Consider the following 55,999-nt stretch of genomic DNA (forward strand, 5'->3'; position numbering starts at 1 on the left):
CAGGCCCTGGCTGATCTGATAACCATCGGTCTTCTGCGCGTCTGGTTTCACAAGGATTTTACCCTGGAAAACGCCGGTTGCCCCGTTGCGCAGCACTTTCTTAAACACCTGACGGCTTTCGCAATTCACCGCGTCATGGGTGACGAAAACGGTATCGTCGTGATGATAGCCCTGCGGTGCATTGCCATCACCTGCAGCAACGCCAGCCACATGTGCCAGTGCATTGTCGCCCTGAATATCCAGAACAACCTCGTTGCGGGTCAGCGTGCCATTCACGGTCATAGTAAAGCTGCGGAACTGGCTTTCTTCACCGGTGCGGGCGAAAATATGGGTTGCAGAATTGCGCACATGCTGACGGCCCTGGGTACGGACGTGGTGGAAAGAAGCGCGATCCGCGACATCCACTTCCATCACCGTATTGAAACGTGCTGCCGCCGGTCCGTTTTCAAGAACGGTGATCTCAGCGCCTTCTGCAAGCTTCACAACATGGTGGAGCATCGCATCAGAGGTATCTGACGCATAATGATAAACCAATGAAATTGGCTTGCTCACTTTGCCAGCGACATTCAGCAGAATACCATCTTTGGCAGAAGCGGTGTTCAGGGTCGCCAGAGGGCGCGCAACCGGCGTCTGACCAGCGGTTTCCAGCGTGCCATACAGATCCTGCGCCCAGTGGATGTCAGCAGATGCTGCATCTTCCAGACGTTCAATTGTGACGCCTTCCAGGGACAGGTCATCAGATTGTGCCGCGTCATAAACACCGTCTACAAAAACGATCTTCAGGCGGTCGACTTCTGAAAACACCGGGGCTTCGCCGTAATCGACAAATTCCCCTGCCGGGGCCTCCGCCGCTGTCATTGCATCCGGACGGGTGTATTTCCAGTATTCATCGCGACGGCCAGGCAGACCAGCAGCCGCCAGACGGGCTTTCGCATCTTCACGCGCCGCGAGCGTCCAGCCTGTGGTCACGGGGATATCCGCAACCAGCTGGGTGTTTTTTGTTTCCGCAACAGCCATTATGCCATCTCCGCCAGCAGATCTGCGTAACCGTTGTTTTCAACTTCCAGGGCCAGCTCTGGTCCGCCGGTTTTGATGATACGGCCTTCAGCCATGATGTGCACAACATCCGGTTTGATGTGGTCCAGCAGGCGTTGATAGTGGGTGATCACAAGGAAAGAACGGCCTTCGTCACGCAGCGCGTTGACGCCTTCAGACACAAGTTTCATCGCGTCAACATCAAGACCAGAGTCGGTTTCATCCAGGATGCACATCTTTGGTTCAAGCATGGCCATCTGCAGGATTTCGTTACGCTTTTTCTCACCACCAGAGAAACCGACATTGACCGGGCGTTTCAGCATGTCACCGTCGATTTTCAGGGTTTTCGCCTTGGCGCGGACCACTTTCAGGAAATCAGCTGCGGACAGTTCTTCTTCGCCACGGGCCTTGCGCTGTGCGTTAACGGCAGTGCGCAGGAAGGTCATGTTACCAACGCCTGGAATCTCAACCGGGTATTGGAATGCCAGGAACAGACCGGCTGCCGCACGTTCTTCCGCCTCCAGTTCCAGGATGTCTTCGCCGTCAAGCGTCGCGCTGCCTTCTGTCACCTCATAGCCATCGCGACCGGACAACACGTAAGACAGTGTGGATTTACCAGAACCATTCGGGCCCATGATGGCGTGAACTTTGCCCGGCTCAAGCTTCAGATCGACCCCTTTGAGGATCTTCTTACCATCATCTTCAAGTTCGGCGTGCAGGTTTTTGATTTCAAGCATATTTTCTTCTTTCGTCAGCGCGCCATGCGCGGGTTATAACAGCTAAAAACACGCAGGCCAGGGGCCGCGTGTTCACAGGATTTCAGAAACACAGAAAGCCCGCGGAACGGGCTGAACTGTGTCAGGTTTTCAGATGGGGTCAGAAGGACTGCGCGGTTGTCACTGCGACGGTGTCTTCTGTGGGCAATACGGCGCCCTCTGCCAGTTGTGTTTCGGCAGGTTGCACGATCTGCGGCGCGTAAAGCGCAGTCCAGACCGTTGGAAATTGTGTTTCGAACTGTGCTTCGCCGACAAACATTGCCCCGAAGCCCACAGCAAAAGCCATCAGCCGTGCAGGTGTGAAGATCTGAAACAGCAGAACCAAAAGCGCCGCCACACCAATCGCAGCCCAAAGCGGCCCGCTGGTGGATTGCAGCGCTGTTGTCAGTGTCTCGGGCAAGGCGATGAAGGGTATGCGGCCGGCGGAATACATCTGAAACAATGCGACGTTGGCTGTCAGAACCGCCCCCGCGCCCATCAGAAGCGCCAGAGGCATGCCAAGCATACGCTGGATCAGTGGTTTCTTCACAGCCATTGCCTGGCTTTGCGAAAGCTGCAATCCCTTGCCGGTTTTGCCTTTGGATACGCGTTTGCTGGTATCTGCTGCACCGATCAGGGTTTGGCCCATCAGATTGGGACCGGTACCCTTGTTGATCCGCGCGAGGCGTTGATTGAAGATATTTTGCTGATCGGCCATCGCCATGACATCTGTTCCCACTGCCCACGTTTGCGTTAACAGATTGAGTGAAACTGTGGCGGAAACATGACCTCGCGAAGGTAATTGTTTCGCAAAACGCAAAAATACCACCTTCCCCGACGTCAGGTTTCCCGGCAATCGGGAGGGATATGAGATCAGCAGAAAACACGTCAGACAGAGACCGCAGTGCCGGAAGCAGAGACCATCAGCATGCTTTGGCCAACGACTTCGTAATCAAGATCAACGCCGACAACCGCATTGGCGCCTTTGTCCGCCGCGCGTTCTTCAAGTTCACGCAAAGCGGTTTCACGGGCATCCTGGAGTTTGCTTTCATAAGCACCAGAACGGCCGCCAACGATGTCGGTGATCGAGGCAAACACATCGCGCACAACATTCGCGCCCATAATCGCCTCACCCACAACAATGCCGTGGTAGGAACGAATAGGTTTGCCTTCGATGGTTGGTGTGGTTGTGACGATCATTGGTTTTCCGATCTCAGAATTCTGAACTGACTGGCCTCAAGATCGGGAAGAAAAGCCTCCCCGAACAGTTTGTGATCAAATTCTACCGTGTATGCTTTAACCGGCGTGCCCTGCAAATCAACAATAGTCCCTCTTGTTCCCGAAGGAATGAGCGTACCATAGTGTATGACATCATCAATCAGTTCGACCATATCATACTGAGCAGGAGCTGCCGTTTGCATCAGCCGACAGACCCCTCAAGGGAAATCGCAACCAGGGCCTGGGCTTCCAGAGCGAACTCCATCGGCAGGGCCTGAAGCACTTCTTTGGCGAAACCATTGACGATTAAGGCCACGGCCTGTTCTTCGTCCATCCCACGCGAGCGGCAGTAGAACATTTGTTCATCATCCACTTTCGATGTGGTTGCCTCATGTTCAACACGGGAGGAATTGTTCTTCACCTCAATATAAGGCACGGTGTGCGCCCCACATTTATCGCCGATCAGAAGGCTGTCACATTGGGTGTAATTGCGGGAATTCTTCGCTTTCGGGTGCATCGACACAAGGCCACGATACGTGTTCTGTGCAACGCCCGCAGAAATGCCTTTGGACACGATGCGGGATTTGGAGTTCTTACCCAGGTGCACCATCTTCGTGCCGGTATCCGCCTGCTGGTGGTTGTTGGCGATGGCGATGGAATAGAACTCGCCCTGGCTGTCGTCACCACGCAGGATGCAACTTGGGTATTTCCAGGTCACGGCAGAGCCGGTTTCAACCTGGGTCCACATGATTTTCGCACGATCGCCACGGCAATCTGCACGTTTGGTCACAAAGTTATAGATGCCGCCATTGCCGTCTTCATCCCCTGGATACCAGTTCTGAACGGTGGAGTATTTCACCTCAGCATCTTCTTCGATGATGATTTCCACAACGGCCGCGTGCAGCTGGGCTGTATCACGCTGCGGTGCGGTGCACCCTTCGAGGTAAGACACGTAAGAACCTTTGTCGGCAATGATCAGGGTACGTTCGAACTGGCCGGTGTTTTCTGCGTTGATCCGGAAGTAGGTGGACAGTTCCATCGGGCAGCGCACGCCTTCAGGCACGTAAACGAACGATCCGTCAGAGAAGACCGCAGAGTTCAGGGTGGCATAGAAGTTATCGGTTACCGGAACAACGGTGCCGAGGTATTTCTTCACCAGATCCGGGTACTCGCGGATGGCCTCAGAGATCGAACAGAAAATCACGCCGGCTTTCTTCAGCTCATCCTGGAAGGTCGTGCCGACAGAAACAGAGTCAAACACCGCATCTACAGCCACTTTGCGACCTTCTGCAGGGGCATCTTCTGCGCCCTCAACACCCGCAAGGATCATCTGTTCCTTCAGCGGAATGCCCAGCTTTTCATAGGTTGCCAGCAGCTTCGGGTCGACCTCATCAAGGGACTTCGGCTTTTCTTCCATGCTTTTCGGGCGGGCGTAATAGTAAATATCCTGAAAGTTAATCTCTGGATATTCGACCATGGCCCAATCGGGTTCAACCATCTTAAGCCAACGGTCAAACGCCGCCAGACGCCATTCCAGCATCCATTCAGGTTCGTCGTTTTTCTCAGAGATCAGACGCACGATGTCATGGTTTACGCCGATGGGCGCATATTCCATCTCAATCTCGGTTTCCCAGCCGTATTTATATTTCCCGGCAAGAGATTTCACAGCCTCAACTGTTTCTTCCTCAACCCCGTCTTTGACGATGACATCATCCATAGACATATGCTTTTCCCTTCAGGCAGCGCGCGATTTGCGGCGCTTATATTCTTGTGTCCAGGCCGCGACAAATGCCAGGACCTCATCTTCTGTATTCTGCGGACCCAGCGAGACGCGGATTGCAGAGGATGCAATTTCCGGCCCGTAGCCCATGGCGCGTAAGACCCGGCTTTCGCGCACTTTACCGCTGGAACAGGCAGACCCTGCTGACACGGCAAAACCGGCCAGATCCATCTGCATTACCTGCGTTTCACCCTTCCAGCCCGGAATAGCGAAACATGATGTGTTGGGAAGCCTGTTCGCGTGCTTCCCGGCTATAATAAGATCTGGTGCAGATTCTTCCAGAGCATTTTCTAGAATTATTCTAAGTTTCTCTACCCGCGCCCAGATTTCGCCTTCAAGATCGCGTGAGGCCGCTTCCGCCGCTGCGCCCATGCCCATGATCCCGATCAGGTTTTCCGTCCCTGCCCTGCGGCCCATTTCCTGGCCACCCTGTGCGGGCTGTGGCAGGTCAGTGCCGCGCTTCAGAACCAGTGCACCAACGCCTTTTGGCCCGCCGAATTTATGCGCAGACAGCGCCGCAGTGGTCGCCCCCGACCAGTTAAACGCCCAGGGCATCTTTCCGGCAATCTGAACCGCATCGCAGAACCAAGCACCTTCAAAGCTGGGTTGAACAATGCCGGTTTCCGAATTGGCGGCTTGCAAGGCGCATCCTGTGCGAGCCTCAACCCCACCATTTTCATCAACATTCAGGCGGTCGGACAGATGCGCGACAACACAATCATGTTCCACATCCGCGCCTGCAAAGCCACCATCGTTCAGCGCCAGTCTGGCCGCCTCTGTTGCGCCAGAGGTAAAGACAATCTCTGCCCCATCCGCGCCAAAGGCACTGGCAATCTGCTTGCGGGCCTTTTCCATCATGCGTTTTGCTGCACGGCCTTCAGAATGCACAGAAGACGGATTGCCAAAAACATCCATCGCCTCAAGCATCGCAGCCCGCGCTTCAGGCCGCAGAGGCGTGGTTGCGTTATGATCGAAATAAACGCGGTTCACAGAGCATTCCATTTCATCTTGCCGAAAATACTCCCGCCAGAGGCATTTGGGTTATGCATCGTCCACAACCTCAAACAGGCCAGGCACAGCAGGGCATGGGACCAGATCGTTTTTCACAATATCGGACAGACGGGTCTGGTGCAGGAAGACGTAGACATGGGCGGACAGGCCTTCCCAGAGACGGTTGGTCAGGCTTTGTGCGCGGGATCCGGATAACGCGCCGGATGCCCCTGCCCCTTTATGCATAGCGGATACGGTTTCATCGACCGCGCCCAGGATCTCAGCCACGCGAATATCGGAAGGCGTGCGCGCAAGACGATAACCACCACCCGGGCCACGTACGGATTGAACAAGCTCTGCCCTGCGCAGTTTTACAAAAAGCTGCTCCAGGTATGGCAGGGAAATGTCCTGACGTTCGGAAATCTCAGCAAGTGTGGTCAGTTTATCTGCCGGCTGAAGGGCCAGATCTGTCAGCGCCACCATTGCATAGCGGCCTTTTGTACTTAATTTCATCGTTTTTCCCGCATCACTTACCATCAAAAGCGCCAAACAGATTGACGCCAGCCCACGTGCAGCCTATTTCCTTTACACCGGGGCGCGATATGACAAAGCGTCACCGCCCGGTTTAGAACCGTTCTAATATACCCGAGGGAATGCGTCAACATTACCCGGGCCCAACAAGGCAGGATTTGAATGCCCGAAGTGATTTTTCCTGGCCCAGAGGGCCGTCTCGAAGGCCGTTACCACCCGCAAAAGAAAAAAGACGCACCAATTGCCATCATTCTGCACCCGCACCCACAGTTCGGCGGCACAATGAACAACCGTGTGGTCTATAACCTGCATTACACCTTCCATAATATGGGCTTTACGGTTTTGCGGTTTAACTTCCGCGGCGTCGGGCGCAGCCAGGGGGAATATGATCAGGGCGTGGGTGAGCTGTCTGATGCGGCAAGTGCACTTGATTACCTGCAGTCTATGAACACCAATTCCAAGCATTGCTGGGTTGCGGGTTTCTCTTTTGGGGCCTGGATTGGCATGCAGCTTTTGATGCGCCGCCCGGAGATCACGGGTTTTGTGTCCGTTTCCCCGCCCGCCAATATGTATGACTTCAGCTTTCTCGCGCCCTGCCCGAGTTCTGGCCTGGTCATCAACGGCACCGCCGACCGTGTAGCGCCGCCCGCAGATACCCATACGCTGGTAAACAAACTGCACGAGCAAAAAGGCATCACCATCACCCATCAGGAAGTTGAGGGTGCCGGACACTTCTTTGAAGAACCACATATGGATACGATGCTGGGCAATGTTGACCAATATGTCCGCCGTCGCCTGACAGAGAACACGCGCTGATGTCTTCACTGGGTCAAATTGCGGCCGAACTTGCCGATCAGACCATGCCCATCATGGATGCGACCGGCAATGATCGGCTTTATTATGAGGTTGCCAAGGTTCTTGGCGCCTCATCCCAGACACTGGAAGAAGCCTATCTGACAGAGATCCGGGTGCGCCTTGCCGGCAACAAAGCCCGTGACTTTCTGAAAGACAAGGCCCTGTCTGCTGGTCTTTCGCTTGCGACCACACCTGCAGCACCGCAACCAACCCCGCCAAAACCGGTTGACCCGGCGATCAAAGCGGCAAGTCTTCAGGCGCTCACCGGACGCCCGCCGGTCAATTCCAGCGGTGGTCAATGACACGCCTTGACGCGCAATTTGCTTTTCTGGACGAAGTTGATCGCCTGAAAACCATTGAACGTTCCAACTGCCTGATTGACTTGTCGCGTCATGAAAATTCCGCAGAACATTCCTGGCATCTTGCACTGTTTGCACTGATCTTTGCGCCGGAAGCCGGAGCAGGCGTGGACATCAACCGCGCCATTCTGATGCTGTTATTGCACGACATCGTGGAAATTGACGCGGGTGATCATCCGATCCATGAAGAACATGACTGGCAGGCTGTTGCCAGAAACGAACTGAAAGCGGCGGAACGGATTTACGGGTTACTGCCTGCTGATCTGACATCTGATTTTATGGCGGCCTGGCAGGAATTTGAGGCCTGCGAAACACCAACTGCCCGCTATGCAAAAATGCTGGACCATGTGCAGCCTGTGTTTCAGACCGTTGCGCCAGATGCCCCCATTGACTGGCATCGTGACATCGCAAATGAAACATTGAACGAAGGGCGTGCATCCTGGCTGCGTGAAAGCTGGCCTGTGCTTTGGTCCTTTGGCCGGAAAATGTGTGACGGTACACTTACCGATGCCGACTGGAACACGGACACCGGCAAACGTCTGCAATTTCTTCTGGAAGCAGATAAGCTGAAAACAGTGCTGCGTGCGACACCGCTTGCGGATAATTCCCGGCGCGAAAACTCTGGTGAGCATTCCTGGCATATTGCCTTGTATGGCCCGGTGCTGGCGGATCAGGCTTTCTCCGACGTTGAAATATCCCGCGTGGTTCAGATGCTTTTGATCCACGACATTGTAGAAATTGATGCTGGCGATGCCCCTATTCACGGGGATTTTGATGCGTCAGAGCAAGAAGCCAAAGAACAGGCGGCGGCGAAACGGCTGTTCGGGTTGTTGCCTGCGGATCAGGCGGCGGAGTTCCGCAGCCTCTGGGATGAATTTGAAGCGGCTGAAAGCCCCGACGCCGTCTTCGGTAAATCCATCGACCGTGTGCAGCCTCTGTTGCAGAATATGGCTTCTGGTGGTGGATCCTGGATTGATTATGACGTAACGCTGGAACAGATCGATGCGCGTGTTGGTGTGAAGGTGCAGCGCGGCGCACCAGGTGTCTGGGAATTCATCCGAAACCGTGCTGCGCAGTGGTTCGCAGGGAACAGCTGATCAGCCTTCAAAAACAGATCCGACTGCTGCTTCGCAGGCTTTTGCCAAAGCTTTGCGATCGCTGAAGTCGCGCACGAACAGGGGATCATGACAGATGATCTCAACCGCGCCACGTTTTGGGTGCGCCAGGACTTTCAGCAAATGCGGCGCAAGTTCCATATCCCCCCACCAGCCATAGAAATCATCCGACGCATCAGGTGGCGCAATAAAGCGGGCTGTCACGGGTTGAATGGCCATTTCTTCGCGCAGTTCTGGCGCGAAGAACGCCTGAAAAAGCGTTGATTTAAAAGAAACAACCCGAAGCCCATCGGTTGATGTTCCCTCAGGAAAGAACAACAGCCGGTGACCAAGCGACAGTCGATCCTGAAACAGGTTTTTCTGCTTGGCTGCATCCCGGCTGCGGCGGGTGATAAAGACTGTTCCGGTCAGCCGCGCCAGAAACCCAATACCTGGCCAGGCTTCAACCTCAGCCTTTGAGACAAAGTAAATGCGCTTCCGTGCGTTCAGCACAAGAATATCAAGCCAGGACGAATGGTTTGCAACCACCGCCCCGCCGCGGTTCATCACATCGCCTTTCAGCGTAAGGCGAATACCGATGATCAGCAGAAGACTGCGACAGACCCAGGTGGTGATGCCCGAGGTCAGCGGACGCGCCTGACCGGCGATCAGACGTTCGGGTAGTCGCAGAATAAGAGTTGCCACAACGCCCGCCAACAGAACGATCATCGCGGGTATAAAACGCAGGACAACACGCAGCCAGCCCATCGGGGTAATCTTTACCGGTTCTGCATCCGGTTTTTCACGCCAGAATGCTGTCATGCTTTGCGGTCGTACAGGCCGGTTTTACGTTCGTTCATGCGCTTTGTATCCATCAGAAGACACACATCGGTGGTGTTAAATGCATGATCGACAAACGCCCCTTCGCCCACGAAACCGCCCAGGCGCAAATAGGCTTTGATCAGCGCCGGGATTGCCAGCATTGCCTGCTTGCGGTTGATGTCATCGATCGGCAGAAGATCCATCGCCTGGAAAGCTTCGGGCTGAGCTCTGACCCGCAAATCTTCCGGCGCGAGATGATTGTGATGCAATAGAGAAAGGGCTTCTTTCAGAGGTTCAACATCTGTTCCGTGGAAGCTGGCGACGCCAAAAAGAACCTCAATATCCCGTGCACGTACATAATCGGCCAGTCCGTTCCAAAGATGATACATCGCCATGCCACCCCGGTAATTTTCATGCAGACAGCTGCGCCCAAGTTCCAGAAGCTTGCGGCCGGACGTTTTCAGTGGGGTCAGGTCATATTCGCTTTCTGAATAGAACGCACCAGCGCGTTCTGCGCCCTCGTTCTGCATCAGACGATAGACCCCGACGACTGGCCCGTCCGGATGATCGTCACGGCTGTGATCAAACAGCAGAAGGTGGTCAAAAAACGGATCAAAACGGTCACGTTCCAGTTGGTTTTCGTGATCCACCAACTCTCCGTTCCCGCCCAGTTCAGAAACGAATACCCGATACCTTAATCGTTGCGCGGCCTCCAGTTCTGCAGAGTCAGCAGCCAGGCGGCATTCGAATTGTGGTGTGTCAGACGTCATCCCGCAGGAATTCCTGTTTTGTAAACAATCAGTTTGTATTCCGGCAAGGCCGTATTTGCAAGCCTGGCACCCGTACAGCACCGGATGAAACGCAGTTAAAAGCGCTTTACTTTCTGTTTTTTGTGCTCGCTACTGCGTGTGCGTTAACCAAAAATTTACTACGGCCCTTTCATCTTTAAGCGTAAGAACAACGTCCGGATGTTTATCACGGCTGACAAGCGCAATCACACGATGGAGGAAAAGATGCCTCAGAAAGAAGATATGCTGGCGGCCCTGATTGGCTCGCGGATCTGCCACGACCTGATCAGTCCGATCGGCGCAATCAGCAATGGTGTTGAATTGCTGGAAATGTCGGCCGGCCAAAATCATGGGTTTGATTCTGAACTGTCCCTGGTGTCAGAAAGTGTGACAAGTGCAAACGCGCGCATCCGTTTCTTCCGGGTGGCCTTTGGCGCCGCGCAACGTGGACAGGGCATTTCGCATTCAGAGGTCGTGAGCATTCTGCAAGGCTATGCGACAAATGCCCGGGTGAAGTTTGACTGGCAGATCCGTGCTGATCCGGATCGGACGGATGCGAAACTGGCGTTCTTACTGCTGCAGTGTATGGAAACAGCGATGCCCTTTGGCGGGACGATAACGGTTTCTGAGGATGAAGCAGGCTGGCGCATTGCCGGGCGCGCTGAAAAGATGAAGATCAATCCAATTCTGTGGGAAGTTCTGTCCAACCCCGCTGCAGAAATGGATCTGAAACCATCAGAGGTACAGTTTGCCCTTGCGCCATTGGCGGCGACACAGGCCGGGCGGACGCTGACCCTGGAAGTCAGCGAAGCCGTTGGTATCGTAATCCGTTTTTAACCCCGTACTGCGCCGTCACTGCGCACGAGGTATTTGAAACTGGTCAGCTGTGCCGCCCCGACGGGACCGCGTGCATGCATTTTGCCAGTTGCAATGCCAATTTCACCGCCCATGCCAAATTCACCGCCATCGGCAAACTGGGTAGAGGTGTTCTGCATCAGGATGGCACTGTCGAGTCCTGTAAAGAACTGTGTGGCCACCGCATCATCTTCGGCAATGATACTTTCGGTATGACCAGATCCGAACCGGCGAATATGAGCGATGGCTTCTTCTGCATTATCAACGACCTTCGCGGCGATGATCATGTCGAGATATTCTTTCCCGAAATCATCCGCATCGGCAGGAACTGATCCGCTCAGACCTTCTGCACGCACCTCAACACCTTTGTCTTTCAGCGCGTCAACGATGGCCTGACCCAGGGTCGCAGCCACATCTTTATGCACAAGCAGACATTCCGCAGCACCGCAAATTCCAGTCCGCCGGGTCTTGGCGTTCAGGACCACATCCATCGCCTTTTGCGGATCAGCCGAAGCATCCACATAGATGTGACAAATACCTTCAAGATGCGCGAATACCGGCACGCGGGCTTCGCGCTGAACCAGCCCAACAAGGCCTTTGCCACCACGCGGGACAATCACGTCAATTGTGTCGACCATGGTTAACATTTCAGAAACCGCGGCCCGATCACGGGTTGGGACCAGTTGAATGGCGTCTTCGGGCAGTTCTGCGGCACGCAGACCTGCGGCCATCGCATCGCGAATGGCGCTGGCGGAATGCAGGCTTTCAGAGCCACCGCGCAGGATGACGGCATTGCCGGATTTCAGACACAGGGCACCTGCATCCGCTGTCACATTCGGACGGCTTTCATAGATCACGCCAATCACACCAAGTGGTGTGCGCACACGCTGAATGTTCAGACCACTGGGCTGTGTCCATTCTGCGATCACCTCGCCCACAGGATCGGTCTGACCGGCAACCGCCCGCAGTCCATCTGCCATTGCGGCGATCCGGTCGACGTCCAGCATAAGGCGATCCATCATTGCGTCAGACAGGTCTTTTTCACGGCCAAATTCCAGATCTTTCGCATTGGCGGCAATCAGATCTTCGGCCCGGGCAATCAGCGTATCCGCGGCGACGTTCAATGCACGCGCCTTCGCTTCCGGGCAAGCCATGGCCAGAACAGTTGCTGCTGCTTTCGCGCGGTGACCGATTTCGGCCATCAATGCAGGAATATTCTCTGTGGTCATAGCGTGTCTTTCTTCACTTTTCGTTAAAGGGCCATATCATCGCGGTGGATCAAAGCCGCCCGCCCGTCATAGCCCAGTATTTCTGCAATCTCCTGGCTTTTATGCCCGGCGATTTTCTGTGTTTCTTCAAAGGAATACCCGATCAGCCCCATGCCGATCTGCTTGCCCTCTGTTGTCTTGATCTCAACCGGATCGCCGCGACGAAAACTGCCTTCGGCACCACGCACACCCGCAGGCAGCAGGCTTTTGCCAGAATTCAGCGCAGCAGCGGCCCCGGGATCAACGGAAATCACGCCCTGCGATTTCATAGATGCAATCCAGGCTTTGCGGGCGGCCTTTGGGGTGGTTTTAGGCATAAACCAGCTGGCCCGCGCACCATCAAACACCACCTGGATCGGGCGCAAAGCGCCACCATGGGTGATCAGCATGGTACAACCGGCCTGCATCGCGGTCTTTGCCGCCATGACTTTGGTTTTCATCCCGCCTTTGGACAGACCAGACACACCCTCGCCTGCGACAGATTCAATCTCAGGTGTAATTTCCAAAACAATTTCAAAATGTTTTGCGTCATTGTTAATGTGTGGGTTGTCAGAATAAAGCCCATCCACATCCGACAAAAGCACCAGATGATCTGCACCAACGGTCACCGCAACCTGGGCGGCCAGACGGTCATTGTCACCAAAACGGATCTCATCCGTTGCGACGGTGTCATTTTCATTCACAATCGGTACAGCACCAGCGGCCAGCAATTGCCCAAGCGTCGCCCGGGAATTCAGGTAGCGACGACGATCTGCACTGTCTTCCAGTGTCACCAGCACCTGGGCGGTGGTGATATCATGCACGGCCAGGGCTTCTTCCCAGGCGCGCGCAAGACGGATTTGTCCGACGGCGGCCGCAGCCTGCGCTTGTTCCAGCGCCAGCGGCCCTTTGGGATAACCCAACACATGCCGCCCAAGCGCGATGGAACCGGATGACACCAGAACCACCTGCGAGCCACGCGCACGTGCAGCCGCAACGTCTTCGGCAAGACAATGCAGCCAGGCCGCTTTCAGACGACCCGTCGCGCTGTCCACCAACAGCGCAGAGCCGATCTTCAGAACAAGGGTCTTTGCGCCGCTCAGCGCATCAAGACGGGTCTTCAGGGATGCCATGCCTCGGGCTCCCCTTCCTCCGCCTGTTTCTGACGTACGCGATCATCATCAATTTCTGCCCGTACAGACCGCAGAACTTCGGTCAGGCCCTGCTGGCTGACACCGGACATTTCCATGACCTTGCCACCGGAGGCCTTCTCAAGTGCCGCCAGCTTTTCCGCACGTTCTTCGTCGTCCAGCGCATCCACCTTGTTCAGCGCGGTCACCCGGGGTTTGTCCGCGAGATGGCCACCATAAGCTTCGAGTTCCCCGATGATGGTCTGATAATCCTCAACCACATCCTCCGACGTGCCATCAACAAGATGCAGCAACACAGCACAACGTTCAACGTGGCCAAGGAAACGATCCCCGATGCCACGGCCTTCAGACGCACCCGCAATCAGGCCCGGAATATCCGCAATGACAAATTCAACGCCATCAACGCCCACAACGCCCAGGTTCGGGTGCAGGGTTGTGAAGGGATAATCTGCGATTTTCGGACGCGCATTCGACGTCGCCGCAAGGAAGGTGGATTTACCGGCATTCGGCATGCCCAACAGACCAGCATCCGCAATCAGTTTCAGGCGCAGCCAAAGTGTCCGTTCCACCCCTTCCTGGCCAGGGTTTGCCCGACGCGGCGCCTGGTTGGTTGAGGATTTGAAGTGCAGGTTGCCAAAACCACCATTGCCGCCTTTGGCCAACAGAACGCGTTGACCGATCTCAGAAATATCCGCGATCATGGTTTCCTGATCTTCATCAAGAATTTCAGTCCCAACCGGCACTTTCAGGATAATATCATCGCCATCGGCACCTGTCCGCTGTGCGCCCATACCTGGAATGCCGCTTTTCGCAAAGAAATGCTGCTGATACCGGAAGTCGATCAGCGTGTTCAGACCTTCAACACCTTCCGCATAGACAGACCCGCCCTTGCCGCCATCACCACCGTTGGGGCCACCGTATTCGATGTATTTCTCTTTTCGGAAGCTGACACAGCCCCCGCCACCACCGCCGGAACGGATATATACTTTGGCAAGATCGAGAAATTTCATAGTGTGATCCTTTTGATCGGCGCATCTGGTGCCGTTTCTACAGGCGATAAAGGACAAGCGGCGCGGGTTCAAGCCGCACCGCTTTATTCCATGCAGAAAGCCTGTGATTTACAGGCCGTGTGCGTCAGTTACGGGGTCATTTTCTTAAGATAGGTCCAGGTTGCGACAGTTGCGTTGCGTGCAACAGAAAAGCTTTCGGCATCCCCGATGTATTCAAACCCCTGATTGGTCAGCACCCGTGCAGAGGCCGGATTGTCCTGAAACACGGAGGCAAACATCGTGTCACAGCCATGCGGATTTACGCTGAGGATGGCGCTGACGGCTTCGGTTGCCAGGCCCGTGTTCCAGAACGCAGGCGCAACCCAATAGCCAACCTCTGACTGGCTGCCGGAACGCGTGCCCATGTCCTGTTTCTTCAGGGCGATGGTGCCGATCACTTCCGCATGTCCCGAGTTGCTTCCATCAAGCACCCAGACATCTTCCGCGCGTTCCGGATCGGTCGCGCGGTCAATGAAAGCATCTGCTGCACCTGGTGGGTAAGGATGAGGAATAGACGTGGTATTGCCAGCCACGCGCAAATCCGCGCCATGCATCGCAATCAGCCCGGCATCAGATTTCTGCACCGGACGCAGGGTGAAGCGTTCAGTTTCAATAATCATCTGTTTCGCCGTGTTATCCATCGACGTACGGGTTTCCATCTTCATCTTATTATTCCTCCTGCGGATGACGCAGAATCCACGAAAGATCCGGTTAGGATCCCCCTCCCTGTGGCAGACAGCGTATTTTCCGTCCAATTGGTAAATATTTGGCAACGATTTCCGTAATCGCAAGGGGCAATCACGGAAACCTTATGCACATGTGGTATTTTTCGCAGCGTCATAACGCCTGTTCCCGCGTACGGGCAGCATGTTTTGCCCGGGCTTTCACTTTCCAGGGCGCATCACGTTCCCAGTCACCGGCCATGATGGAACCATAGGGCATGATTTCATCCACTACCTCAGCCAGACCAAAGCGATCCATCTGACGACGGACCTCAGCGGCACTTTTATAAGCCGACGGCAACTCTGAGATGTCGATATTCCCAGAGAAGAACCGCGCATCAATAGCTTTGGTTTCCTCAGCGAAGATCTCTGCATCTGTCTTGCCAGCCATACTGCGTTTATGCGCCGTACGTGACATATTCCGCCCGGCCCCATGTGGTGCAAAACCAAGGTTACGGTCGTTCACATCCGCGCGGATCAGCAGAACCGGTTCCGCCATGTTCAGTGGGACGATCTGCACCCCATTGGTATCAGGCAGAAAATCCACATTCACAGGTGTCGCGCCTTTGGCATGCCAGAAGATATCCCCGTCCTTAAATACGAAGTTATGTTCGTTCCAGAACCGTTCCTTCACCGATGCATCAGCGAATTCGACAGCCGCCTGATGCAGACAATTGTGGTTCGCTTTGGTCCACTTGCGGATCAACTGCAACGCCTCCCAATATGCCACACCTTCCGGCGCGTCATATGGGATCCAGGCATTTTGCTTCAAAACACCTTTAGACAGCTGCTTGCGGAAGCCTTCCGCCACGCGCATGCCCAGCTTATAAAGCCCCGCCCCCGGCCCGCGAGAGCCGTGGTGGGTCACAAGGCAGGTTGTGCCGTTGACTTTAGATGTGCCGACAAAGGCGAAATGGTTGCCGTCGCCCTGGGTGCCCATTTGTTCAATCGCCGCCCGCAGGATCTTTTTGTCGTTCAGAAACATATTGCCCCGGAAGGCATCATAAAGATCCATCGACATGGAATAACGCCCGCCATTGGCACGGCCACCAGGGCCAAAATGTGTGGCTTTATGCACGGCATCCAGCACAGCTTTCGGGTCGGCATCCTTAAATTCAGTCACCATGACCGAACAACAGATGTCAGCCGAATGCATCCCGGGATGGATCGCATTTTCAGCCGCTACAACACCGCCAACCGGGATTGTGCCTTCCGGCCCCGCAGGACAGGCATCCGGCATGACGGCACCAGACCGCAGTGTGGGCGTACACATCAGCACATCCATCGTAGCACGGACCTTGTCCAGATTGTCCTGTTCCGCATCGTTACCGGCTTCAAGGTTCAGCACATAGCCCGGGTTTTGTTGCAGCCCGATACGTGGCGCAGGCTTGTTCGCCGCGACCCATGCTTCGAGATCCGCGCCGCTCAGGCCCAGTTCATTCACCTTTTTCAGGGCTTCGCCAAGCGCGCGCCCGCCTTCAAACCCAAGATCAAGCAGCAATTTGCCCGTTACGGCCCCTGCAGTCTTTTCGGTAACTTCAACTTTAACAGTCATCTTTCTAGTCCATTTTTCCTCTTTAATTCTGAGATCCCACAGAATGTGGGGGTGAAATGGGCTGGTCCTTAATCCCTTTGGTCCTGATTGTTTTAAAAAAATCAAAAATCAAAAAACAAAAAGGGGACCGGCCCGCGCCGATCCCCTGATATCTTAAACCGTGTGAGGTTCGGCTTATTCAGCGGCCTCCGCAACCGGGAGAACTGAAATAAATGTACGACCTTTGAAGCCTTTTTTGAAGCTTACCTGGCCTTCAGTAACAGCGAAAAGCGTGTGATCTTTGCCTTCGCCAACACCTTCACCCGGCCACCACTTGTTGCCGCGCTGACGCGCGATGATGTTGCCCGGAATGACGGATTCGCCGCCATATTTTTTCACGCCAAGACGACGACCAGCTGAGTCGCGACCGTTTCTGGATGAGCCGCCTGCTTTTTTATGTGCCATTAGGTTCTCTCCTTAATCCGATTATTTCGCCAGCTCGGCAGCTTGTGCTACCCAGCCTTCACGCTCAATGCGGCCTTTGAACGACAGTTTTTCGTCCATGGCAGCGATATCGTCAGCATTCCAGCCAGCGATTTGTGCGAAAGTTGTTACGCCAGCTGCGTGCAGCTTTTTCTCAAGTGCCGGGCCTACGCCAGACAGTGTCTTAAGATCGTCAGCGCCTGCAGGTGCTTCTGCTTTTGCAGCTTTCTTGGCAGGTGCCTTTTTCGCTGGTGCAGCTGCTTCAACAGTAGCCATAGGAGCAGAACCAGTACCAATCGCAGCTTTAACGCCGGATTTGTCTGCACCGTTTTCCAGGATGTCAGTTACACGAACCAGAGTCAGCTTTTGACGGTGGCCTTTGGTGCGCTTGGAAGAGTGCTTCCGGCGGCGCTTTACAAAGTGGATAACTTTCTCGCCTTTGATCTGATCGATCACTTCGGCCTGAACCGCAGCGCCGTCAACGGTTGGGGTGCCAACGGAACCACCTACCATAAGAATCTCGTTGAACTGGACTTTTTCACCAGCCTCAGCAGCAATACGTTCTACGCGCAGGACATCACCTGACTGAACTTTATATTGCTTGCCACCGGTTTTCATAACCGCAAACATTTGATATTCCTTCGTTTTCCGCGTCATCCGGCCCATGGGTCTGCCCCCACATGTTTCTGCGTTACCGCACCTTAAACTGCGCGCCCCTTCGGGCGGTTGGTCATAAGAAACCCCGGACAAAATCCGGGATGAACCGCGCTTATCGGTGGGAATGGGATGAAAGTCAACCGCGCAAAGCCCTGATTTACTGCTTTATACAGGCGCTGTCTGGTTTTCTCTCTTTTGTTACCCTGCAATCCCAGGTAGGACAAGGGAACGATAAGGATAACACACCGAGGTCCGCGCATGCTCCCGATTAATCCGCAACAGATCCCTGCCCTTTACAAACAGGCCCTGGCCCTGAAAGCAAAAGGCGATGGCGATGGTGCGCGTAAGCTGCTGGAACAGATTATCGTCACCCGTCCGCAAACGGCCGAAGCGCATTTTCAACTGGGTGAGCTGTATCTGCTGGCACTGGATTTCCGCAAGGCCTCTGCAAGCCTCGCAAAAGCTGCAGCGATAAAACCGCGCGAAGGGGCAATCTGGATGCGCTGGACCGAAGCACTCATTCGCCTGAATGACACGGCCGAAACCACAACCGCCCTGAAACAGCTTGCGTCTTCCGGTCTGCCTGCCGCCACGCAGAAACAAATCGCCGCCCGTATGTCGGCCTCTGCCAGCAAAACGAAAGTAGACACCGGTGGGGTAAACCCGAAGGATCTGCAGGCCATCGTTGCCCGCCTTAATAAGGCTGATTTCACCGGCGCTGAAAAACTGATCCGTAACCTGCTGCGTAAGTTTACGAATGTTGCCCTGCTGCACAATATGCTGGCCACAGCCCTGATGGAACTCGGACGTCTGGAGGAGGCACAACAAGCCGCCCGCAAATCCGCCGCGCTTGACCGCAACTATGCAGAAGCATGGACAACACTTGGCGATCTCTGCCTGCGCCTTGGCCAGTCTGGTGAAGCCGTCTCCACGCTGGAACAGGCCCGCTCTCTCACACCGGCTGCGCCAAAAGTATTGCTGAACCTTGGCAAAGCGCATTCTGCCCAGGGCCACACCAGCCTTGCAATGGAAACGCTTGATCTTTGTCTGAAACATGATCCGAAGTCATCGGAGGCCTGGTTTGTGAAGGCCCGCATTCAGGCCGATATTCAGGATCATAAATCCGCGATGGAAAGCCTTTCGATGGCGCGCAAGCTGGGTCTTGATACAGTGCCTCTGGTCAATCTTGAGGCCAGCACGCTGAACGCCCTCAGCACGCCCGAAAAAGCCATTGATCTGCTGGATCGCGAAATCAAGCGCATGGCCGACAATGCCAGCTTCCACCGCACCCGTGCAACGATCCTGCAAAGCATGGGCCGTTTTGATGATGCCCGTGACAGCTTTCGCGCGGCGATCACCCTGGATCCGACCAATGGCCAGACCTATCGTTCTCTCAGTGCGTCGCATAAATTCACAGAAGGTGACCCGCTGATTGAGGAACTGGAAACAGTCTGGAACCGGATTGATCTGCAGGACGATGATCGCCTGCAACTGGGCTATGCACTTTCAAAAGCCATGGAAGACAGCAAGCAATATGAAAAGGTCTTCCCTTATCTCAATGCCGCCAGTGAACTGGTGCGCAAGGTTCACCCGTATGACGTCGATACCCGCCGCAAAGAAATTGATAAAGTAAAGACGATCTTTGCCGATTTTCAGCCCGACAACCATCCTCTGACCAGCAGTGATGAGGCTTACGCCCCCGTGTTTGTCACCGGTATGCCCCGGTCCGGTACAACGCTGGTCGAACAGATTATTTCGTCCCACAGTACAATGACTGGCGCGGGTGAACTGGGTCGTTTTTCACGTTCCGCGTTTGAGCTGTCCATGATGCCCACCAGCCCGGACCACGTGGATCACCTGACGCCTGAAAGTATCAGGGATCTGGCCGAAGATTATAAAACCTATATCTCCGAAATTCTGCCGGATGCGGATCAGATCACCGATAAATCCATTCAGACTTACCTGTTGATGGGACTGGTCTGGCTGGCAATGCCAAAAGCAAAAGTCATCGTTGTGCGCCGTGATCCCCGCGATAACCTGCTGTCGATCTACAAAAACCTGTTCCCTGAAGGACGTCATCTTTACAGCTATGATCTGGAAGATCTTGCGGCATATTATCTGATGTTTGATGAAATTATCGATTTCTGGCGCGATATCGCCCCGGACCGGTTCTATGAAATCCAGTATGAAGACCTGATCTCAGATCCCGAAGTACAAAGCCGCGCGTTGATTGAAGCAGCCGGTCTTCCCTGGGAAGATGCCTGCCTGAATTTCCACCAGAACAAACGCCGTGTTGATACATTGTCGGTCTTTCAGGTGCGCCAGCCAATGTATAAATCATCGATGGCAGCCTGGAAGCGCTATGAGAACGACCTGGCTCCGCTCATTAAGGGGTTGGAACAGTCAAGCTGATCTGGCCGACCCCGAAGTAACCACCATTCAGGCGATTGTTCCATCTCATATGGATGCAAATCCCTGAATTCAAACGGACACCCCTGCCCTCTGGTGCCGCGGAATTATCGTGCTAACCACGGGTTGGTTAGCCGGCATAACCCGTGCCCGTATAGTTTGAGAAACGAAAGCTAAACCATCGGATTTCCCCCGAAGGATGGTAGGCATGCCCGACAGCATGACGCCAACTAATCGCCATCATTGCGATGATCCGGCCTGGTGTAAGCAAAATTTAACTTCCCTGCTCTAGATCTGTGAAAATCATGCGGTGAAGATCTTTGATCCGGTCCGCAACGCAATTGCCGGAGGCCATATGAGCAGCAGTCACACAATTGAGTTACCCGCGCGTCTTGGAACCGGGGACGTAAAAGCGTTGATTGATGAACTCCGTACGACCGCTGATCAGGATCTCACTATTGATGCTGGTAAGGTTACACATCTGGGTACACTTTGCCTTCAGGCCCTGATCGCGGGTGCAAAAGCCCATGTCGCCAACGGCACAGATCTATCCTTCACAAACTCCGGAGAGGTTTTTTTGCAGCAGCTGGCGCTGTTTGGCCTCTCCCCTGAACTCATCCAGGGAGGCCTCGAATGAGCCTGAGAATTCTTGCGGTTGATGACAGTCGTACCATGCGTGACATGTTGAACCTTGCCCTGAACCACGCTGGTTTTACCACCCATCTGGCAAACGATGGTGAACACGGGCTTGAGGTTCTTGAAAATATGGACGAACCCGATGCCATTATCACCGATATCAATATGCCCAGACTGGATGGGTTCGGGTTTATCGACGCCGTGCGCAGCCAGGAAAAATACCGTGCCATTCCCATTCTGGTGTTGACGACTGAAAGCGCAGATACGCTGAAAACCAAAGCACGCAATGCTGGGGCCACGGGATGGATTGTAAAACCTTTCGATCCGCCGAAACTTGTGCGCGCCCTGCAACTGGTAACCGGATAAAGGAGTTCTGCAATGTCAGATCCTATGGCGGAAATTAAGGCTTCGTTCTTTCTTGAATGCGAAGAACTGCTCGAACAGCTTCAGGATGGCCTGAACCGTTTTGAGGAAGGCGACGATGACCCGGAAACGGTTAACGAAGTCTTTCGTGCCGTCCACTCCATCAAAGGTGGCGCTGGTGCTTTTGGGCTTACCGCGCTTGTGGATTTCGCGCATATCTTTGAAACGTCAATGGATGTTGTCCGTTCTGGTGAAAAATCGCCAGAAGCTGATGACCACAAGACCTTCCTGGTCGCAAGCGATATTCTCTGCGATCTTGTCGCCGCAAGCCGGGACGAAACCGATGTATCGCCTGAACGTATCGAAGAAAGTGTTGCTGCCCTGAAAGCCTTTCTTGGAGAGAGCGGCACAGACCCTGAAGAAGATGAGGTCGATCCGGCAGATTTCCAGCCCATGGGCGTTTCCATGACCTTGCCTGACGTTGGTAGCGCCAGCACAGATTCGGCTGGAGCAACCCAGATTTTACCAGATCTGTCAGCCCTCCCTGAAACCACACCTGAATCACAGGAATATCCGGGGAACACAAGTACCCAGAATGCAGTGCCCGGTACGCCCGGGTTCTCTATTCACTTTCGACCTGATCCATCTTTGTTCACATCCGGAAATGAACCACTTCATCTGCTGAAAATTCTTTCAGAACTGGGTGAAACCACAATCACCTGTCACTGTGACGAACTGCCTCCGATTGAGCAACTGGACGGTGAAGAAAGCTATCTGTCCTGGACAATCGACATCAGGACAACTCATTCTGAACAGGAAATCCGCGAGGTTTTTGATTTTGTTGAAGATCTTTGCGAATTGCGCATTGAATCTCAGGAAATCGCAACACCAGATGTTTTCGCACCCGAAGAACCGGCATCACAACCGCCTTCATTTGATACTGAACCGCCAACACCGCCAATACCAGAGGTTGAGACAACCGTTTCAAAACCAGATCCTCAACCGTCCGTCACTACGGCTCCATCAGTACCTGCTGTTGCCCCATCACAGCCTTCAAAAGGCAAAGAAACAACGGCAAAGCCTGCCAAAACCGGCGGTACGGTACGTGTGGAACTTGACCGGATTGACAGGCTGGTCAACCTGGTTGGTGAACTTGTTATTAACCAGGCCATGCTAAGCCAAAGCGTTGTTGAGGCAGGCATTGGAAGCGATCAGAATGTCGCCGCCGGCCTTGATGAATTCATGCAACTTACACGTGACATTCAGGACAGCGTTATGGCCATCCGCGCCCAACCTGTGAAATCACTGTTCCAGCGCATGGGGCGTATTGTCAGAGAGGCGTCTTCAGCAGTTGGGAAAGACGTACGCTTTGTCACATCGGGTGAAGCCACCGAAGTCGATAAAACTGTGATCGAACGCCTTGCGGATCCATTAACGCATATGATCCGCAACGCTGTCGATCATGGTCTTGAAAAGAACGAAGACCGCAAAAACAAAGGAAAATCCTCACAAGGTACCGTCAAGCTGTCCGCATCACATAAATCCGGACGTGTACTGATTGAAGTTTCCGACGATGGCGGTGGCATCAATCGACAGGTGGTCTTACGAAAAGCGATCGAAAAAGGTCTGATATCTGAAGGCAGCCAACTAACCGACAGCGAAATTGACAACCTGCTATTCCTGCCTGGTTTTTCCACAGCGGCCGAAATATCCAACCTTTCCGGACGTGGTGTCGGCATGGATGTCGTTCGTAATTCGATCACGGCTCTGGGCGGTCGAATTTCCATCACATCAGAAACTGACAAGGGCACGAAGTTTTCAATCAGCCTGCCACTCACGCTTGCTGTGCAGGATGGGATGGTCATTGAGGTCGCGCATCAGACATTGGTTGTGCCCCTCAACAACATTATCGAAACAATCACACTGACCGCTGACAATCTTCGGGAAATGGGACCGGCGACCACGGTGGTACAGCTAAGAGACGATTTCGTGCCGCTTCTTGATCTCGCGGTTGAGCTTGGCTTCGCGCCCCCCCGGTCTTCGTATGATGATTGCGTTGCGTTGTTGATTTCCCCCGAAGAAGACAGCATGGCAGCAGTCGTAATTGATAAAATTATCGAGCAACGGCAGGTCGTGATTAAAGGACTTCAGGACAGTTATGGCGCCATCTCCGGGATTGCAGCAGCAACCATACTCGGAGACGGACAAATCGCGCTTATCCTTGATGCAGGTGATGTCATCTCAAACGCAAGCGGGCGCACTCGCAACACCGTAGAAACCCTCCAGCTAACAGGAGCGATCGCATGAATGATGCGCTGCAAGACAATCCCGCTGACCTGACCGAATACCTGTCGTTCCGGATCGGTGCCCAGGAATATACCGTGGATATTATGTCAGTCCGGGAAATCCGGGGTTGGACCGAAGCCACACCTTTGCCCCACGCTCCTTCGTATGTGCGGGGGGTAATCAATCTTCGTGGTACTGTCCTGCCTATTATTGATCTGGCCGCACGACTGGGTTTACCCCCGGATACTGACAATGATCGATCTGTTGTAATTGTCGTGCAGCACAATTCTGAAACGGTTGGCCTGCTTGTGGATGCTGTTTCTGATATTCTGACAATCGCCCGGGCAGATCTTCAGACGCCTCCGGATATGGCAGCAGACAATCAACACCGCTTCGTCAGTGCTTTAATTATCGAAAACGAACGTATGATACGTGTTCTCGACCTGAACAACACCCTCACAACAACTGAGAACCAGGCCGCATGAATATTGAGCCACAAAACCTCACACGCAATGTCTCAGTGCGGATCAAGATGGGATCAGAGGAATTCCGACGGATTTCCAGTTTTGTGAAGTCCGAAGCAGGGCTTTTGTTTACCGAGCAAAAAGCCCCTATGATGGAATCGCGCCTGATCAAGCGATTGCGTATATTGGACCTTTCCAGTTTCAACGACTATTGCGACCTGATTGAAAATCCTGACGAAATACAGGAACGAAGCGAATTGATTTCTGCTTTGACAACAAATGTCACAAGCTTCTTCCGTGAACCGCATCATTTTGAAACACTTCGGACAGACGTCATTCCTCAACTGCAAAAGCGCATGCGGGAAGGTCATCCCATCCGTGTCTGGTCCGCAGGGTGCTCCCGTGGCCATGAACCTTATTCCATCGCAATGGAACTTCTTGCTGCCGACCCGGCCTTTTCGCAACATGATCTGATGATACTTGCCAGCGACATTGATCCGAAGGTGCTGCAAGTCGCCCGTCAGGGGATCTATGAGACAGCCGACTTACAATCGCTGCCGGAAGGTTTTCAGGAACGATTCTTCACAACATCAGGTGACAGCAACAGGATCGTCGCAAAGCTGCGCGAAATGATCCGGTTTAATCCGCTGAACTTGCTTCAGCCCTGGCCGATGAAGAGCCAGTTCGATATCATTTTCTGCAGAAATGTTGTCATTTACTTCGACCAGGCCACCCAGGATGCGCTTTGGCCCAAATTCCAGAACGCCACCCGAAAAGACGGTTGGTTATTTATCGGGCACTCTGAACGCCTGACAGCTGCGGCTGCGCCGCAATATGCCAGCGTTGGCATGACGACTTATCAAAAAACATCCTGATATCATCTGCAACACCGGAGAACCCCTAATGTCGCTGCGAGAACAAATTAGAATAATGGTTGTTGATGATATGTCCACGAGTCGGGGTCTTATTACCCAGGCCCTTGACGAATTCGGCGTCAGAGATGTCACAGCTGTTTCCGACGGTACTTCTGCTTTGGAAGCCTTTCAAAAGTATCCGGTTCACCTGATTATTTCTGATTACAATATGCCAAATATGGATGGATTACATCTTTTGCACGCACTTCGTAGCAACGAACATACACGCAACGTTGGTTTCATCCTGATTACTGGCCGCGCAGATCGTGCCGTAATTGATTCAGGAAAGCAGTTGGGAATGAACAACTTTTTAAAGAAACCCTTCACACCACAAGAGCTGAAATCCAGTATTGAAGCTGTGGTTGGCCGTCTTTGAATGCGCCCGCCTGTCACTAAAGCAGCGCCACGGATGACATCCGAGATGGAAGATGAATTCCGGCATGGGGATGAACTGTCCCTCAGCACGGTTTTTGAAAACCTTGCCGCTGCACTTGACGGTCTGGCTGACCTGTGTGCCGTTATCCAGTCGGACATCGGTGGCTCGGTATCCGGGCTTGGTGATTGTCCTGAAGGGTTGGTTTCACATCTTCAGAACATCGACCGGCTGCAGCAGAACCTTGAAGATCTGAGCACATTCCACAACACATTTTCCCGCCTGGATATATCACATTCCCTTAGCTGGTCTGACCAGGAGTTTCTGGGGCGCTATATGGTTCTTTCAAGCCTCAAATCAAGAATATTTCCAGTCAGCCCGGAAGACATGCATCAGGAAAAGTCAGGCGTTTTCGACCTTTTCTGAAACTGTGTCCTGGACAGATCCCGATATAGTTTTCAATCGTCTGAAGACATCGTTTCGATCAGTCGGGTTTCCAGAAGTTGCCCGTTTTGATACAGGATTGGATAGGCTACAGCGGCAATATGGCTGTTAAATTCCCGCAGGGATCGCAGTGTTTCCAGGTGTACATCTGAACTTTCCAGGCTTTCGCTGTTACCACTTTGCAAACGTTTCAGGTGTTTTTTGCGGCTTTCACGTTCTGCGCGTTTAATCTCGGTTTTTTCAAGGCTCAGAAGTCGGGCGCTTTCAAGGTCGTCGGAAATCAATACGTTAGATGCCAGACGCAGATTCTGAGAGATGCATTCGTGCATGCGCGTCAGTTCTTTCCAACCTGCAGAAGAAAATCGCAGATCCTCTTTGCGGATCGTATCTGCAAGAACCATCAGACGGCGTGCAACGACATCGCCGGCAGTTTCAAGACGAATGGCATATTCCATCAGGTCGCGGGCCGCTTTGGTGTTTTCCTTGCCGTATTCCTCGGTTGGAATGGCAGCGACAAAACTGCGTATCCCTGAAAGACAGGCGTTCACCTCTGAATCTGCATCGCGAATTGCACGGATCTGATCGCGGTCACCCGATTTATAAGCGTTTAACACCGGGCGAAACATCCCGTCCACCAGGTCTGTCATGCGCAAGAGTTCGCGCTTCAGACTGGCAAGCGCCTGAACCGGGGATCCGACAGCATCGATATCAAGAGCAGATCCCGGACGACCCTGCCCCGGTGTTTCGTTCTGCCCGGCTTCATCCGGAAGACATTGCTTCATGACACCGGCCAACGGCCTGCAGAACGGCAGTGCGATTATCAGCAGGCTTGCGTTAAAAGCCAGATGCGCATTGACCAGCATCTGCCCGCCTTCTGGCATGGCAATAACGCCAGAACGGAAGACCAGCATCGAAAGCGCAAGGGCAACCACAGCCCAGGCCCCACGCAGGAAAAGGTTCGCAAGCGGGATACGGCGTGCCGTGTTTTCCATCCCCCGGGACAGCCAGACGGGAATAAACCCACTGCCAAAATTCGCGCCAAGTACCAGTGAAAGGCCCGCAACAAAGGGGATCGCGCCAATATCAACAAGCGTCACGCACATCAGAATAGCCGCAACAGAGGAATGCATCACAAATGCCAGAGCGGCCCCAACAAGGAATGCTGTGATATAATCACGCGCCAGATACCCTGCAATCGCAGGCAGAAATGAACTGTCACGGATCGGATCCATGGCCTCGCGCAGGAAGCGCAGGGAAATCAGAATAAACGCCACGCCCATCAGAATTCGGCCGAACTGACGCAGCTTGCGCCCTTCGGTTTTGACAAACAACCAGCCCCCGACAGCAAGAAGCAGCGGCACAAGCCAATCAAGACGGAATGACAGGATCTGAATGACAAGAGCAGATCCCAGATCTCCGCCCAGAACCATAGCCAAACCGGTTGTGAAGGTCAAAGCGCCACTTGCGGCGAAGCCTGCGGTCAGCAATGCGACCGCTGCTGAACTTTGCAAGACCACCGCCATGGCAAGACCTACGGATGAGGCTTGCAAGGGGTTGCTCTGTGAGGTCATCAGACGTTGAAAAGACGCACCATAAGCCCGTTCAATCCCGGTACGCACCATCCGGACTGCGAAAAGCAACAGCATGACTGCGCCAGCCAGTGATGTCAGAAAACTGATAATTGCCATATTCTTACGCCTCGATCCTTACGTAAACTTCCTGAACCCGATCAACCAGCTATGGCACAGTATATCCGTCCTGCATGCCGTTTGCGTTAACGGATAATTGCGCATGAAAAACAGACAACCGTCGCCTAAACAAGCAAAAACGCCTGAAAAACACGTGAAAGGACAAAAAACAGGCAGTTCATGCGGCAATATTGCGGTTGTCATGGCAGATCAGCCATGTCACTTCCCATGTGTAACCGCCCATTTGGATGCTTCAATGTCCCTCACCACCCCCGGCACAACCTGCGATCACATCAGTGAAGACGCGCCAATCAGCAAACGCCTGCTGCAGCATGACACACTGATGACGGCGAAACTGACCGAAGTGTTCGGGGAAATGATTGCGCATCAGACGGATTTTCTCGACGGGGACGACACGTTTACGCGCCGCTCTACCCTGCATCGTCAGGGCCACAGCGCAACCATTCTGAACGCCCGCCTGATCATTCGCAAAGCGTCCCTGCCCGATGGTTTTCTTGAAAACCTGCAGCGGACCGAAATTCTGTTCGGGCAACTTCTGATGAACCACGGGATTTCTGTGCAGATGACGGACAGGAAGGTTTATACAGTTAAAGACGCAGATCAGATCCGCTGGGGGCGCCAGTTACAGATGTTACGCGCGGACAGCGGTGATCTGCTGGCAATCATCGAAGAACTGCTTGTGCCCGAGGCAGAGCTTCTCAGGATCATTCCCTGACGCCCTGATAAACCAGAAAAACGGAAGTTTCTGCCCTTTTGGGGAAGTTTCCGCTATGATTACCCGTAAAAACAGGTTAGAGGCGGCCCCTGGCCCGCCTCCCGGCCGCTGATACCCACAGATGGATGACCCTCTTGAACCCTGCTCTGACAAAAGCGCTTGCTGCGCGCGGATATGAAACACTCACCCCTGTACAGGAAGCCGTGAGCGATCCCGCGCTGAATGGTCAGGATCTTCTGGTATCGGCGCAGACCGGTTCCGGTAAAACGGTTGGTTTTGGCATCGCCATTGCCCCGACTTTGCTTGGCGAAGAAGAAAGCTTTGATCGCGCTGGCGCTCCGCTTGCCCTGATCATCGCACCAACCCGCGAACTTGCTATGCAGGTCAAGCGCGAGCTGACCTGGCTTTACGGCACAGCCGGCGTACAAATCGCATCCTGTGTTGGTGGCATGGACAGCCGTGATGAACGTCGTGCCCTGGCACGTGGTGCCCATATTGCCGTTGCGACCCCAGGCCGTCTGCGTGACCATATTCAACGTGGCGCGATTGATCTCGATGACATCCGCGCGGTTGTGATGGATGAAGCCGATGAGATGCTTGATCTTGGCTTCCGCGAAGACCTTGAATACATCCTCGAAGCCTGCCCTGAAGATCGTCAGACGCTGATGTTCTCTGCGACGGTTCCGGCTGCGATTGCCAAGCTTGCAAAGAACTTCCAGAAAGATGCGCAGCGCATCATCACCAAAGCGGAAAACAAGCAGCATTCCGACATTGAATATCACGCGGTTGAGGTCCACCCGGCCGACAGTGAAAGCGCGATTATGAACCTGTTGCGCCTGCATGAATCCCCAAATGCGATCGTGTTCTGTAACACACGTATTATGGTGTCACGCATGACGTCCCGCCTGTCAAACCGTGGCCTTTCGGTTGTGGCATTGTCCGGTGAGTTGACGCAGTCTGAGCGCACGAATGCCCTGCAGGCGATGCGCGATGGTCGTGCCCGTGTCTGTGTCGCAACCGATGTTGCAGCCCGTGGTATTGACCTTCCGAACCTTGATCTCGTGATCCACGCAGAACTGCCGACGGGATCTGAAACCCTGTTGCACCGTTCTGGCCGTACAGGTCGCGCGGGTCGCAAAGGTATTTCTGCGCTGATCGTACCAGGTAAGATGCGCCGTAAAGCGGAAAACCTGCTGAAATGGGCGAAACTCAATGCGAAATGGGTGGCAGCACCTACCGCTGACGAAGTCCGCGCTGCAGACAGTGAACGCCTGACCAACGATCCTTTGTGGTCTGATGTGCCGACTGACGCTGAAAAAATCCAGGCTGCCACATTGATCGAAGCCCATGAACCCGAAGCTCTGGCTCTGGCTGTTCTGCGCATGTATGCGTCTAAGCATTCTGCACCGGAAGAGATCCGCAAAGTCACCGCAGAAGCACCAAAAGAACGTAAACCGTTCGGCCCAAGCCGCTGGTTCTCTCTGGAACTGCCAAAGAATGAGCGTGCTGAAGTGCGCCGCATCCTACCTATGCTCTGTAAGGCTGGCGATGTATCCCGGGAAGATTTCGGCGCGATCCGTCTGATGGGCCCGCTGGCGTATATCGAAGTGTCTGAGGCTTCTCTTGAAGGCTTCATGAGCAATATCGGCCCGTCCCTTACGGTTGAAGATGGTGCGCAGCTGACCCTTTTGGACGTCGTCCCGGAAGAGGTTCTGAATGCCAAGAAACCAGAACGCAAAGGCGGTGGCAAATTCGGCGACAAGCGTGGTGGCGGCAAGTTTGGCGATCGACGCGAAGGTGGCCGTGACCGTGGGCGCGATGGCGGAAAGCCATGGGAAAAGCGTGACCGTGATGACGGTCCGCGTGATCGCAAACCACGTGCAAAGAAAGAATGGCAAGACGCCCCGAAAGAACGCAGCTTTGATGACAAACCGCGTTCCGATAAACCACGCGGTGAAAAACCCTTCCGTCCGGCACGTGATGACTGGAATGAAGGTGGCGAAAACAAGAAGAAGCCAAAGGCGCGTCCAGGCAAGCACGGGCACAAGCCGGCAAAACCAGGCGATAAACCTGCACGCAGCGGTGCTGGTGACGCGGGCAAATCATTCCGCAAACCCCGCCCGGAAGACAGCCGTCCTGAAGGTGTTGTGAAAGAACGCAAACCACGTCACAAAAGTGGCCCGACACCACCGACAGGCAAGCCCAACAGCAAGAAGAATAAGGCGCGCGCTGCGGAAAAGGGTGGAAATGCCCGCCCGACACGCAAGGGCTGAAATTAAGAAAGGCCGGTGATCAACACCGGCCTTTTTCTTTTATCCGCGGAACCCACTGGCAATCACAAATTTTTCCGAACTGTCAGATCGACTTGACGGTGGTTTCATGTGGGCAACGCTGGTGAATTTCTGCTTCAGAAGTTTCTGAAGATCGCCTTCCGCGCCCCCGGCCAGAACTTTCGCAACGAATGTCCCGCCCACGTCCAGAACGTCAAAGGCAAAATAGGCTGCGGTTTCACACAGTGCCATAATCCGCAGGTGATCGGTCTGTTTATGGCCAGAGGAAGACGCAGCCATATCTGACATCACGACGTCAGCCTTGCCGCCCAGCCAGGTTTTCACCTTTTCATCGGCATCATCTTCCATGAAATCCAGCTGATGGATCTGACAGCCTGCAAGGGCTTCGACTTCCTGAAGATCGACCCCCAGGATCGTACCAACTTTCTTGCCCTTCTTTTCGCCAAGTGCATTCACACGCGGCACAGCAACCTGCAACCAGCCCCCGGGCGCACAGCCAAGATCGACCACGCGCGCGCCAGGCACAAGAAAGCGATATTTGTCGTCGACTTCCATGATCTTAAAGGCCGCCCGTCCCCGGAACCCTTCGGCTTTAGCGCGGGCGACATAGGGGTCGTTCAATTGCCGTTCCAGCCAGAGCTTGGATGACAGCTTGCGGCCACGCGCGGTTTTCACCTTCACCGTCAGATCCCGGTACCCGCGTCCGCTTTTTGTGTTCTTAACCATCTCTTACCCTTTCAGAGCCTCTGGCTGTGGCAAAGGCCCTTATTTGCCTGCTTCATCCGCGGGCGTCAAGCTTTCGTCCGTCTTCGGACATCAGCGCATATAGCAAGCCTTCGCGCAGGCCACGATCTGCAACCGACAGTTTTTGTGTCGGCCAGACCCGGATCAGTGCCTGCAGGATCGCAGACCCCGACATAATCAGTGCCGCCCTGTCCCGCCCGATCCGTGGGTCGCGTCGCCGTCCCCCCGGGCCAAGTTGCAGATAACCCTGAATAACCCGGTCAATATCACCCGAGCTCATTTCAAGCCCATCCACCTTATTGCGGTCATAGCGTGTCAGACCAAGGTGCGAGGCTGCGACCGTTGTTATGGTGCCCGACGTTCCGACAATCTGAAATCCGTCGGTGGAATGCAGACGGTCATAAGGCGCGAATTCCTGCAGCTTTTCCTCAAAGAACCAGGACATCAGCGCGAAACGCCCGCCATCATCATCCACATCATCAAACTGATCGCGCAGGGTAGCCACACCAAGCGGAACAGAGATCCAGTCCACAATACGTGCGCCAAAACGGGAAACAGATTGCTTATGCAACCCTTTCCGGACCGCCATGATCGCATTGGCCCGGTCGGCTTCCGCAGTTTCAGACAGATCGATCCAGACCAGTTCGGTTGATCCGCCGCCGATATCCACCACAAGCAGTTGATCCGTCTTGGGATGTACCAGCGGCGCACAGCTGATCACGGCAAGACGTGCCTCTTCCTCTGGTGGGATAATCTCAAGTTTCAGACCGGTTTCGCGTTTGACCAGGCGAATAAAATCGCGGGAATTCTTCGCGCGACGACAGGCTTCGGTCGCGACCAGCCGCATCCTGCGCACATCGTGTTGACGCAGCTTGCGCTGACAGATGCGCAGCGCCTGAACAGTCCGGTTGATGGATGAACGCGACAACCGCCCGGTTGCCTCAAGTCCGGCACCAAGCTGCACAGCTTTAGAAAAGCTGTCAATGACTTCAAACTGGCCACCAACAGGTCTGGCAACCAGCATCCGACACGAATTTGTACCCAGATCCAGCGCCGCATAAAGAGGCTTAGATCGGGGTTTCTGAGGCGCGGGAGTCTCGACCGCTTTGGGAAACGCGCCCGCACCTTTGGGACGCCTGGGCGACATTCCGCCCTCCATTTCAAGTTGCCACAAGGATAGGCTGAACCAATGCCCTGTGCAAGGCCCCGGCCAGATATATTCCCGAAGGGTTTCACACCCCCCATTCAGATACCGCAACAGCAGATCATATGAGTATCGCCACGCTTTGACGCAAAATTTCAGTCCCCGGGTCGATTTTTAATTGACAGAAATGCCTTCCTGCTGCCAAAACCACCAAATCTGAGGTTCTCCGAACGGCCAAGCCAGACGAGAGACAACAGGGAACACGGTGAGGATGACCCACTTCGGGGCCAATTCCGTGGCTGCCCCCGCAACTGTAAGCGGAGAGCGGAACCAATAACGCCACTGGAGCACAGCTCTGGGAAGGCAGGTTCTGCGATCAATCCGTGAGCCAGGATACCTGCCGCAGACGACCCGGGAAACCGGGTGTATCCACCGGATGCCGGGGTGTGCATCCAGCATGGGTTCGTCTGTTGCGGCAACATCCGGCAATTCAAACGAAACCTCGCTGATATTCCCCGTCGTTCCTTTTGCATTGCCACATCCCGTGGCCGTCCTGAGGCGACTTATGAAACTGAAGACCACTTTTGCTGCAACCTGCGCAGCCCTCACCTTTTCCGCCCTGCCCGCAGCGGCGCATTTCCAGTTGATCTATGCAGATCAGACCCAGATTGAACGCCCGGGCGATGTGCCTGTTAAGCTGATCTTCTGGCATCCGATGACCGCAGGTCACGTGATGGATATGGGCATGCCGCAGGAGTTTTTCATGCTGCACCGCGGTGAACGCATCGATCTGAGCGACAGCCTGACTGAAACCACCTTCACCGGTCCAGACAACACCGGCGTTGCCTTTGATGGTGTTGTGCCAGTGAAACGGTCCGGTGACTATGTGGTCGTTGTCGATCCTGCGCCGTACTATGAGGAAAGCGAAGACATCTACATTCGCCAGATCACCAAATCCTACATGAATCGCAATGAATTGCCGACCGACTGGGATGCGGATCTGGGTCTTGAGGCAGAGATCATCCCTCTGAACAAACCAGGTAACATCGTTGCAGGATCTACATTCTCCGGCCGCGTCATGGCGAACGGCGAACCTGTCGCAGGTGCAGAGATTGAGATCGAATATATGGCGGCGGAGCCTGACATGGCGACCAGCACCGCTGGCGATATGACAATCACACCGCCTCCTGGTGGCGCAATTGTGGCGATTACCGATGAAGACGGCGAATTCACCTTTGGTGTGCCAACCGCCGGACACTGGGGCTTTGCGGCTCTGGGCGTGGTTGAAGGCGCGGAACATGAAGGCAAGGAGCTTTCTGTTGATGCTGTGATCTGGGTGCGCGCATGGGACATCAGTGCCCCGGCAGCTAACTGATGCATATCGTTGACGGTGCCCTCGCAACCCCGGTGCTTATTGCCGGGGCTGCTGCAACAGCCGGTGGTCTTGCCATCGGCTTGCGCCAGCTGACGACCGAACGCATTCCAACCGCCGGCGTGCTGTCTGCCGGGTTCTTTGTGGCTTCCCTTATTCACGTGCCGATTGGCATCAGTTCGGTGCATCTGATCATGAACGGCATCGCCGGGCTGATCCTTGGCTGGGCGGCCTTTCCCGCGCTGTTTGTCGGGCTGCTTCTGCAGGCCGTAACCTTTGGCTTTGGTGGCATCACTGTTCTGGGTGTCAATGCGGTGAATATCGCCCTGCCCGCTGTTCTTGCCGGGATCGCCTGTCGCAGTTTTATCCGTAAAGGCGGGCGCAACAATGTTCTGATATGGGGCGGAATCTGTGGTGCACTTGCGATTGCTCTGACAACGATCATGGTTTCCGTTTCGCTGGCTCTGTCCGGTGAGGAATTTAACGAAGCCGCGTATCTGGTCTTTGTCAGCCATATCCCCGTGATGGTGATTGAGGGTGCTCTGACCGCCGCAGCGGCCTGGCTGATCATGCAGGTGAAACCTGAACTGTTCGGCCTCAGCCAGATGAAGGATGTGTAAATGCGCTATCTTTTGCTTTCCGCCTTGCTCCTCTCAGCCAGCCCGGCCATGGCGCATAAAATAATCGCCGAAGTCTTTCCTGCTGGTAGTGCTGTAGAAGGAGAAATCGGCTTTTCCAATGGCGATATGGCCGCTGGGTTTGAGGTTAAAGTGTTCGACATTCACGGAAACCAAATTGGTGATGCCCTTACAGATGACGATGGTTTTTTCACATGGGTTCCCGAAGAAACACCACCGGCCGGACCTCTGAAGTTCATCGCTGATCTTGGTGCAGGTCACGTCGCTGAAATGATCCTTGATGCCGAAGACGTGCCCGGGGCCAGCCCTGCAACTGTCACTCCCGGCGCCGTCGAAATCACACTCGACAGCACGGCAGCCGCCCCTGCGGACCTCAGTGCAGTCAGCGACATCGTGGCCGCAGCTGTCCGCAATGAACTGCGCCCGATCCGCCGGGAACTGGTACAGATCCGCGAAAGAAACCGGTTCAGTACCATTCTGGGCGGGATTGGCCTGATCTTTGGCCTGTTTGGCGCATTCTTCTATTTTTCTGCCCGTCGTCAGCTGAAGGATGCAGAAAAATGACCTATGTTCTGTCCACCGGCATTGAACCACCCGCAGTCCCGGCCCTGCGCCGCCTGGATCCGCGCCTGCGGATCGTTTCTGCGGTGGCATTTGCGGTAACGGCCGTAGCGCTGCAATCACTGTCCCTTCTGACTGTGATGTTGCTTGTCGCGGTCATGTTAATGATTGCGGCGAAACTGCCTGTTGGACAGACCATAAAGCGCGTCATTGCGATGGACAGTTTCATCATCGTGATGATCGCTTTTCTGCCTTTCACAATGGAAGGCACACCGATTTTTACTCTCTTTGGCTTTCCCGCCAGTTATGAAGGTCTGATCCGCGCCATTGAGATCGCCCTGACAGCCAATGCCGTTGTCATGGCCATGCTGGCCCTTGCCGGATCCATGGAAGAAGTCACCTTTGGCCAGGCACTGCACCGTCTGAAAGTGCCCGCAAAACTTGTGCATCTTCTGCTGTTTACCATCCGTTATATCGAGGTTCTGCGCCAAGAATATCGTCGCCTGCGTCAGGCCATGAAATGCCGCGGTTTCCGTCCCGGGACCAATGGGCATACCTACCGCAGCTTTGGTTATCTTGTTGGTATGATGCTGATCCGGGCGATGGAACGATCTGAACGCATCATGGATGCCATGAAATGCCGCGGATTTACCGGAACCCTGCCGATGACACAGCGTTTTGAACTGCGCGGATTTGATGTTGTCTTTGCGCTGGGGTTTTCCGTTTTCATGACCGCAATGCTGATGAAAGAATATCTCCTGTGAACCTTTTTCATCTCGAAAACATTCACCACGCCTGGCCACGTCGAGGACCGGTTCTGTCCGGTGCCTCCCTGGCCTTGAAAGCCGGAGATCGTCTGGCGATTACCGGCCACAATGGTGCTGGGAAATCTACGCTGCTGAAAATCATGCTGGGCCTGATCACGCCGGATCAGGGCAGTGTCGAGGCCTTTGGTCAGAAGCGCCAGGCAGAGGCCGACTTCCATGATGTGCGTCGCCGCGCCGGTCTTGTGTTTCAGGATGCCGACGATCAGCTGTTTTGCCCGACTGTGGCCGATGACATTGCGTTCGGCCCCCTGAACCTGGGGAAATCCCGGGATGAGGCTGCAGCCATCGTCGATCAGCTTCTGACCCGGCTTGACCTGATGTATCTGCGAGACGCCATCACCCATCGGCTGTCTGGTGGTGAAAAGCGCTTGGTGACTCTGGCCTGCGTTCTGGCAATGGAACCCGAAGTGCTTTTGCTGGATGAACCGTCAAACGCGCTGGACGAAGAAAACGAAGCGCGGCTGACCGATATTCTGCACACCCTGCCCCAATCCATTGTTCTGATCAGCCATGACGCAAGTTTCCGGGCAAAGGTTGCCAACCGCTGTCTGCACCTGAAAGAAGGTCAACTGGTAGATGCACCCGTATCCGCCTGATGAGCATTTCTGCGCTTCCCTCAGATATAAGCAAGTAAAACGAATGCAAAACGCGCTCGACATGCGGTTTTCGCAGGCTAATCTGTGCGCAGAACAGACAGGGGGATTCCATGGCGAAACACTGGCAGGATATGCTTGCGCAGCATTGGGGTATCACGGCCGCGCTTAGCGGGCTTGATGGCGAATATGACCTGAATTTCAAAGCCGACAGCGGCCATGTTCTGAAAGTCATGCGTCCGGGTTGCGATAACGCCTTTATCGATATGCAGACCGGCGCGATTGATGCCGCACGCAAAGCCGATGCAGACCTGCCCCTGCCGGATGTCATCCCGACAAAATCCGGCGCCCTGTTTACAGAGATTGCCGATGAAAATGGTGAAATGCGCCTGTGCTGGGTTCTGTCCCTTGTGGCTGGCCGTCCCTGGGCTGATTTCCGTCCGCACACCGACGCCCTTGTTTGTGATCTCGGCGCAGCCAATGCCCGACTGACACAAGCCCTGTCCGGTTTTGAACATGCAGAACTGCATCGTGACTTCAAGTGGGATCTGATGAAAGGCGCATGGGTCAAAGATGATCTGCAAACCATTGAAAATGAAAACCGCCGCGCGCTGATCTCTGACATCTGCAAGGGCTTTGATGCTGCCTTCCCAACCCTGCAGGCTTTGCCAAAGTCCGCCATCCACAATGATCTGAATGATTACAACATTCTGGTGTCCGGTTCCCTGACCGATGCGCCATCCATCACGGGGCTTATTGACTTTGGTGACATGTGCGCTGGCCCGCGGATTGTTGATCTGGCGATCACGGCAGCCTATGTGGTGCTGGGTGACGTTGATGCGGAAAAAGCCCTGGTGGCGCTGGTGCAGGGATATCATTCTGTGTCGCCACTCACGCCACAGGAAATTGACCTTCTCTGGCCGCTCCTGAAGATGCGCCTGGCAGTTTCGGTGGTCAATTCCACGCTGATGGCCATCGAAAACCCGGATGATCCTTATGTGACGATCTCTCAGGCGCCTGCCTGGAGCTTCCTTGAGAACCACGCTGTCAACGAAGGCCTGATCAACGCCCGCCTGCGCGCCGCCTGCGATCTGCCGGTTGTCGATGGTGCAGATCGTGTCATGGCCTGGTTGAACTGCGAACGCGGTAACTTCGCGCCCGTCATGGGGGAAGGTCTGACAGATGCACCGATTGGATCGCTGTCGGTTGAGGCTTGCACAACCCCACAGAACCCGTTCGACATGCCGATTGCCGAGGCCGCGCATGTGGGTTGCGAATATGAAGAAGATGACGGCAAGGGCAGTTATAAAACCTGGCTTGGCAATTATAACGAACCACGCCTTGTCTACACCGACCACGCCTTCCGCAAAGGCCCTTATAAGGCCAGCGACCGCCGCACCGTGCATCTGGCGATTGATGCTTTCGCCCCTGCTGGCCGCAAATTGCTTGCCCCCTGCGATGGCGAGGTTTTCTGCGCCGAATATCGTGCCGGGCATCTGGATTACGGCGGGGTGATCATCCTGAAGCACGAAACACCAGACGGTGATAACTTTTACACGCTGTACGGTCACCTGAACCCCGAGTTCCTCGAACGCCTGAAAGTCGGTGACAAGGTGGCAAAAGGCGATGCCTTCTGTGAACTTGGCGATCCGACACAAAACGGCGGTTGGGCACCCCATGTGCATTTCCAGCTGGCGCTGTCCACCGGTGGTATGGGCGAAGACTGGCCCGGCGTGGGGGACCCGGATGAGATGTTCCTTTGGGAAGCACTTTGCCCGAACCCGGCCATGCTGATGAACCTCGATGATGATTATGCCCGCTGGGAACCCACCGATAAAGCAGAGGTTCAGGCGGATCGTGAGGCTTACTTCGGCAAGAACCTGAAGCTGTCTTATTCCAACCCGGCCATGCTGGTGCGCGGCTGGAAGCATCATATGTTTGATGAATGGGGTCGGCCTTATCTGGATGCCTATAACAATGTTCCGCATGTGGGCCACGCCCATCCCCGCATTCAGGCGGTGGCGGCGGATCAGCTGAAACGGATGAACTCAAACACCCGTTATCTGCATCCGGCACAGGTGGCTTTTGCGGAAAAGATCCGCTCTAAACTGCCGGATCCGCTGAATGTCTGTTTTTTCGTGAACTCCGGCACAGAGGCCAATGAACTTGCCCTGCGCCTGTCGCGTGCGGCCAGTGGGGCCAAAGGCATGGTCACGCCCAACCACGGCTATCACGGCAACACTACCGGCGCGATCGACATTTCCGCCTATAAATTCAACGCCAAAGGCGGTGTTGGCCAGGCCGATTGGGTGGAGCTGGTTGAGGTTGCGGATGATTACAAAGGCAGCTTTAAGCGCGACGATCCGCATGCTGCACAGAAATACGCGGATCTGGTTGGCCTTTCGATTGCCAGTCTTCAGGCAAAGGGCCACGGCGTTGCAGGTTTCATCGCTGAAACCTTCCCTTCTGTCGGTGGTCAGATCATCCCGCCAAAAGGCTATCTGCCTGCGGTTTATGATAAAATCCGGGCCGCTGGTGGCATTTGTATCGCGGACGAAGTTCAAACCGGCCTTGGCCGCCTGGGCGACTATTACTTTGCCTTTGAACATCAGGGCGCGGTGCCCGACATTGTGGTTCTGGGCAAACCCATTGGCAACGGTCACCCGCTGGGTGTGGTGATCACCACCCGTGAAATTGCCGATAAATTTGCTGAAGGCCCCGAATATTTCTCTACCTTCGGCGGTTCCACCCTGTCCTGTCGCATGGGTAAGGAAGTGCTTGATATCGTTGATGATGAAGGCTTGCAGGAAAATTCGCGTATACGCGGTGCTGAGCTACGGTCAGGGCTTAAAACCCTTATGGCGAAATATGATGTCATCGGTGACATTCGCGGCATGGGCCTGTTTATCGGCGTCGAACTGGTGACAGATCGTGCAACAAAAGAACCAGCCACGGATGCTGCGTCTTACGTGATCAACCGTCTGCGTGAACATCGTATCCTGACCGGTCGCGAAGGCCCGCATGACAATATCCTCAAGATCCGCCCGCCTCTGACGATTGATGCGGAAGATATTGATATGCTGATTGGGGTGATGGATAAGGTCATGAAAGAAGTCACCTGTTTGATGGGGTAAACAGTCTGAATGGCGCATTCTGAATACATTCGGAAGCTGAACAATCTGAAACAACTTGAGGGGCGCCTTGCGCCTCTCATTGTCCATGCAAGCGATGAATGGCACGACCAGATCCTAAACGGAGAATGCGATTTCATTGAAAAGCTGGGCCCGACTGCAAAGGCACAAGGCTACAGATTTCTGCTGACCCATTTCAAATCAGATCTGTCTTACGGCGTTCGTGAAACCAACCATCTGCAAGTTTCAATAGGCCCGCGCCGCCTGGCTGGCAACCGCATGTATCACGCTTACCCCAGCTACGTGCCCGGATTTTGGTACCTGGATAAGACGGGATATCACTGGAATTCTGGCGTCAGGCATATGAAGTATAATCCGGAACAGATCGATTTTCCCGCAGCAGAATACTTCTACAACGGTGTCAGCGGGTATTTTACACGCAACAATATTTCCTCAAGGCCTCAGAGCAACCGCAAAGAACTCAGCCCGGCCAGTGCCTTCATTCCACTGCAAAATATAGAGAAATACCCGAAAAAGGTACATTTTCTGACCAGTGAACAGATCATACGGACAACCTGCGCAACCGTTCCCGGCAAAGTATACGTCAAGCTACATCCGCTTCATAACGCGGAAGAACGCAACCGTTGGCGGGAATTCTGCGAAAGTATCCCTAACGCTGAAATTACAGATGCCAGCATTCACGATCTGATCGCCGCGTCTGAAATCATAGTGTCACAAAACTCTGCCGTGGGGTTTGAGGCGTTTATGTACCGTAAACCTGTCCTGACCTGTGCTGAATGTGACTTCCACCACGGCACATTAACCTGTCACACAACCGCGGAACTGGTTGAAAACCTGAGGCAGGCCAAATCACATTTCACAGACTTTCCCTTTGAAAAATTCTTCTACTGGTTTCTCGGGCAACAGATGCTGGAACCCCAAAAAGACGAATTCTCTGAACTGGCCTGGAAGAGATTGTTACCCTGACCACCTCTCCTCAGTTGACGCCCGCTTTTTCGCCCGCTACCAGTGCAAAAAGACGAAATGAGGCTTCCATGCAGTATACTTCCGGCAAAGACTGGCTGAACGCTGAGAACAAACAGGTCATGCTGTTTGCCATGTCCGGCCTTGGGAAAACCTATATTTCCAATATGCTGCGGTCTTCCGGCGACTGGTTTCACTATTCCGTCGATTACCGCATTGGCACGCGCTATATGGGCGAACATATCGTTGATAATTTCAAGCGTGAGGCTATGAAAACGCCGTTTCTGGCGGATCTTCTGCGGTCAGACTCGATTTATATCGGTTCAAACATCACTTTTGAAAACCTGGCACCTCTATCCACCTATCTGGGCAAACCCGGCAACCCTGATCAGGGCGGCATCCCTTTTGACGAATACCTGAAACGCCAGGACCAGCATCGGGGTGCTGAAATTGCATCCCTGTTGGATACCGCCCATTTCGTTGCGCGTTCCAAAGAGATCTACGGTTACCAGAATTTCATCGGCGACAGCGGTGGTTCCATCTGCGAGGTCGTTGACCCACATGATGAAAATGATCCGGTTCTGAAAAGCCTGTCAGAAAATATGCTTCTGGTCTGGATCGAAGGATCGGACGATCATACCGAAGAACTGATCCGCCGCTTTGATAAAGCGCCCAAGCCGATGTATTATCAGCCTGAAATTCTAAAATCGTCCTGGGATGAATATCTGAATGATAACAACGTCTCATCCGACGACGTTAATCCAGATGAATTCATTCGATGGGCCTACCGCCGCGCGGTCAGCCATCGTCAGCCACAGTATCGTGCTATGGCACAAAACTGGGGTGTAACCGTTTCCGCTAATGACGTGGCAAAGCTGCGCAATGAAAACGACTTTAACCAACTGATTGCCCAGGCTCTGGACGCGCGAATGTGATGGGGCCGCGACTTGTTCGCAATGCCCCCATGTCATATTTTCAAACTATCCATGCCTGAGGTCACAGAATGCCTATCAAGATTCCATCCACCCTGCCCGCCTATAAAGTCCTTTCAGAAGAAGGCGTTATGGTCATGGGTGAAGGTCGCGCTGCCAATCAGGACATTCGTCCGCTGAAGATTGCGCTGCTCAATCTGATGCCGAAGAAAATCCAGACAGAAAATCAATTTGCCCGCCTGATCGGTGCGACACCGCTGCAGATTGATCTGCATCTGATCCGGATGTCTGAACATCAGACCAGAAACACCGCCGCCGAACATATGGAAGAATTTTACCGTCCCTTCAGTGACGTCAAAAACGAGAAATTCGATGGGCTGATCATCACCGGCGCGCCGATCGAACATCTCCCCTTTCCGGATGTGACTTACTGGAAGGAACTGATGGAAGTCTTTGAATGGACACAGACAAATGTGCATTCCACTTTTGGCGTCTGCTGGGGCGGTATGGCCATGATCAACCACTTCCATGGTGTGAAAAAACATATGTTGGATCACAAAGCGTTTGGCTGTTTCAAGCACCACAACCTTGATTGTACCTCGCCCTACCTGCGGGGGTTTTCGGATGAATGTGTGATACCTGTCAGCCGCTGGACGGAAATGCATCAGGATGAAATCGACACAGCCCCGGGCCTGCGAACGCTGCTGTCCTCGGATAAATCCGGCCCTTGCCTCGTTGAGGATCCGGATCATCGTGCGCTTTATATCTTTAACCATCTGGAATATGACAGCGACACGTTGAAACAGGAATATGACCGGGATGTTGCCAATGGCACCCCGATCAACGTGCCTGACAACTATTATCCCGATGATGATCCCAGCCAGCCGCCCCGCAATCGCTGGCGCAGCCACGCGCATTTGCTTTATGGCAACTGGATCAATGAGATCTATCAGACCACAGAATATGACATGTCAAAAATCGGAAGCGGGCAAAGCTAAGCCCGGTTCTTGCCACCACCCCGCTGACACCGCATAAAGGGTCAAGTGACGGAGGTTAACATGACAGACAATCTGCCTTTTGATGGTGCCATCAGCCGGTTTTTTCAGGAAGAAGCCCCGGCTGATGTGCGGGATGCAATCAGGAATGGCGGTAAAAAGGACATTCTGTCTGACAGCTATCCTTACGACAAGCAGATGTCCCGTTCCGACTATGAAGACCGGATGGAAGCCTTGCAGGTCGAACTGGTCAAACTGCTTGCGCATCTGAAAGAATGCGGCGCACGGGTTGCGGTGGTTTTTGAAGGACGTGATGCTGCCGGGAAAGGCGGAACAATCAAACGCTTACGAGAAAATCTTAATCCAAGATCCGCCAATATTGTTGCCCTTTCAAAACCCAGCGACCGGGAAGCCGGGCAATGGTATTTTCAGCGCTACGTTCAACATCTGCCCACCGCCGGTGAACTCGTGATGTTTGACCGTTCCTGGTATAATCGTGGCGTGGTTGAAAAAGTCTTTGGCTTTTGTGAACACGATGATCGTGAACGTTTCTTTGATCAGCTACCTGGATTTGAAAAACAGATCACATCAGAGGGCATTCATCTGTTCAAATTCTGGCTGAATGTCGGGCGTGCGGAACAGTTAAATCGCTTTCTGAAACGTGAAAAAGATCCTTTAAAGCAATGGAAACTCAGCTGGATTGATGTTGAAGGGTTGAAAAAATGGGATGCCTATTCCGCCGCCATTCAGGAAACTTTCACACGCAGTCACAGCGCTGATGCGCCCTGGACCGTGATCCGCAGCGACGACAAGAAACGCGCACGTCTGGCCGTGATTGAACATATCCTGCGCAATATGGAGTACGCAGGTAAAAACCCCAATGCCATCCAGGCCCCTGATGACAAAATCTGCGGCACGCCAGAGATTTGGGACGCCGGCTGAATGGTCAAAAAACGCGGATATCATCACGGCAACCTGCGCATGGCGTTAGTTGAAGCTGCGCTTTCCCTGATTGAGGAGAAAGGACCGACAGGTTTCACTCTGTCAGAAGCGGCCAAACGCGCAGGCGTCACCCCTGCCGCTGTTTATCGTCACTTTGAAGGCCGTGAGGATCTGATCGCAGAAGCCGCCCGTCAGGGATATGAGATTTTCGCAGATCTGCTTGAATACGCCTGGGAAAAAGGTGATGTCAGCGATCTTGCGCGATTTGAATCAGTTGGGCGTGCCTATCTGGCGTTTGCCCGCCGCTATCCAGGGCATTATGTGGCGATGTTTGAAAGTGGGATCCATGTGAACCGCTCACCTCTGCTTGCTGAAGTGTCCGCGCGCGCAATGGGCATCATGGAAAAAGCCGCAGACCGGCTTATCGCGCATATTCCACCTGAAAAACGCCCGCCCGCCCGAATGTTTTCAGCCCATATCCGGGCGATGTCTCACGGTGTCGTTGAACTATTCGCGCGGAATGCCCCGGGAACTGCATCCCCGTTTTCGCCAGAGGACTTACTGGAAAGCGGGATTGGCGTGTATCTCAGGGGGCTTGGTCTGATTGATCCGGATCACTAACGCGCGGTTTTCTCAGTTTTTGCAGGGCAGCACGCCATATATCACCTGGCAATGGCAGACCCAGCCAGGTCGTGATCACTGCACTGATGTAGCCGATCAACCAGACTGCGCCAATCACCAGACACAGCACAAAATAGGCAAGAATTGCAGCGCCAGCCCCTTCTGACGGGGTCAGAATGAAAAACTGCAAGGCCAGCCCAAGAAGAAAGCCACTGCTGAAACAGGCGAGCATTCGGGAAATGCTGTGACGTTCAATCACGGCATCCACGGGCTGCAACATCAACACACCGGCAAAAACACCTGAACGCAGTCCGGATGCAAGGTTCCGCATCGCATCTGAATAGTCTGGGCCTGAAAACGAGCGGATCAGCGCTTCTGCGACTGACGCTGCGAAAACAGCCAATATGACAGATGCAAACAATCGGGCAAACGCATCCTGCCGCCGCTGTTCCGGTTCTTTTCTGGCAAGGATCATATCATCATCAAACATATATCGGGTCTAACTTCGAAATATGGAAAAATTGGGTCAAACCCGGTCGAAAATAGCGATAACCTTTAACAAAAGGTCAGCAAAGACCGCAACGCAGGTCTATTGTTTCCAAATGCGCGCAAGTTCAATTCTGCTGACGTATTATTCGCATAATTCCCCCTGACACTAAGGCACCTGACCAACAGAACCGGCTTGAGGAACGAATCGAAAAGGGCCCGCAAAACTGCGAGCCCTTGAAAATGTATCGGTAAAAACCGGAAGCGATTAACGCTTGGAGAACTGGAAGGAACGACGCGCTTTGCGCTTACCGAACTTCTTACGTTCAACAACACGAGAGTCACGTGTCAGGAAGCCAGCGGCTTTCAGTGGTGCGCGCAGGGAGGGTTCATAAAGCTGCAGAGCTTTAGAAATACCATGCTTCACAGCGCCCGCCTGACCCGTCAGACCGCCACCTTTAACAGTTGCGTAAACGTCGAATTCGCCTTCAACACCAGCAACTTGCATAGGCTGACGCAGGATCAGCTGCAGCACCGGGCGTGCAAAGTAAACGTCCTGGTCTTTGCCATTCACAACCACTTTGCCGGAACCTGGTTTGATCCAGACACGGGCAACAGCGTCTTTACGCTTACCAGTTGCATAAGAACGACCCAGTTCGTCACGAACAGGCTCACGCGGGGCAGCAACTTCCACTGCGCCTTCAGCAACAGTGTTCAGCTCATCCAGAGATTTGATTTCGTCAGTCATGATCAGCTCCGGGTGTTTTTCTTGTTCATGGATTTCACATCCAGAACTTCGGGCTTCTGTGCTTCCTGGCCGTGCTCGGCACCGGCATAGACGCGCAGGTTGGTCATTTGCTTGCGGGACAGCTTGCCGCCTGGCAGCATGCGCTGAACAGCTTTGGTCACAACACGCTCTGGGTGTTCACCCTCGAGGATCTGACCAGCAGTACGGGACTTGATGCCGCCTGGATGGCCAGTGTGCCAGTAGTAGTTCTTGTCCGTGCGTTTTTTGCCGGTCAGCTGGATTTTGTCCGCATTGATCACGATGACATTGTCACCCATGTCCATGTGCGGAGTGAAAGACGCCTTGTGCTTACCGCGCAGACGCATGGCAATGATCGAAGCAAGACGGCCCAGAACAACGCCTTCAGCGTCGATCAGGATCCATTTCTTGTCGATATCTGCCGGAGTCGCAGAGAAAGTTTTCATGGTTTAACCCTTAGTTAAGGCCAAATGGCCCGTTCGGGGGGATCCCCCGGAATTCGATGTTGGGGTTTTATACGCATCTGGCGCACAGTCAAGTGCAGTAAGGTTAAATTAATTGTTTGTTTTCAACGCTTTGCAAAATAGGTATAAATATACCCCACATCTTATCCCCAGCCAGACGGGCATTTACCCCCGTCTGACCGGATTGTTCTGCTTTACCCTAGACGGCACGCCGGGAAAAGAGCCCCTGCACCGTATAAACAAGGATCGCCGCGCCAATCGCACCGACAATGGCTATCATTGCCAGCACGATCACGTCGACCGGCCCGCCGAGATCCGACAAAGAGGAATGTGTCATATGCTGCACAAAGACCACCGCCCCCACGGCCCCAAAGGGCATCGCCATCTGGGCCAGCAGGAATTTTTTCCAACTAACGGCCCGGTCGCGCACCAGCACATAGATGTAGCCAACGGTTACCAGTGCCGCGACAGCGACCATAGCCCAGAACAGGCCCTTGCCGAAGATTTCCTCAAACACCGCAAACAGGGTGGATAATGTCAGTTCTTTCATTCTCTCTCTCCCTTATGCCCGGCCACGTAACATGGCGTTATAAGTGGCTTTCAGTGCGACTTCTTTCATCAGCCAGGAAATCCACAACTCTTCCAGCGGCGCAATTACGCCCGGGAAACTTGGAACCAGATTGTTGTTGTAATCAAATTCCACCAGCATCGCGCGACCGATCTTTGTGATCAGCGGGCATGACGTATAGCCGTTATAACGCGCATCACTTTCCTGTCCCTGGATCTGGGCGATCAGCTGTTCTTCGACTACAGGCACCTGCCATTTCACACTGGCCGCGGTTTTGCCCTTTGGCACCCCGGCAACATCACCACAGGCAAAGATTTCCGGGTAACGGTTGTGGCGCAGCGTGTATTGGTCGACTTCAACCCAGCCCTGACCAACCCATTTGTCCGCCCATGGCAGCGCTGAATTCAGGATCACATCCGGCGCACGCTGTGGCGGAATGACATTGGTGAAATCATATGGCAGTTCTGTGTCGCCCTCAGGCGTTTCAAATGTCGCCAGTTTCTTCACCGGATCGATGGCTTTCATCACGTGGTTATGATGCACATCCACCCCGCGATCCTCAAACAACATACGGACCTTTTCATTGACGATCGGCACACCAAACAGCCCGTTGTTATGGGCGGCATAGGTCATTTCCACCTTGCCCCGGTTGCCTTTGCGGCGGGCGTAATCATCGGTCAGGAACGTGTATTTCAGCGGCGCACCGGCACATTTCATGCCCGTCGCCGGACGGGTGAATAGCGCAACACCACCCTCATCCGTAAACTTATCCATCGCGGTCCAGGTTTTTGCAGCATACTCCGGCCCGGCATAGACCGCACCAATGCCATTTTCCCCAACCATATCAAGGGAAAACCCTTCAATCTTATCCCAGTCAAGTTTCAACCCGGGCGCAACAATCAGATAGTCATAAGCAACATCTTCCTGCCCCGCGATGCGCAGCAGCTTGCTTTCAGGATCAATCTCACTGGCAAACGCATTGATGAAATTCACCCCGCGCGGCAGCCATGTGTCATTGCTGCTGACAGAATAATCCGCGGGCTTCAGACCCGCCGCGATCAAGGTAAACCCTGGCTGGTACAAATGGCGTGGACGCCCGTCGATTATGGTAATATCCGCCCCGTTCAGGCGGGTATTCAACCGGTTTGCAAGCGCCATCCCCGCAGCCCCTGCGCCCAGAATAACGATCTTTGCAGATGTATTTACCGTTTGCGCGGCCTGGGTGCCGGACGCAGCAACACTGGCCACACCTCCGGCGGCCAGTAACCCCAAAAGGGCCCGGCGATTCATATTCATTTTATGTTCAGACACGGCCTGTTCCCCGTTCTGTCGTTGCCTGGCTGGCGGGGAACAGGTTAATTATGACAGTTTCATGATGCTTTGATGCAGATCAATCTACCGTTGCTGATCTGCGGGTGGGATGGAATAAGTTAATGACGCCCGCGCCACGGGCCGGGTATCGCCTTCTGAATAAATCAGCACATCCCCCACAACCAGCGCCCGCCCCATTTTCAGGATCCGCGCGATACCGATCAGATCGGTATTCGCCGCTGGTTTACGCATGAAATCAATGGAACAATTGGTTGTGACGGCCAGGGCAACTTTTCCAAGCCGCGCAAGAATAGCCGCATACATCGCGCAATCTGCCAGGGCAAACATGGAAGGTCCGGAAACTGTACCACCCGGGCGCAGATGATGTTCTGAAACCAGCAGGCGCAGATCGGTTTCATCGCCTTCCAGACGCTCCACCCGAAAATCCTCTGCCACCTGAGGAAAGATCTGCCCCATCCAGGTTTCAAGTTCCTGTTTATCCATCTGAAACGCCATGATTGCCTCCCCGCAAACTTTCGGTCAGAGTGGCGCAAAGCAGATGGGGGAACAAGATGAGCGATCTGATTTTACGCAACGACACAGAGGCGAGCGTGACGCGTCTTGTCCTGAATTCGGATCGCAACCTGAATGCGCTTTCTGATGGCATGCTTGCAGAATTGTCCGTGCAACTTGATGAAATTGCCGCAGATACAACCGTAAAAGCCGTGATCCTTGCGGGCGCTGGTCGGGTTTTCTGTGCGGGTCATGACCTGAAGGAAATGACCGCAAAACGCACAGCTGTGGATGGCGGGAAAGCTGGATTTATTGATCTGTTTCAACGCTGTAGCGCTGTCATGCAACAGATCACCACCCTGCCCCAGCCTGTGATTGCAGAAGTCCACAACATCGCCACCGCCGCCGGATGCCAGTTGGTCGCTACCTGTGATCTGGCGATTGCGGCAGAGGGCACGCGCTTTGGTGTGAACGGTGTCAATATTGGCCTGTTCTGTTCCACACCGATGGTCGCCCTCACCCGGAACATTCCACGCAAACAGGCGTTTGAACTTCTGACAACCGGTGAATTTCTGGATGCAGATCAGGCTGTTAGCCTGGGTCTGATCAATCGCGTCGTGCCTGCGGAAGATCTACAGAACGCCACAATGGAACTTGCAGAAAAGATCGCGGGCAAACTGCCATCTGCCGTGAAAATCGGCAAAGAAGCCTTTTACAAACAGTTAGAAATGCCTCTTTCCGAGGCCTATGATTACACCGGACAGGTGATCACGGAAAACATGATGCTGCGCGATACTGAGGCCATGATTGAGACCTTCATAAACCGCAAAAAATGACATGCACACAGCATGCATATCTTATGCACAATCTATGCATATAAATATGCATATCTCATTTTGTCTCTGTAAATATCCCAGGGGGTGTGGGGGACAGGTCCCCCACTTGCCTGATCACAGCTTATAGATGTCGCTGAACTTGTCTTCGAGATAATCCATCAGCGGCGCCTCTGATGGTTCAAACCCACAGGCATGGGTGATGGTTTCACGCGGATCGCGCAGGCCACCATATTGATGTAGGTTTTCACGCAGCCAGCCGGTTGCCGGGCTTGTGTCGCCCTTCTCAAGACTTGCATCGAGATCCGGCAGATCTGCGCGCATCGCTTTGTTCAGATTGCCGGAATATACTGTACCCAGGCTGTAGGTCGGGAAGTAACCAAACAGCCCCACAGACCAATGCACATCCTGCATGCAGCCCTGGGATGGTTTTGTCACCGCAAAGCCAAAGTCGGCTTCAAAACGTTCATTCCAGGCATCGGGCAGATCGGCCACAGCAAGTTCACCGGAAATCAGTTTCTGTTCCAGATCAAACCGCAACAGAACGTGCAGGTTATACTGCAGTTCATCCGCTTCTGTGCGGATGTAACCGTCATTCACCCTGTTCACAGTGGCGTAGAACTCTTCGGCATTCTCAACACCAATATCGCCAAACATCTCACGCACCGCGCCATACATCCAGCTTGTGAACGCGCGGGAACGACCGATCTGGTTTTCATAGATCCGGCTTTGGCTTTCATGCACGCCCATGGAAATACCACGGCCCAGCGGGGTCAGCAGGTGCTGATCATCAATGCCAAGTTCATAACAGGCGTGACCAACTTCGTGGATGGTGGAATAGAAACAGTTGAACGGGTCGTTTTCCACGGTGCGGGTGGTGATCCGGGCTTCCTGACCTGAGCCAAGCGAAAACGGATGCACCGCCTTATCGATCCGGCCATAGTTGAAATCGTACCCAAAGCGTTCCGCCAGAACATGGGCGAATTTCATCTGATCATCCGGGGTGAATGTACCGTTCAGTTTCTTCGGCTGATGGGATGATCCTTTGACCTTATCCAGCAGCGCCACCAGACGCGGGCGCATGGCGTCAAACATTGCGCCCAGGCTTTCGGCTGTTGCGCCGGTTTCGTAATCCTGCACCAGCGCGTCATAGGCGTTGCCCATACCGTCTTCGCCCTGGGCCATGGCTTCGCCTTCTTCACGGCGCAGCTGAATGACCTTTTCAAGGGTTGGGGCGAAACCTGCAAAATCCTCACGGGACCGGGCTTCGGCCCAGATCCCCTGCCCGAGGCTGGTTTCCCGTGCGAGCGCTTCGGCCAGATCCGCTGGAATTTTTGAGTTACGCGAGAATTTGCGTTTCAGAAGGCGCAGGTTTGCGGATTCGACCTCAGTCAGGTTTTCAAGCGATGCTTTTTCAATCCAGTCCCCCATGCGCGGATCGGTGCGACGGGCGTGCAGAACGGCCTCCATCGCTTCCATTTCTTCCGCACGCTGGGCCGTTGCGCCCCGTGGCATCACCGTTTCCTGATCCCAGGCCAGACGCTGAGAGGTCTGGTTCAGGGCTTCGGTGCGGCGCTGAAACGCCATGAGTTCTGAAAAGCTGCTCATTTTATCATTCTTCCTGTTATATCAGTCACGTACGGATTGTTCTTTGGGGCAAAGCGCTGCGAAACGCGCCCGCAGGATCAGAACCCACAGCACAATCGCCCCCAGCTGGTGCATGATCGCAAGGTTCAGAGGTGCGGCATTCATCACGGTCACAATGCCGAGGATGGCCTGAGCCAGCATCATCACCAGAACCACAGTGAACGTGCCTTTGGTGAAAGCATTGCCAGAGGCGCGGGATTTGCGCCAGGCCACAAAGGCGAAGATCAGCAGAAGATAGCCGGCAAGACGGTGGATGAACTGCGTCAGCGCGGAATTTTCGAAGAAATTCGACCAGATCGGCGTCAGCATGAACATCCCGTCGGGAATGATCTGCCCGCCCATATAGGGCCAGTCGATATAGCCACGCCCGGCATCAATACCCGCAACCAGCGCGCCCAGCAGGATCTGTAGGAAAGCGAAATGCATCAAGCCCGTGCCCATGGAAAACAGCTTTGCCTCTTTGCCACGGCGGGCTTTGATCAGGCTGGCTTCGGAATGCGACAGTGACATCATATGCCATGCGATGATCCCCAGAATGACAAAGGCCAGGCCCAGGTGGATCGCCAGGCGATAAGAGGCCACATCAACCACACGGCCGGTCAGGCCGGATGACACCATCCACCAGCCAATCGCGCCCTGAAGGCCGCCAAGCCCGCCCAGGATCAGCAGTTTTGAGGTCCAGCCCACCGGGATCTGTTTGCGGATCAGGAACCAGAAGAACCCGATCGCCCAGACAAGCCCGACAAAACGGCCCAGGAAACGATGCCCCCATTCCCACCAATAGATGGATTTGAACCCTTCGAGATCCATGGCGTGGTTTTGCAGCTGGAATTCCGGGATTTGCTGGTATTTGGCGAATTCTGACTGCCAGCCTGCATCGTTCAAAGGCGGCAGCGTACCAGTCACAAGGTTCCACTCAGTAATGGACAGGCCGCTGTCGGTCAGGCGTGTCAGACCGCCCACCAGGATCATCATAGCCACCAATGCGAACAGCATGCCCAGCCAGATCCGGATCGCACCACGTGCGCCACGTGATTTCGCGTCAATCATACCTGGCGCGGCTGCGGTTTGGGCGGGTTGATCGCCGCCGACCTCTTCAAAGATGCTGCGTTTCTGGCTCATGGGCTGGCTCCTTTATTCACGGGGAACCTATGCCTGCCTGCGCCCATCTGCAAGATGTGAAAACGTGGTCAGTCGCCGCGTTCCTTCCAGCGCACCATCTGGCGCAACATTCCGTGCAATGTCTGCACATCCACGCGGGTCATGGGCATGCGGGACCAGAAATTGCGCAGGTTAAGCTTCATGCTTTCAGCCTTGGTTTCCGGGAAAAAGAACCCGGCCTGATCCAGACGTTCTTCATAATGTTCTGCCAGTTTCGCAACTTCATGCTGCGGTGCAAATTCGGTTTTTGCCATTTCCATGCTTTCCGCTGGCATATCGTGGGCGTCCTGCCCCCATTCATAGGCAGTCAGCAGCACACATTGCGCAAGGTTGAGCGAGGCAAATTCAGGATTCACCGGGACAGAAATAATCGCATTGGCGCGGGCGATATCTTCATTTTCAAGCCCTGCCCGTTCCGGACCAAACATCACGCCAACCTTCTTGCCCTCTGCAATCAGATTGCGGGTGTGGGCCATGGCGCGTTCCGGGGTCATCACCGGTTTGGTCAGATCCCGATGGCGCGCGGTTGTCGCAAACACAAAGTCACAATCCGCAAGTGCCGCATCGGTGCTGTCAAAAATCTGCGCTTCATCCAGAAGACGCCCGGCCCCTGACGCCATTGCATCGGCTTTGGGGTTGGGCCAGCCATCCCGCGGACTGGTGATGCGCATACGATCAAGACCAAAGTTCCACATGGCACGCGCCGCCCCACCGATATTTTCCCCCATCTGTGGGCGGATCAGGATGAAGGCTGGCTGTGTCATGGTATTCCCCGATGTAAAAGTTACGCCCCTGTAACTGATCCCCCCCTCATGATGCAAGTCGCGGAAGCAGTCATAAAGCCAGGTTGCACAATCAATACATCATGACACAATGAAGCAGTTAGCAGCCCCTGTTATTCGTAGAGAGTTGCGATGATGTATATTGAAGAAAATGGCATTTCCTACCGGCGCCTGACGGACGTCGCGCCGCAGGATATACTTGACCATATGACCGACCCGAAAGTGGCGGAACATATGCCCTTGCTTAAAACCATTTGGAATCTCAGCACCGTAAGGCACTTTGTTGCAGCGAAAGAAGCGCGCTGGACGGATGATGGAATTGGTCATGTCGGGATTTACCACAAGGGTAAATACATCGGCTGGGGTGGATTTCAGAAAGAAGGATCAGACTGGGATTTCGGCATGGTTCTGAAAACTGAAACACGTGGCATTGGCCCGCGCATCTGCAAAACTGCGCTGAAAGCGGCTCATGCTGCGGGAATAACCGCCGTGACATTCCTGCTGCCCAATAGCCGCAAATCCACCGGGGCACTGAAACGCCTTGGCGCGGAAGAGCTGAAGCCTGTTGAATATGACGGGGCCCAATTCCGGAAATTCCGGGTGAAAACCGATTGATGCGGGCTTTGCCTTTGACGCGCGATCCGGTATAGGGGCGCAAACCTCTATATAGGAGCCGGAAATGGCCGCTGACACCTCTGCCGAGATCGCCCCGGAGCAACCACAGATCTATCTGATCACCCCGCCGGAATTCGAACTGTCGTCTTTCCCGGATCTTTTGGGTCGTGTTCTGGATGCGCATGAGATCGGCTGTGTGCGTATGGCCATGAGCACACAGGACGAAAGCACCCTGTCCCGCGCCGGTGATCTGCTGCGCGAAACCTGCCATGCACGTGATGTGGCGATTGTCATGGACAGCCATGTTCTGCTTGCGGAAAAGCTGGGCTTTGATGGTGTTCATCTGACGGACAACAACAAAGGCCTGCGCAAGCTGCGTGAAACCTATGGGCCTGATTTTATCCTGGGCGCCCATTGTGGCACCTCGCGTCATGATGGTTTGAACGCGGGCGAAGCCGGGGCCGATTACATCAGTTTTGGCCCGGTCGGTGAAACCCTGATCGGTGATGGCAGCCGCGCCGAGGCCGATCTGTTCAAATGGTGGTCTGAAGTTGTCGAAGTCCCGGTTGTGGCCGAAGGTGTTTTGGATGAAGATCTGATCAGAAGCCTTTCACCTGTCACAGATTTTTTCGGGATTGGCGACGAAATCTGGCGTCAGGAAGATGCATCTGGCGCATTGGGTGCTTTGATCAAGGCGATGCAAGTCTAATTCCTGTTCCTGTCAAAGCCCCACTCAGGTCGCCCCATCGGCGGCCTGTTTTCATTTCTGGCTAAAACAGTTCAGATCTTTTCTGTATACATTCGCATACCGTCTTTCTTTTTTCATCTCGGGGGTGTAGAAAGCCCTCAAATTCGATTCCAACCCAAAGAGGCATCTCATGACCAAAATCAAGGTAGAGAACCCCGTCGTAGAACTCGACGGTGACGAAATGACCCGCATCATCTGGCAGTTCATCAAAGACAAACTGATCCTGCCATACCTTGATATTGATCTGAAATATTATGACCTTGGTATCGAAGCACGCGACGAAACCGACGACCAGATCACCATTGACGCGGCTGAAGCGATCAAGAAATACGGCGTTGGCGTCAAATGTGCGACCATCACTCCGGATGAAGCCCGCGTTGAAGAATTCGGCCTGAAGAAAATGTGGCGTTCGCCAAACGGCACCATCCGCAACATCCTGGGTGGTGTTGTATTCCGTCAGCCGATCATCTGTCAGAACGTACCACGTCTGGTTCCAGGTTGGACCCAGCCGATTGTTATTGGCCGTCATGCGTTTGGTGATCAGTATAAAGCGACTGATTTCCTCTTCCCTGGCAAGGGCAAGCTGACCATGAAATTCGTTGGCGAAGATGGCACCACCATTGAGAAAGACGTTTATGACGCCCCCGCCGCCGGTGTTGCGATGGGTATGTATAACCTGGATCAGTCCATCATCGATTTCGCACGCGCATCCATGAACTACGGCCTGAAACTGGGCTGGCCTGTGTATCTGTCCACCAAGAACACCATCCTGAAAGCCTATGACGGCCGCTTCATGGATCTGTTCCAGAAGGTGTACGAAGAAGAATTCGAAGCTGATTTCAAAAAAGCTGGCATCACCTATGAACACCGTCTGATTGATGACATGGTGGCATGTGCGATGAAATGGAACGGTGGTTTTGTCTGGGCTTGTAAGAACTATGACGGCGACGTTCAGTCCGACACCGTGGCACAGGGCTTTGGTTCCCTTGGTCTGATGACATCCCAGCTGATGACACCAGACGGAAAAATCGTTGAAGCCGAAGCCGCCCACGGTACTGTGACCCGTCACTACCGTCAGCACCAGGCTGGTAAAGAGACCTCCACGAACTCTATCGCGTCTATCTTTGCATGGACCGGTGGTCTGAAGCACCGTGCGAAACTGGATGAAAACACACAGCTGATGAACTTTGCAGAGACCCTGGAAAAAGTCATCGTAGACACAGTTGAATCCGGCGACATGACCAAAGATCTGGCGCTGCTGGTTGGTCCGGATCAGAAATGGCTGACCACTATGGGCTTCCTTGAGAAGGTTAATGAAAACCTTGGCAAGGCGCTGGCGGGTTAACCCGACCACACATTCAATTCAGAAAGCCGCCGCAAAAATGTGGCGGCTTTTTTGTGCGTACCTCCTGTTCTCCGCCAGAATTAGCCAGACTTATACCCCTTTGGTTGATTTTACTCTTCCGTCAGGACCGTCAACGTGAAACAACCCTTAAGGGATTTGACGCTTTGCGCGGCAGAACAGACTGGGGATATTCATGAATAAAAACATCAGCATGGCACTGGCCGCAACACTGTCCATGACCGCACAGCCAATGATCGCAGACACATGGGTCTGGGGGCGTGTCGAAGCCTTTGACCGCACAGAAGGCACGGATCTGAAACAAATTCTGGGCAATCTGTCAGCCGGAACAGCATTGGGAACAACCGATCTCTGGGTGAACGCGGATTATTCGCGTCTGAATCTGGATATTGGCAGCATTGAGCACAGTAATCTTGATTTCGGTGCTGATTTCGCCCTGTCTGATCATCTTCGCCTGGATGTCACTTACAGTCACCTGCGTCAGGATGATAAGTTTTTCAGCTTTAAAGATCACACGCGTTTTGAGAACTCTGAAGTTGGCCTGACCTGGAGTGGCAATAACTGGTTCCTGCGCGCAGGTTTTGCAGCCCTGGATCGGGATTTGCCGGATACGGCCGGAGATTACTGGTCCCTTGGCGCAGGTCTGTCACTGTCTTCCCGCACGACTGCAACGCTGATCACCTATATCCCGAATGATGACGCCAGCCACATTACAGCGATGGGCCTGAA

Annotated in this window: 59 protein-coding genes and 1 riboswitch (2 of these 60 running past the window's edge); of the genes, 30 read left to right on the forward strand and 29 right to left on the reverse strand. The window is 54.0% G+C overall.

Translation table 11 applies throughout. The features are described 5' to 3' along the window. From sufD to H1D41_RS01150, 8 genes are all read right to left on the reverse strand, one after another. Positions 1–1,017: the 5' portion of a Fe-S cluster assembly protein SufD gene (sufD, locus tag H1D41_RS01115; protein WP_228847179.1), read on the reverse strand. It extends 267 nt beyond the left edge of the window; the window shows 1,017 of its 1,284 coding nt (coding positions 1–1,017); it begins with the start codon at positions 1,015–1,017; the stop codon falls past the left edge of the window. Beyond that, positions 1,017–1,772: a Fe-S cluster assembly ATPase SufC gene (sufC, locus tag H1D41_RS01120; RefSeq protein ID WP_228847180.1), complete on the reverse strand. Its 756-nt coding sequence runs from the start codon at positions 1,770–1,772 to the stop codon at positions 1,017–1,019. Before sufC ends, sufD begins: the two co-directional genes overlap by 1 nt. Before the next feature lie 139 nt (positions 1,773–1,911). Beyond that, positions 1,912–2,514 carry a hypothetical protein gene (locus tag H1D41_RS01125; protein WP_228847181.1) on the reverse strand — a complete coding sequence of 201 codons (603 nt, stop codon included), beginning with the start codon at positions 2,512–2,514 and terminating at the stop codon, positions 1,912–1,914. A gap of 164 nt (positions 2,515–2,678) precedes the next feature. After that, positions 2,679–2,990 carry a heavy metal-binding domain-containing protein gene (locus tag H1D41_RS01130; RefSeq protein WP_228847182.1) on the reverse strand — a complete coding sequence of 104 codons (312 nt, stop codon included), beginning with the start codon at positions 2,988–2,990 and terminating at the stop codon, positions 2,679–2,681. Further along, a complete protein-coding gene (locus H1D41_RS01135) occupies positions 2,987–3,211 on the reverse strand; it encodes a hypothetical protein (RefSeq protein WP_228847183.1) in 225 nt (74 codons plus the stop codon). The genes H1D41_RS01130 and H1D41_RS01135 overlap by 4 nt, the downstream gene beginning before the upstream one ends. Beyond that, positions 3,211–4,731 carry a Fe-S cluster assembly protein SufB gene (gene sufB / locus H1D41_RS01140; RefSeq protein ID WP_228847184.1) on the reverse strand — a complete coding sequence of 507 codons (1,521 nt, stop codon included), beginning with the start codon at positions 4,729–4,731 and terminating at the stop codon, positions 3,211–3,213. The genes H1D41_RS01135 and sufB overlap by 1 nt, the downstream gene beginning before the upstream one ends. Positions 4,732–4,743: 12 nt before the next feature. Beyond that, positions 4,744–5,778, reverse strand: a complete 1,035-nt coding sequence (locus tag H1D41_RS01145; RefSeq protein WP_228847185.1) for a cysteine desulfurase family protein — start codon at positions 5,776–5,778, stop codon at positions 4,744–4,746. Positions 5,779–5,829: 51 nt separating this feature from the next. Next, positions 5,830–6,291: a Fe-S cluster assembly transcriptional regulator IscR gene (locus H1D41_RS01150; RefSeq protein ID WP_107496206.1), complete on the reverse strand. Its 462-nt coding sequence runs from the start codon at positions 6,289–6,291 to the stop codon at positions 5,830–5,832. Between the two features lie 180 nt (positions 6,292–6,471). On the opposite strand from H1D41_RS01150, the gene H1D41_RS01155 reads away from it, so the two are divergent. From H1D41_RS01155 to H1D41_RS01165, 3 genes are read left to right on the forward strand one after another with little or no spacing between them, the layout of a single operon-like run. Further along, positions 6,472–7,125 (forward strand): alpha/beta hydrolase, encoded by a 654-nt coding sequence (locus H1D41_RS01155; RefSeq protein WP_107496014.1) that lies wholly within the window; start codon positions 6,472–6,474, stop codon positions 7,123–7,125. Beyond that, positions 7,125–7,466 carry a hypothetical protein gene (locus tag H1D41_RS18365; protein ID WP_324250246.1) on the forward strand — a complete coding sequence of 114 codons (342 nt, stop codon included), beginning with the start codon at positions 7,125–7,127 and terminating at the stop codon, positions 7,464–7,466. The genes H1D41_RS01155 and H1D41_RS18365 overlap by 1 nt, the downstream gene beginning before the upstream one ends. Further along, positions 7,463–8,620 carry an HD domain-containing protein gene (locus H1D41_RS01165; protein WP_228847186.1) on the forward strand — a complete coding sequence of 386 codons (1,158 nt, stop codon included), beginning with the start codon at positions 7,463–7,465 and terminating at the stop codon, positions 8,618–8,620. Before H1D41_RS18365 ends, H1D41_RS01165 begins: the two co-directional genes overlap by 4 nt. On the opposite strand, the gene H1D41_RS01170 is transcribed toward H1D41_RS01165, so the two are convergent. Continuing rightward, positions 8,621–9,439 carry a lysophospholipid acyltransferase family protein gene (locus H1D41_RS01170; protein ID WP_228847187.1) on the reverse strand — a complete coding sequence of 273 codons (819 nt, stop codon included), beginning with the start codon at positions 9,437–9,439 and terminating at the stop codon, positions 8,621–8,623. Then, on the reverse strand, positions 9,436–10,209 hold the full coding sequence (locus H1D41_RS01175) for a GNAT family N-acetyltransferase (protein ID WP_228847188.1): 774 nt from the start codon (positions 10,207–10,209) through the stop codon (positions 9,436–9,438). Before H1D41_RS01175 ends, H1D41_RS01170 begins: the two co-directional genes overlap by 4 nt. A gap of 243 nt (positions 10,210–10,452) precedes the next feature. Here H1D41_RS01175 and H1D41_RS01180 point away from each other — a divergent pair, with 243 nt between their 5' ends. Beyond that, complete coding sequence (locus H1D41_RS01180) at positions 10,453–11,064, forward strand: histidine phosphotransferase family protein (RefSeq protein ID WP_228847189.1); 612 nt, start codon at positions 10,453–10,455, stop codon at positions 11,062–11,064. Here the strand turns inward: H1D41_RS01180 and H1D41_RS01185 are convergent. The 7 genes from H1D41_RS01185 to H1D41_RS01215 form a co-directional block, all read right to left on the reverse strand. Further along, positions 11,061–12,311 carry a glutamate-5-semialdehyde dehydrogenase gene (locus tag H1D41_RS01185; RefSeq protein ID WP_228847190.1) on the reverse strand — a complete coding sequence of 417 codons (1,251 nt, stop codon included), beginning with the start codon at positions 12,309–12,311 and terminating at the stop codon, positions 11,061–11,063. The genes H1D41_RS01180 and H1D41_RS01185 overlap by 4 nt on opposite strands. Positions 12,312–12,334: 23 nt before the next feature. Then, the gene (proB, locus tag H1D41_RS01190; protein WP_228847191.1) at positions 12,335–13,462 is read right to left on the reverse strand and encodes a glutamate 5-kinase; all 1,128 of its coding nucleotides are present in this window, start codon (positions 13,460–13,462) and stop codon (positions 12,335–12,337) included. Continuing rightward, positions 13,450–14,490, reverse strand: a complete 1,041-nt coding sequence (gene obgE, locus H1D41_RS01195; RefSeq protein WP_228847192.1) for a GTPase ObgE — start codon at positions 14,488–14,490, stop codon at positions 13,450–13,452. Before obgE ends, proB begins: the two co-directional genes overlap by 13 nt. Positions 14,491–14,618: 128 nt before the next feature. Next, positions 14,619–15,188 carry a GNAT family N-acetyltransferase gene (locus tag H1D41_RS01200; protein WP_394355377.1) on the reverse strand — a complete coding sequence of 190 codons (570 nt, stop codon included), beginning with the start codon at positions 15,186–15,188 and terminating at the stop codon, positions 14,619–14,621. A gap of 178 nt (positions 15,189–15,366) precedes the next feature. Then, positions 15,367–16,806, reverse strand: a complete 1,440-nt coding sequence (locus H1D41_RS01205; RefSeq protein WP_228847193.1) for an RtcB family protein — start codon at positions 16,804–16,806, stop codon at positions 15,367–15,369. A 174-nt stretch (positions 16,807–16,980) separates the two neighbouring features. Continuing rightward, the gene (rpmA, locus tag H1D41_RS01210; RefSeq protein WP_107496022.1) at positions 16,981–17,250 is read right to left on the reverse strand and encodes a 50S ribosomal protein L27; all 270 of its coding nucleotides are present in this window, start codon (positions 17,248–17,250) and stop codon (positions 16,981–16,983) included. A 21-nt stretch (positions 17,251–17,271) separates the two neighbouring features. Next, positions 17,272–17,898, reverse strand: coding sequence for a 50S ribosomal protein L21 (locus tag H1D41_RS01215; RefSeq protein WP_228847194.1), 627 nt, complete (start codon positions 17,896–17,898; stop codon positions 17,272–17,274). Between the two features lie 285 nt (positions 17,899–18,183). Between H1D41_RS01215 and H1D41_RS01220 the strand changes: the two genes are divergently transcribed. The 8 genes from H1D41_RS01220 (at position 18,184) to H1D41_RS01255 (ending at position 25,796) form a co-directional block, all read left to right on the forward strand. Beyond that, complete coding sequence (locus H1D41_RS01220) at positions 18,184–20,337, forward strand: tetratricopeptide repeat-containing sulfotransferase family protein (RefSeq protein ID WP_228847195.1); 2,154 nt, start codon at positions 18,184–18,186, stop codon at positions 20,335–20,337. Between the two features lie 352 nt (positions 20,338–20,689). Next, on the forward strand, positions 20,690–20,971 hold the full coding sequence (locus H1D41_RS01225) for an STAS domain-containing protein (protein ID WP_228847196.1): 282 nt from the start codon (positions 20,690–20,692) through the stop codon (positions 20,969–20,971). Continuing rightward, the gene (locus H1D41_RS01230) at positions 20,968–21,336 is read left to right on the forward strand and encodes a response regulator (RefSeq protein WP_107496027.1); all 369 of its coding nucleotides are present in this window, start codon (positions 20,968–20,970) and stop codon (positions 21,334–21,336) included. Before H1D41_RS01225 ends, H1D41_RS01230 begins: the two co-directional genes overlap by 4 nt. A gap of 12 nt (positions 21,337–21,348) precedes the next feature. Next, positions 21,349–23,640: a chemotaxis protein CheA gene (locus H1D41_RS01235; protein WP_228847197.1), complete on the forward strand. Its 2,292-nt coding sequence runs from the start codon at positions 21,349–21,351 to the stop codon at positions 23,638–23,640. Next, complete coding sequence (locus H1D41_RS01240; protein ID WP_228847198.1) at positions 23,637–24,104, forward strand: chemotaxis protein CheW; 468 nt, start codon at positions 23,637–23,639, stop codon at positions 24,102–24,104. The genes H1D41_RS01235 and H1D41_RS01240 overlap by 4 nt, the downstream gene beginning before the upstream one ends. Further along, positions 24,101–24,958 carry a CheR family methyltransferase gene (locus H1D41_RS01245; RefSeq protein WP_228847199.1) on the forward strand — a complete coding sequence of 286 codons (858 nt, stop codon included), beginning with the start codon at positions 24,101–24,103 and terminating at the stop codon, positions 24,956–24,958. Before H1D41_RS01240 ends, H1D41_RS01245 begins: the two co-directional genes overlap by 4 nt. 28 nt (positions 24,959–24,986) lie before the next feature. Further along, positions 24,987–25,373, forward strand: a complete 387-nt coding sequence (locus tag H1D41_RS01250; RefSeq protein WP_107496030.1) for a response regulator — start codon at positions 24,987–24,989, stop codon at positions 25,371–25,373. Between the two features lie 33 nt (positions 25,374–25,406). Continuing rightward, positions 25,407–25,796, forward strand: coding sequence for a hypothetical protein (locus tag H1D41_RS01255; RefSeq protein ID WP_228847200.1), 390 nt, complete (start codon positions 25,407–25,409; stop codon positions 25,794–25,796). Positions 25,797–25,828: 32 nt separating this feature from the next. Here H1D41_RS01255 and H1D41_RS01260 read toward each other — a convergent pair whose 3' ends face one another. Further along, the gene (locus tag H1D41_RS01260; protein ID WP_228847201.1) at positions 25,829–27,502 is read right to left on the reverse strand and encodes a Na/Pi cotransporter family protein; all 1,674 of its coding nucleotides are present in this window, start codon (positions 27,500–27,502) and stop codon (positions 25,829–25,831) included. A 256-nt stretch (positions 27,503–27,758) separates the two neighbouring features. On the opposite strand from H1D41_RS01260, the gene H1D41_RS01265 reads away from it, so the two are divergent. Together H1D41_RS01265 and H1D41_RS01270 are read left to right on the forward strand one after the other, a co-directional pair. Then, positions 27,759–28,238, forward strand: coding sequence for a hypothetical protein (locus tag H1D41_RS01265; protein WP_228847202.1), 480 nt, complete (start codon positions 27,759–27,761; stop codon positions 28,236–28,238). Between the two features lie 125 nt (positions 28,239–28,363). Continuing rightward, positions 28,364–30,511: a DEAD/DEAH box helicase gene (locus H1D41_RS01270; RefSeq protein WP_228847203.1), complete on the forward strand. Its 2,148-nt coding sequence runs from the start codon at positions 28,364–28,366 to the stop codon at positions 30,509–30,511. 39 nt (positions 30,512–30,550) lie between these two features. On the opposite strand, the gene H1D41_RS01275 is transcribed toward H1D41_RS01270, so the two are convergent. Next, the gene (locus H1D41_RS01275) at positions 30,551–31,255 is read right to left on the reverse strand and encodes an RlmE family RNA methyltransferase (protein ID WP_228847204.1); all 705 of its coding nucleotides are present in this window, start codon (positions 31,253–31,255) and stop codon (positions 30,551–30,553) included. A 52-nt stretch (positions 31,256–31,307) separates the two neighbouring features. Then, entirely contained in the window at positions 31,308–32,420 is a 1,113-nt protein-coding gene (locus tag H1D41_RS01280) for a Ppx/GppA phosphatase family protein (protein WP_228847205.1), read from the reverse strand. A gap of 199 nt (positions 32,421–32,619) precedes the next feature. Continuing rightward, a riboswitch (cobalamin riboswitch) is annotated at positions 32,620–32,836 on the forward strand. 146 nt (positions 32,837–32,982) lie between these two features. Here H1D41_RS01280 and H1D41_RS01285 point away from each other — a divergent pair. The 11 genes from H1D41_RS01285 to H1D41_RS01335 all read left to right on the forward strand — a co-directional run bounded on the left by H1D41_RS01285 (position 32,983) and on the right by H1D41_RS01335 (position 44,013). After that, entirely contained in the window at positions 32,983–33,792 is an 810-nt protein-coding gene (locus H1D41_RS01285) for a DUF4198 domain-containing protein (protein ID WP_228847206.1), read from the forward strand. Next, the gene (cbiM, locus tag H1D41_RS01290) at positions 33,792–34,409 is read left to right on the forward strand and encodes a cobalt transporter CbiM (RefSeq protein WP_228847207.1); all 618 of its coding nucleotides are present in this window, start codon (positions 33,792–33,794) and stop codon (positions 34,407–34,409) included. Before H1D41_RS01285 ends, cbiM begins: the two co-directional genes overlap by 1 nt. Continuing rightward, a complete protein-coding gene (locus H1D41_RS01295) occupies positions 34,410–34,991 on the forward strand; it encodes a cobalt ABC transporter permease (protein WP_228847208.1) in 582 nt (193 codons plus the stop codon). Then, positions 34,988–35,752 (forward strand): cobalt ECF transporter T component CbiQ, encoded by a 765-nt coding sequence (gene cbiQ, locus H1D41_RS01300; protein WP_228847209.1) that lies wholly within the window; start codon positions 34,988–34,990, stop codon positions 35,750–35,752. The genes H1D41_RS01295 and cbiQ overlap by 4 nt, the downstream gene beginning before the upstream one ends. Next, positions 35,749–36,411 carry an energy-coupling factor ABC transporter ATP-binding protein gene (locus tag H1D41_RS01305; protein ID WP_228847210.1) on the forward strand — a complete coding sequence of 221 codons (663 nt, stop codon included), beginning with the start codon at positions 35,749–35,751 and terminating at the stop codon, positions 36,409–36,411. The genes cbiQ and H1D41_RS01305 overlap by 4 nt, the downstream gene beginning before the upstream one ends. 110 nt (positions 36,412–36,521) lie before the next feature. Further along, positions 36,522–39,542: an aminotransferase class III-fold pyridoxal phosphate-dependent enzyme gene (locus H1D41_RS01310; protein WP_228847211.1), complete on the forward strand. Its 3,021-nt coding sequence runs from the start codon at positions 36,522–36,524 to the stop codon at positions 39,540–39,542. Between the two features lie 9 nt (positions 39,543–39,551). Beyond that, the gene (locus H1D41_RS01315) at positions 39,552–40,526 is read left to right on the forward strand and encodes a hypothetical protein (RefSeq protein WP_228847212.1); all 975 of its coding nucleotides are present in this window, start codon (positions 39,552–39,554) and stop codon (positions 40,524–40,526) included. A gap of 68 nt (positions 40,527–40,594) precedes the next feature. After that, positions 40,595–41,458 (forward strand): ATPase, encoded by an 864-nt coding sequence (locus H1D41_RS01320; RefSeq protein WP_228847213.1) that lies wholly within the window; start codon positions 40,595–40,597, stop codon positions 41,456–41,458. A gap of 68 nt (positions 41,459–41,526) precedes the next feature. Further along, positions 41,527–42,453 (forward strand): homoserine O-acetyltransferase MetA, encoded by a 927-nt coding sequence (metA, locus tag H1D41_RS01325; protein WP_228847214.1) that lies wholly within the window; start codon positions 41,527–41,529, stop codon positions 42,451–42,453. A 60-nt stretch (positions 42,454–42,513) separates the two neighbouring features. Further along, positions 42,514–43,392, forward strand: coding sequence for a polyphosphate kinase 2 (ppk2, locus tag H1D41_RS01330; protein ID WP_228847215.1), 879 nt, complete (start codon positions 42,514–42,516; stop codon positions 43,390–43,392). Continuing rightward, complete coding sequence (locus H1D41_RS01335; RefSeq protein ID WP_228847216.1) at positions 43,393–44,013, forward strand: TetR/AcrR family transcriptional regulator; 621 nt, start codon at positions 43,393–43,395, stop codon at positions 44,011–44,013. Here H1D41_RS01335 and H1D41_RS01340 read toward each other — a convergent pair. The 6 genes from H1D41_RS01340 to H1D41_RS01365 all read right to left on the reverse strand — a co-directional run bounded on the left by H1D41_RS01340 (position 43,979) and on the right by H1D41_RS01365 (position 48,124). Beyond that, on the reverse strand, positions 43,979–44,503 hold the full coding sequence (locus H1D41_RS01340) for a hypothetical protein (RefSeq protein WP_228847217.1): 525 nt from the start codon (positions 44,501–44,503) through the stop codon (positions 43,979–43,981). The genes H1D41_RS01335 and H1D41_RS01340 overlap by 35 nt on opposite strands. A gap of 264 nt (positions 44,504–44,767) precedes the next feature. Continuing rightward, complete coding sequence (gene rpsI / locus H1D41_RS01345; RefSeq protein ID WP_228847218.1) at positions 44,768–45,247, reverse strand: 30S ribosomal protein S9; 480 nt, start codon at positions 45,245–45,247, stop codon at positions 44,768–44,770. Positions 45,248–45,249: 2 nt separating this feature from the next. Continuing rightward, complete coding sequence (gene rplM / locus H1D41_RS01350) at positions 45,250–45,711, reverse strand: 50S ribosomal protein L13 (protein WP_107496049.1); 462 nt, start codon at positions 45,709–45,711, stop codon at positions 45,250–45,252. 217 nt (positions 45,712–45,928) lie between these two features. Next, positions 45,929–46,279 carry a DUF5368 domain-containing protein gene (locus tag H1D41_RS01355; RefSeq protein ID WP_107496050.1) on the reverse strand — a complete coding sequence of 117 codons (351 nt, stop codon included), beginning with the start codon at positions 46,277–46,279 and terminating at the stop codon, positions 45,929–45,931. Between the two features lie 12 nt (positions 46,280–46,291). Then, positions 46,292–47,608 (reverse strand): NAD(P)/FAD-dependent oxidoreductase, encoded by a 1,317-nt coding sequence (locus tag H1D41_RS01360; protein ID WP_324250247.1) that lies wholly within the window; start codon positions 47,606–47,608, stop codon positions 46,292–46,294. 84 nt (positions 47,609–47,692) lie between these two features. Then, on the reverse strand, positions 47,693–48,124 hold the full coding sequence (locus tag H1D41_RS01365) for a PaaI family thioesterase (RefSeq protein WP_228847219.1): 432 nt from the start codon (positions 48,122–48,124) through the stop codon (positions 47,693–47,695). A 56-nt stretch (positions 48,125–48,180) separates the two neighbouring features. On the opposite strand from H1D41_RS01365, the gene H1D41_RS01370 reads away from it, so the two are divergent. Continuing rightward, positions 48,181–48,957 (forward strand): enoyl-CoA hydratase, encoded by a 777-nt coding sequence (locus H1D41_RS01370; RefSeq protein WP_228847220.1) that lies wholly within the window; start codon positions 48,181–48,183, stop codon positions 48,955–48,957. A 114-nt stretch (positions 48,958–49,071) separates the two neighbouring features. Here the strand turns inward: H1D41_RS01370 and H1D41_RS01375 are convergent, their stop codons facing one another. From H1D41_RS01375 to H1D41_RS01385, 3 genes are all read right to left on the reverse strand, one after another. Further along, entirely contained in the window at positions 49,072–50,562 is a 1,491-nt protein-coding gene (locus H1D41_RS01375; protein ID WP_228847221.1) for a carboxypeptidase M32, read from the reverse strand. A 21-nt stretch (positions 50,563–50,583) separates the two neighbouring features. Continuing rightward, positions 50,584–51,723 carry a heme A synthase gene (ctaA, locus tag H1D41_RS01380; protein ID WP_228847222.1) on the reverse strand — a complete coding sequence of 380 codons (1,140 nt, stop codon included), beginning with the start codon at positions 51,721–51,723 and terminating at the stop codon, positions 50,584–50,586. Positions 51,724–51,791: 68 nt separating this feature from the next. Continuing rightward, a complete protein-coding gene (locus tag H1D41_RS01385; RefSeq protein ID WP_228847223.1) occupies positions 51,792–52,526 on the reverse strand; it encodes an RNA methyltransferase in 735 nt (244 codons plus the stop codon). A gap of 150 nt (positions 52,527–52,676) precedes the next feature. On the opposite strand from H1D41_RS01385, the gene H1D41_RS01390 reads away from it, so the two are divergent. The 4 genes from H1D41_RS01390 to H1D41_RS01405 all read left to right on the forward strand — a co-directional run. Continuing rightward, positions 52,677–53,159 (forward strand): GNAT family N-acetyltransferase, encoded by a 483-nt coding sequence (locus tag H1D41_RS01390; protein WP_228847224.1) that lies wholly within the window; start codon positions 52,677–52,679, stop codon positions 53,157–53,159. A gap of 64 nt (positions 53,160–53,223) precedes the next feature. Then, entirely contained in the window at positions 53,224–53,868 is a 645-nt protein-coding gene (locus H1D41_RS01395) for a thiamine phosphate synthase (RefSeq protein WP_228847225.1), read from the forward strand. Between the two features lie 169 nt (positions 53,869–54,037). Continuing rightward, positions 54,038–55,252 (forward strand): NADP-dependent isocitrate dehydrogenase, encoded by a 1,215-nt coding sequence (locus tag H1D41_RS01400; protein WP_228847226.1) that lies wholly within the window; start codon positions 54,038–54,040, stop codon positions 55,250–55,252. A gap of 193 nt (positions 55,253–55,445) precedes the next feature. After that, a protein-coding gene (locus H1D41_RS01405; RefSeq protein WP_228847227.1) for a hypothetical protein crosses the window boundary here: on the forward strand, positions 55,446–55,999 show its 5' portion. 388 nt of this gene lie beyond the right edge of the window; only the first 554 of its 942 coding nucleotides appear in the window; it begins with the start codon at positions 55,446–55,448; its stop codon lies off the right edge, out of view.

This window comes from Halocynthiibacter styelae (assembly GCF_016123485.1).
Classification (GTDB): domain Bacteria; phylum Pseudomonadota; class Alphaproteobacteria; order Rhodobacterales; family Rhodobacteraceae; genus Halocynthiibacter; species Halocynthiibacter styelae.

What these genes read in the sequence shown, in the direction of transcription:
- sufC (WP_228847180.1), bottom strand. Translation starts at nt 1,772, where the DNA reads ATGCTTGAAATCAAAAACCTGCACGCCGAACTTGAAGATGATGGTAAG.
- H1D41_RS01125 (WP_228847181.1), bottom strand. Translation starts at nt 2,514, where the DNA reads ATGGCGATGGCCGATCAGCAAAATATCTTCAATCAACGCCTCGCGCGG.
- H1D41_RS01130 (WP_228847182.1), bottom strand. Translation starts at nt 2,990, where the DNA reads ATGATCGTCACAACCACACCAACCATCGAAGGCAAACCTATTCGTTCC.
- H1D41_RS01135 (WP_228847183.1), bottom strand. Translation starts at nt 3,211, where the DNA reads ATGCAAACGGCAGCTCCTGCTCAGTATGATATGGTCGAACTGATTGAT.
- sufB (WP_228847184.1), bottom strand. Translation starts at nt 4,731, where the DNA reads ATGTCTATGGATGATGTCATCGTCAAAGACGGGGTTGAGGAAGAAACA.
- H1D41_RS01150 (WP_107496206.1), bottom strand. Translation starts at nt 6,291, where the DNA reads ATGAAATTAAGTACAAAAGGCCGCTATGCAATGGTGGCGCTGACAGAT.
- H1D41_RS01155 (WP_107496014.1), top strand. Translation starts at nt 6,472, where the DNA reads ATGCCCGAAGTGATTTTTCCTGGCCCAGAGGGCCGTCTCGAAGGCCGT.
- H1D41_RS18365 (WP_324250246.1), top strand. Translation starts at nt 7,125, where the DNA reads ATGTCTTCACTGGGTCAAATTGCGGCCGAACTTGCCGATCAGACCATG.
- H1D41_RS01165 (WP_228847186.1), top strand. Translation starts at nt 7,463, where the DNA reads ATGACACGCCTTGACGCGCAATTTGCTTTTCTGGACGAAGTTGATCGC.
- H1D41_RS01170 (WP_228847187.1), bottom strand. Translation starts at nt 9,439, where the DNA reads ATGACAGCATTCTGGCGTGAAAAACCGGATGCAGAACCGGTAAAGATT.
- H1D41_RS01175 (WP_228847188.1), bottom strand. Translation starts at nt 10,209, where the DNA reads ATGACGTCTGACACACCACAATTCGAATGCCGCCTGGCTGCTGACTCT.
- H1D41_RS01180 (WP_228847189.1), top strand. Translation starts at nt 10,453, where the DNA reads ATGCCTCAGAAAGAAGATATGCTGGCGGCCCTGATTGGCTCGCGGATC.
- H1D41_RS01185 (WP_228847190.1), bottom strand. Translation starts at nt 12,311, where the DNA reads ATGACCACAGAGAATATTCCTGCATTGATGGCCGAAATCGGTCACCGC.
- proB (WP_228847191.1), bottom strand. Translation starts at nt 13,462, where the DNA reads ATGGCATCCCTGAAGACCCGTCTTGATGCGCTGAGCGGCGCAAAGACC.
- obgE (WP_228847192.1), bottom strand. Translation starts at nt 14,490, where the DNA reads ATGAAATTTCTCGATCTTGCCAAAGTATATATCCGTTCCGGCGGTGGT.
- H1D41_RS01200 (WP_394355377.1), bottom strand. Translation starts at nt 15,188, where the DNA reads ATGGAAACCCGTACGTCGATGGATAACACGGCGAAACAGATGATTATT.
- H1D41_RS01205 (WP_228847193.1), bottom strand. Translation starts at nt 16,806, where the DNA reads ATGACTGTTAAAGTTGAAGTTACCGAAAAGACTGCAGGGGCCGTAACG.
- rpmA (WP_107496022.1), bottom strand. Translation starts at nt 17,250, where the DNA reads ATGGCACATAAAAAAGCAGGCGGCTCATCCAGAAACGGTCGCGACTCA.
- H1D41_RS01215 (WP_228847194.1), bottom strand. Translation starts at nt 17,898, where the DNA reads ATGTTTGCGGTTATGAAAACCGGTGGCAAGCAATATAAAGTTCAGTCA.
- H1D41_RS01220 (WP_228847195.1), top strand. Translation starts at nt 18,184, where the DNA reads ATGCTCCCGATTAATCCGCAACAGATCCCTGCCCTTTACAAACAGGCC.
- H1D41_RS01225 (WP_228847196.1), top strand. Translation starts at nt 20,690, where the DNA reads ATGAGCAGCAGTCACACAATTGAGTTACCCGCGCGTCTTGGAACCGGG.
- H1D41_RS01230 (WP_107496027.1), top strand. Translation starts at nt 20,968, where the DNA reads ATGAGCCTGAGAATTCTTGCGGTTGATGACAGTCGTACCATGCGTGAC.
- H1D41_RS01235 (WP_228847197.1), top strand. Translation starts at nt 21,349, where the DNA reads ATGTCAGATCCTATGGCGGAAATTAAGGCTTCGTTCTTTCTTGAATGC.
- H1D41_RS01240 (WP_228847198.1), top strand. Translation starts at nt 23,637, where the DNA reads ATGAATGATGCGCTGCAAGACAATCCCGCTGACCTGACCGAATACCTG.
- H1D41_RS01245 (WP_228847199.1), top strand. Translation starts at nt 24,101, where the DNA reads ATGAATATTGAGCCACAAAACCTCACACGCAATGTCTCAGTGCGGATC.
- H1D41_RS01250 (WP_107496030.1), top strand. Translation starts at nt 24,987, where the DNA reads ATGTCGCTGCGAGAACAAATTAGAATAATGGTTGTTGATGATATGTCC.
- H1D41_RS01255 (WP_228847200.1), top strand. Translation starts at nt 25,407, where the DNA reads ATGACATCCGAGATGGAAGATGAATTCCGGCATGGGGATGAACTGTCC.
- H1D41_RS01260 (WP_228847201.1), bottom strand. Translation starts at nt 27,502, where the DNA reads ATGGCAATTATCAGTTTTCTGACATCACTGGCTGGCGCAGTCATGCTG.
- H1D41_RS01265 (WP_228847202.1), top strand. Translation starts at nt 27,759, where the DNA reads ATGTCCCTCACCACCCCCGGCACAACCTGCGATCACATCAGTGAAGAC.
- H1D41_RS01270 (WP_228847203.1), top strand. Translation starts at nt 28,364, where the DNA reads ATGACCCTCTTGAACCCTGCTCTGACAAAAGCGCTTGCTGCGCGCGGA.
- H1D41_RS01275 (WP_228847204.1), bottom strand. Translation starts at nt 31,255, where the DNA reads ATGGTTAAGAACACAAAAAGCGGACGCGGGTACCGGGATCTGACGGTG.
- H1D41_RS01280 (WP_228847205.1), bottom strand. Translation starts at nt 32,420, where the DNA reads ATGTCGCCCAGGCGTCCCAAAGGTGCGGGCGCGTTTCCCAAAGCGGTC.
- H1D41_RS01285 (WP_228847206.1), top strand. Translation starts at nt 32,983, where the DNA reads ATGAAACTGAAGACCACTTTTGCTGCAACCTGCGCAGCCCTCACCTTT.
- cbiM (WP_228847207.1), top strand. Translation starts at nt 33,792, where the DNA reads ATGCATATCGTTGACGGTGCCCTCGCAACCCCGGTGCTTATTGCCGGG.
- H1D41_RS01295 (WP_228847208.1), top strand. Translation starts at nt 34,410, where the DNA reads ATGCGCTATCTTTTGCTTTCCGCCTTGCTCCTCTCAGCCAGCCCGGCC.
- cbiQ (WP_228847209.1), top strand. Translation starts at nt 34,988, where the DNA reads ATGACCTATGTTCTGTCCACCGGCATTGAACCACCCGCAGTCCCGGCC.
- H1D41_RS01310 (WP_228847211.1), top strand. Translation starts at nt 36,522, where the DNA reads ATGGCGAAACACTGGCAGGATATGCTTGCGCAGCATTGGGGTATCACG.
- H1D41_RS01315 (WP_228847212.1), top strand. Translation starts at nt 39,552, where the DNA reads ATGGCGCATTCTGAATACATTCGGAAGCTGAACAATCTGAAACAACTT.
- H1D41_RS01320 (WP_228847213.1), top strand. Translation starts at nt 40,595, where the DNA reads ATGCAGTATACTTCCGGCAAAGACTGGCTGAACGCTGAGAACAAACAG.
- metA (WP_228847214.1), top strand. Translation starts at nt 41,527, where the DNA reads ATGCCTATCAAGATTCCATCCACCCTGCCCGCCTATAAAGTCCTTTCA.
- ppk2 (WP_228847215.1), top strand. Translation starts at nt 42,514, where the DNA reads ATGACAGACAATCTGCCTTTTGATGGTGCCATCAGCCGGTTTTTTCAG.
- H1D41_RS01335 (WP_228847216.1), top strand. Translation starts at nt 43,393, where the DNA reads ATGGTCAAAAAACGCGGATATCATCACGGCAACCTGCGCATGGCGTTA.
- H1D41_RS01340 (WP_228847217.1), bottom strand. Translation starts at nt 44,503, where the DNA reads ATGTTTGATGATGATATGATCCTTGCCAGAAAAGAACCGGAACAGCGG.
- rpsI (WP_228847218.1), bottom strand. Translation starts at nt 45,247, where the DNA reads ATGACTGACGAAATCAAATCTCTGGATGAGCTGAACACTGTTGCTGAA.
- rplM (WP_107496049.1), bottom strand. Translation starts at nt 45,711, where the DNA reads ATGAAAACTTTCTCTGCGACTCCGGCAGATATCGACAAGAAATGGATC.
- H1D41_RS01355 (WP_107496050.1), bottom strand. Translation starts at nt 46,279, where the DNA reads ATGAAAGAACTGACATTATCCACCCTGTTTGCGGTGTTTGAGGAAATC.
- H1D41_RS01365 (WP_228847219.1), bottom strand. Translation starts at nt 48,124, where the DNA reads ATGGCGTTTCAGATGGATAAACAGGAACTTGAAACCTGGATGGGGCAG.
- H1D41_RS01370 (WP_228847220.1), top strand. Translation starts at nt 48,181, where the DNA reads ATGAGCGATCTGATTTTACGCAACGACACAGAGGCGAGCGTGACGCGT.
- H1D41_RS01375 (WP_228847221.1), bottom strand. Translation starts at nt 50,562, where the DNA reads ATGAGCAGCTTTTCAGAACTCATGGCGTTTCAGCGCCGCACCGAAGCC.
- ctaA (WP_228847222.1), bottom strand. Translation starts at nt 51,723, where the DNA reads ATGAGCCAGAAACGCAGCATCTTTGAAGAGGTCGGCGGCGATCAACCC.
- H1D41_RS01385 (WP_228847223.1), bottom strand. Translation starts at nt 52,526, where the DNA reads ATGACACAGCCAGCCTTCATCCTGATCCGCCCACAGATGGGGGAAAAT.
- H1D41_RS01390 (WP_228847224.1), top strand. Translation starts at nt 52,677, where the DNA reads ATGATGTATATTGAAGAAAATGGCATTTCCTACCGGCGCCTGACGGAC.
- H1D41_RS01395 (WP_228847225.1), top strand. Translation starts at nt 53,224, where the DNA reads ATGGCCGCTGACACCTCTGCCGAGATCGCCCCGGAGCAACCACAGATC.
- H1D41_RS01400 (WP_228847226.1), top strand. Translation starts at nt 54,038, where the DNA reads ATGACCAAAATCAAGGTAGAGAACCCCGTCGTAGAACTCGACGGTGAC.